The 54,028-nt window shown below is 65.6% G+C and carries 56 protein-coding genes, 2 tRNA genes and 1 pseudogene (2 of these 59 cut by a window edge); 37 read left to right on the top strand and 22 right to left on the bottom strand.

Annotated features, from left to right (window positions below):
* From ABIE57_RS08565 to ABIE57_RS08595, 7 genes are all read left to right on the top strand, one after another.
* Nucleotides 1-49, top strand: the end of a protein-coding gene (locus ABIE57_RS08565; RefSeq protein WP_354538596.1) for a Ppx/GppA family phosphatase. Its footprint begins 1,505 nt before the window's first position; the window shows 49 of its 1,554 coding nt (coding positions 1,506-1,554); its start codon lies off the left edge, out of view; its stop codon occupies nucleotides 47-49.
* A gap of 52 nt (nucleotides 50-101) precedes the next feature.
* Nucleotides 102-1,145: an aldo/keto reductase gene (locus ABIE57_RS08570; protein ID WP_354538597.1), complete on the top strand. Its 1,044-nt coding sequence runs from the start codon at nucleotides 102-104 to the stop codon at nucleotides 1,143-1,145.
* Between the two features lie 76 nt (nucleotides 1,146-1,221).
* A complete protein-coding gene (locus ABIE57_RS08575; protein ID WP_354538598.1) occupies nucleotides 1,222-2,013 on the top strand; it encodes an inositol monophosphatase family protein in 792 nt (263 codons plus the stop codon).
* A 55-nt stretch (nucleotides 2,014-2,068) separates the two neighbouring features.
* A complete protein-coding gene (locus ABIE57_RS08580) occupies nucleotides 2,069-2,674 on the top strand; it encodes a VOC family protein (protein WP_354538599.1) in 606 nt (201 codons plus the stop codon).
* A complete protein-coding gene (locus tag ABIE57_RS08585) occupies nucleotides 2,671-3,150 on the top strand; it encodes a GNAT family N-acetyltransferase (protein ID WP_354538600.1) in 480 nt (159 codons plus the stop codon). Before ABIE57_RS08580 ends, ABIE57_RS08585 begins: the two co-directional genes overlap by 4 nt.
* A 44-nt stretch (nucleotides 3,151-3,194) precedes the next feature.
* Nucleotides 3,195-3,878: a TerB family tellurite resistance protein gene (locus ABIE57_RS08590; RefSeq protein ID WP_354538601.1), complete on the top strand. Its 684-nt coding sequence runs from the start codon at nucleotides 3,195-3,197 to the stop codon at nucleotides 3,876-3,878.
* Nucleotides 3,879-3,909: 31 nt separating this feature from the next.
* Entirely contained in the window at nucleotides 3,910-4,263 is a 354-nt protein-coding gene (locus tag ABIE57_RS08595; protein ID WP_354538602.1) for a hypothetical protein, read from the top strand.
* Here the strand turns inward: ABIE57_RS08595 and ABIE57_RS08600 are convergent.
* The 3 genes from ABIE57_RS08600 to ABIE57_RS08610 form a co-directional block, all read right to left on the bottom strand.
* Nucleotides 4,260-5,672, bottom strand: coding sequence for an FAD-binding oxidoreductase (locus ABIE57_RS08600; protein WP_354538603.1), 1,413 nt, complete (start codon nucleotides 5,670-5,672; stop codon nucleotides 4,260-4,262). The two genes, ABIE57_RS08595 and ABIE57_RS08600, sit on opposite strands and share 4 nt — an antisense overlap.
* Before the next feature lie 73 nt (nucleotides 5,673-5,745).
* Entirely contained in the window at nucleotides 5,746-6,219 is a 474-nt protein-coding gene (locus ABIE57_RS08605) for a CoA-binding protein (RefSeq protein ID WP_354538604.1), read from the bottom strand.
* 190 nt (nucleotides 6,220-6,409) lie between these two features.
* A complete protein-coding gene (locus ABIE57_RS08610) occupies nucleotides 6,410-6,679 on the bottom strand; it encodes a hypothetical protein (protein WP_354538605.1) in 270 nt (89 codons plus the stop codon).
* A gap of 114 nt (nucleotides 6,680-6,793) precedes the next feature.
* On the opposite strand from ABIE57_RS08610, the gene ABIE57_RS08615 reads away from it, so the two are divergent.
* Nucleotides 6,794-7,660 (top strand): hypothetical protein, encoded by an 867-nt coding sequence (locus ABIE57_RS08615; RefSeq protein WP_354538606.1) that lies wholly within the window; start codon nucleotides 6,794-6,796, stop codon nucleotides 7,658-7,660.
* On the opposite strand, the gene rlmB is transcribed toward ABIE57_RS08615, so the two are convergent.
* Nucleotides 7,642-8,418 (bottom strand): 23S rRNA (guanosine(2251)-2'-O)-methyltransferase RlmB, encoded by a 777-nt coding sequence (rlmB, locus tag ABIE57_RS08620; RefSeq protein WP_354538607.1) that lies wholly within the window; start codon nucleotides 8,416-8,418, stop codon nucleotides 7,642-7,644. The genes ABIE57_RS08615 and rlmB overlap by 19 nt on opposite strands.
* A gap of 109 nt (nucleotides 8,419-8,527) precedes the next feature.
* Here rlmB and ABIE57_RS08625 point away from each other — a divergent pair.
* Nucleotides 8,528-8,611, top strand: a tRNA-Tyr gene (locus tag ABIE57_RS08625).
* Between the two features lie 65 nt (nucleotides 8,612-8,676).
* A complete protein-coding gene (locus ABIE57_RS08630; protein WP_354538608.1) occupies nucleotides 8,677-9,678 on the top strand; it encodes a GT-B fold glycosyltransferase domain-containing protein in 1,002 nt (333 codons plus the stop codon).
* 195 nt (nucleotides 9,679-9,873) lie between these two features.
* Here ABIE57_RS08630 and ABIE57_RS08635 read toward each other — a convergent pair whose 3' ends face one another.
* Nucleotides 9,874-10,287: a VOC family protein gene (locus ABIE57_RS08635; protein WP_354538609.1), complete on the bottom strand. Its 414-nt coding sequence runs from the start codon at nucleotides 10,285-10,287 to the stop codon at nucleotides 9,874-9,876.
* Between the two features lie 82 nt (nucleotides 10,288-10,369).
* On the opposite strand from ABIE57_RS08635, the gene ABIE57_RS08640 reads away from it, so the two are divergent.
* A complete protein-coding gene (locus ABIE57_RS08640; protein WP_354538610.1) occupies nucleotides 10,370-11,650 on the top strand; it encodes an O-acetylhomoserine aminocarboxypropyltransferase/cysteine synthase family protein in 1,281 nt (426 codons plus the stop codon).
* Nucleotides 11,651-11,923: 273 nt separating this feature from the next.
* On the opposite strand, the gene ABIE57_RS08645 is transcribed toward ABIE57_RS08640, so the two are convergent.
* Nucleotides 11,924-13,165 carry a tetratricopeptide repeat protein gene (locus tag ABIE57_RS08645; protein ID WP_354538611.1) on the bottom strand — a complete coding sequence of 414 codons (1,242 nt, stop codon included), beginning with the start codon at nucleotides 13,163-13,165 and terminating at the stop codon, nucleotides 11,924-11,926.
* Nucleotides 13,166-13,472: 307 nt separating this feature from the next.
* Here ABIE57_RS08645 and ABIE57_RS08650 point away from each other — a divergent pair, with 307 nt between their 5' ends.
* Nucleotides 13,473-15,728 (top strand): hypothetical protein, encoded by a 2,256-nt coding sequence (locus tag ABIE57_RS08650; RefSeq protein WP_354538612.1) that lies wholly within the window; start codon nucleotides 13,473-13,475, stop codon nucleotides 15,726-15,728.
* A gap of 38 nt (nucleotides 15,729-15,766) precedes the next feature.
* On the top strand, nucleotides 15,767-17,683 hold the full coding sequence (locus ABIE57_RS08655) for a cation:proton antiporter domain-containing protein (RefSeq protein ID WP_354538613.1): 1,917 nt from the start codon (nucleotides 15,767-15,769) through the stop codon (nucleotides 17,681-17,683).
* A 10-nt stretch (nucleotides 17,684-17,693) separates the two neighbouring features.
* Here ABIE57_RS08655 and ABIE57_RS08660 read toward each other — a convergent pair whose 3' ends face one another.
* Both ABIE57_RS08660 and ABIE57_RS08665 read right to left on the bottom strand, forming a co-directional pair.
* The gene (locus tag ABIE57_RS08660) at nucleotides 17,694-18,134 is read right to left on the bottom strand and encodes a hypothetical protein (RefSeq protein ID WP_354538614.1); all 441 of its coding nucleotides are present in this window, start codon (nucleotides 18,132-18,134) and stop codon (nucleotides 17,694-17,696) included.
* Complete coding sequence (locus tag ABIE57_RS08665; RefSeq protein ID WP_354538615.1) at nucleotides 18,131-18,295, bottom strand: hemin uptake protein HemP; 165 nt, start codon at nucleotides 18,293-18,295, stop codon at nucleotides 18,131-18,133. Before ABIE57_RS08665 ends, ABIE57_RS08660 begins: the two co-directional genes overlap by 4 nt.
* Nucleotides 18,296-18,507: 212 nt before the next feature.
* Here ABIE57_RS08665 and ABIE57_RS08670 point away from each other — a divergent pair, with 212 nt between their 5' ends.
* The 4 genes from ABIE57_RS08670 to ptsP all read left to right on the top strand — a co-directional run bounded on the left by ABIE57_RS08670 (nucleotide 18,508) and on the right by ptsP (nucleotide 23,197).
* A complete protein-coding gene (locus ABIE57_RS08670; protein WP_354538616.1) occupies nucleotides 18,508-18,912 on the top strand; it encodes a DUF1178 family protein in 405 nt (134 codons plus the stop codon).
* A 7-nt stretch (nucleotides 18,913-18,919) separates the two neighbouring features.
* Nucleotides 18,920-19,567, top strand: coding sequence for an SDR family NAD(P)-dependent oxidoreductase (locus ABIE57_RS08675; RefSeq protein ID WP_354538617.1), 648 nt, complete (start codon nucleotides 18,920-18,922; stop codon nucleotides 19,565-19,567).
* Between the two features lie 86 nt (nucleotides 19,568-19,653).
* Nucleotides 19,654-20,892 (top strand): aspartate kinase, encoded by a 1,239-nt coding sequence (locus ABIE57_RS08680; RefSeq protein ID WP_354538618.1) that lies wholly within the window; start codon nucleotides 19,654-19,656, stop codon nucleotides 20,890-20,892.
* A gap of 61 nt (nucleotides 20,893-20,953) precedes the next feature.
* The gene (gene ptsP / locus ABIE57_RS08685) at nucleotides 20,954-23,197 is read left to right on the top strand and encodes a phosphoenolpyruvate--protein phosphotransferase (protein WP_354538619.1); all 2,244 of its coding nucleotides are present in this window, start codon (nucleotides 20,954-20,956) and stop codon (nucleotides 23,195-23,197) included.
* On the opposite strand, the gene ABIE57_RS08690 is transcribed toward ptsP, so the two are convergent.
* Entirely contained in the window at nucleotides 23,176-24,021 is an 846-nt protein-coding gene (locus tag ABIE57_RS08690) for an alpha/beta fold hydrolase (RefSeq protein WP_354538620.1), read from the bottom strand. The two genes, ptsP and ABIE57_RS08690, sit on opposite strands and share 22 nt — an antisense overlap.
* 4 nt (nucleotides 24,022-24,025) lie before the next feature.
* The gene (locus tag ABIE57_RS08695) at nucleotides 24,026-24,625 is read right to left on the bottom strand and encodes a 2-hydroxychromene-2-carboxylate isomerase (protein WP_354538621.1); all 600 of its coding nucleotides are present in this window, start codon (nucleotides 24,623-24,625) and stop codon (nucleotides 24,026-24,028) included.
* A gap of 97 nt (nucleotides 24,626-24,722) precedes the next feature.
* Here ABIE57_RS08695 and ABIE57_RS08700 point away from each other — a divergent pair, with 97 nt between their 5' ends.
* The 7 genes from ABIE57_RS08700 (at nucleotide 24,723) to ABIE57_RS08730 (ending at nucleotide 31,579) form a co-directional block, all read left to right on the top strand.
* Nucleotides 24,723-25,739, top strand: coding sequence for a ribose-phosphate pyrophosphokinase (locus ABIE57_RS08700; RefSeq protein ID WP_354538622.1), 1,017 nt, complete (start codon nucleotides 24,723-24,725; stop codon nucleotides 25,737-25,739).
* Nucleotides 25,740-26,195: 456 nt separating this feature from the next.
* Nucleotides 26,196-26,762 (top strand): F0F1 ATP synthase subunit delta, encoded by a 567-nt coding sequence (locus tag ABIE57_RS08705; RefSeq protein ID WP_354538623.1) that lies wholly within the window; start codon nucleotides 26,196-26,198, stop codon nucleotides 26,760-26,762.
* Nucleotides 26,763-28,301 (top strand): F0F1 ATP synthase subunit alpha, encoded by a 1,539-nt coding sequence (atpA, locus tag ABIE57_RS08710; protein WP_354538624.1) that lies wholly within the window; start codon nucleotides 26,763-26,765, stop codon nucleotides 28,299-28,301. It abuts the gene before it with no gap.
* A gap of 15 nt (nucleotides 28,302-28,316) precedes the next feature.
* On the top strand, nucleotides 28,317-29,192 hold the full coding sequence (locus ABIE57_RS08715) for a F0F1 ATP synthase subunit gamma (protein ID WP_354538625.1): 876 nt from the start codon (nucleotides 28,317-28,319) through the stop codon (nucleotides 29,190-29,192).
* 18 nt (nucleotides 29,193-29,210) lie between these two features.
* Nucleotides 29,211-30,635, top strand: coding sequence for a F0F1 ATP synthase subunit beta (gene atpD / locus ABIE57_RS08720; RefSeq protein WP_354538626.1), 1,425 nt, complete (start codon nucleotides 29,211-29,213; stop codon nucleotides 30,633-30,635).
* A 50-nt stretch (nucleotides 30,636-30,685) separates the two neighbouring features.
* A complete protein-coding gene (locus ABIE57_RS08725; protein ID WP_354538627.1) occupies nucleotides 30,686-31,111 on the top strand; it encodes a F0F1 ATP synthase subunit epsilon in 426 nt (141 codons plus the stop codon).
* A 114-nt stretch (nucleotides 31,112-31,225) separates the two neighbouring features.
* Nucleotides 31,226-31,579 (top strand): H-type lectin domain-containing protein, encoded by a 354-nt coding sequence (locus ABIE57_RS08730; RefSeq protein WP_354538628.1) that lies wholly within the window; start codon nucleotides 31,226-31,228, stop codon nucleotides 31,577-31,579.
* Here the strand turns inward: ABIE57_RS08730 and pdxR are convergent.
* Nucleotides 31,576-33,066: a MocR-like pyridoxine biosynthesis transcription factor PdxR gene (gene pdxR / locus ABIE57_RS08735; protein WP_354538629.1), complete on the bottom strand. Its 1,491-nt coding sequence runs from the start codon at nucleotides 33,064-33,066 to the stop codon at nucleotides 31,576-31,578. The two genes, ABIE57_RS08730 and pdxR, sit on opposite strands and share 4 nt — an antisense overlap.
* Before the next feature lie 126 nt (nucleotides 33,067-33,192).
* On the opposite strand from pdxR, the gene ABIE57_RS08740 reads away from it, so the two are divergent.
* On the top strand, nucleotides 33,193-33,540 hold the full coding sequence (locus ABIE57_RS08740) for an antibiotic biosynthesis monooxygenase family protein (RefSeq protein ID WP_354538630.1): 348 nt from the start codon (nucleotides 33,193-33,195) through the stop codon (nucleotides 33,538-33,540).
* Here ABIE57_RS08740 and ABIE57_RS08745 read toward each other — a convergent pair.
* Nucleotides 33,480-33,887: an OB-fold nucleic acid binding domain-containing protein gene (locus ABIE57_RS08745; protein WP_354538631.1), complete on the bottom strand. Its 408-nt coding sequence runs from the start codon at nucleotides 33,885-33,887 to the stop codon at nucleotides 33,480-33,482. The genes ABIE57_RS08740 and ABIE57_RS08745 overlap by 61 nt on opposite strands.
* 128 nt (nucleotides 33,888-34,015) lie before the next feature.
* On the opposite strand from ABIE57_RS08745, the gene ABIE57_RS08750 reads away from it, so the two are divergent.
* Together ABIE57_RS08750 and ABIE57_RS08755 are read left to right on the top strand one after the other, a co-directional pair.
* Nucleotides 34,016-34,339 (top strand): 2Fe-2S iron-sulfur cluster-binding protein, encoded by a 324-nt coding sequence (locus ABIE57_RS08750; RefSeq protein WP_354538632.1) that lies wholly within the window; start codon nucleotides 34,016-34,018, stop codon nucleotides 34,337-34,339.
* A 4-nt stretch (nucleotides 34,340-34,343) separates the two neighbouring features.
* On the top strand, nucleotides 34,344-35,090 hold the full coding sequence (locus ABIE57_RS08755; protein ID WP_354538633.1) for an FG-GAP repeat domain-containing protein: 747 nt from the start codon (nucleotides 34,344-34,346) through the stop codon (nucleotides 35,088-35,090).
* Nucleotides 35,091-35,096: 6 nt separating this feature from the next.
* Here the strand turns inward: ABIE57_RS08755 and glmM are convergent, their stop codons facing one another.
* Nucleotides 35,097-36,437: a phosphoglucosamine mutase gene (gene glmM, locus ABIE57_RS08760; RefSeq protein ID WP_354538634.1), complete on the bottom strand. Its 1,341-nt coding sequence runs from the start codon at nucleotides 36,435-36,437 to the stop codon at nucleotides 35,097-35,099.
* A gap of 162 nt (nucleotides 36,438-36,599) precedes the next feature.
* Between glmM and ABIE57_RS08765 the strand changes: the two genes are divergently transcribed.
* Entirely contained in the window at nucleotides 36,600-37,364 is a 765-nt protein-coding gene (locus ABIE57_RS08765) for an SDR family NAD(P)-dependent oxidoreductase (RefSeq protein WP_354538747.1), read from the top strand.
* Here the strand turns inward: ABIE57_RS08765 and arsC are convergent.
* Genes arsC through ABIE57_RS08780 form a run of 3 tightly spaced genes read right to left on the bottom strand, consistent with a single transcriptional unit; the run spans nucleotide 37,351 to nucleotide 39,082 of the window.
* Nucleotides 37,351-37,692: an arsenate reductase (glutaredoxin) gene (gene arsC, locus ABIE57_RS08770; protein ID WP_354538635.1), complete on the bottom strand. Its 342-nt coding sequence runs from the start codon at nucleotides 37,690-37,692 to the stop codon at nucleotides 37,351-37,353. The genes ABIE57_RS08765 and arsC overlap by 14 nt on opposite strands.
* Entirely contained in the window at nucleotides 37,689-38,747 is a 1,059-nt protein-coding gene (locus ABIE57_RS08775) for a quinone-dependent dihydroorotate dehydrogenase (protein ID WP_354538636.1), read from the bottom strand. Before ABIE57_RS08775 ends, arsC begins: the two co-directional genes overlap by 4 nt.
* Nucleotides 38,744-39,082, bottom strand: a complete 339-nt coding sequence (locus ABIE57_RS08780) for a DUF952 domain-containing protein (RefSeq protein WP_354538637.1) — start codon at nucleotides 39,080-39,082, stop codon at nucleotides 38,744-38,746. Before ABIE57_RS08780 ends, ABIE57_RS08775 begins: the two co-directional genes overlap by 4 nt.
* Before the next feature lie 96 nt (nucleotides 39,083-39,178).
* On the opposite strand from ABIE57_RS08780, the gene cmk reads away from it, so the two are divergent.
* The gene (gene cmk, locus ABIE57_RS08785; protein ID WP_354538638.1) at nucleotides 39,179-39,793 is read left to right on the top strand and encodes a (d)CMP kinase; all 615 of its coding nucleotides are present in this window, start codon (nucleotides 39,179-39,181) and stop codon (nucleotides 39,791-39,793) included.
* A 3-nt stretch (nucleotides 39,794-39,796) separates the two neighbouring features.
* On the opposite strand, the gene hemE is transcribed toward cmk, so the two are convergent.
* Entirely contained in the window at nucleotides 39,797-40,831 is a 1,035-nt protein-coding gene (gene hemE / locus ABIE57_RS08790) for a uroporphyrinogen decarboxylase (protein WP_354538639.1), read from the bottom strand.
* A 96-nt stretch (nucleotides 40,832-40,927) separates the two neighbouring features.
* On the opposite strand from hemE, the gene hemC reads away from it, so the two are divergent.
* Both hemC and ABIE57_RS08800 read left to right on the top strand, forming a co-directional pair.
* Entirely contained in the window at nucleotides 40,928-41,875 is a 948-nt protein-coding gene (gene hemC, locus ABIE57_RS08795) for a hydroxymethylbilane synthase (protein WP_354538640.1), read from the top strand.
* A gap of 76 nt (nucleotides 41,876-41,951) precedes the next feature.
* Nucleotides 41,952-42,028, top strand: a tRNA-Met gene (locus tag ABIE57_RS08800).
* Nucleotides 42,029-42,391: 363 nt separating this feature from the next.
* On the opposite strand, the gene ABIE57_RS08805 is transcribed toward ABIE57_RS08800, so the two are convergent.
* Nucleotides 42,392-44,245, bottom strand: a complete 1,854-nt coding sequence (locus ABIE57_RS08805; protein WP_354538641.1) for a sigma-54 interaction domain-containing protein — start codon at nucleotides 44,243-44,245, stop codon at nucleotides 42,392-42,394.
* A gap of 205 nt (nucleotides 44,246-44,450) precedes the next feature.
* Between ABIE57_RS08805 and ABIE57_RS08810 the strand changes: the two genes are divergently transcribed.
* Genes ABIE57_RS08810 through cynS form a run of 4 tightly spaced genes read left to right on the top strand, consistent with a single transcriptional unit; the run spans nucleotide 44,451 to nucleotide 48,084 of the window.
* On the top strand, nucleotides 44,451-45,827 hold the full coding sequence (locus tag ABIE57_RS08810; protein ID WP_354538642.1) for a CmpA/NrtA family ABC transporter substrate-binding protein: 1,377 nt from the start codon (nucleotides 44,451-44,453) through the stop codon (nucleotides 45,825-45,827).
* A 3-nt stretch (nucleotides 45,828-45,830) separates the two neighbouring features.
* On the top strand, nucleotides 45,831-46,664 hold the full coding sequence (ntrB, locus tag ABIE57_RS08815) for a nitrate ABC transporter permease (RefSeq protein ID WP_354538643.1): 834 nt from the start codon (nucleotides 45,831-45,833) through the stop codon (nucleotides 46,662-46,664).
* Nucleotides 46,665-46,675: 11 nt separating this feature from the next.
* Nucleotides 46,676-47,578 carry an ABC transporter ATP-binding protein gene (locus ABIE57_RS08820; protein ID WP_354538644.1) on the top strand — a complete coding sequence of 301 codons (903 nt, stop codon included), beginning with the start codon at nucleotides 46,676-46,678 and terminating at the stop codon, nucleotides 47,576-47,578.
* A 35-nt stretch (nucleotides 47,579-47,613) separates the two neighbouring features.
* Nucleotides 47,614-48,084 carry a cyanase gene (gene cynS, locus ABIE57_RS08825; RefSeq protein ID WP_454282337.1) on the top strand — a complete coding sequence of 157 codons (471 nt, stop codon included), beginning with the start codon at nucleotides 47,614-47,616 and terminating at the stop codon, nucleotides 48,082-48,084.
* 90 nt (nucleotides 48,085-48,174) lie between these two features.
* On the opposite strand, the gene ABIE57_RS08830 is transcribed toward cynS, so the two are convergent.
* Nucleotides 48,175-49,089, bottom strand: a complete 915-nt coding sequence (locus tag ABIE57_RS08830) for a LysR family transcriptional regulator (RefSeq protein ID WP_354538646.1) — start codon at nucleotides 49,087-49,089, stop codon at nucleotides 48,175-48,177.
* 287 nt (nucleotides 49,090-49,376) lie between these two features.
* Between ABIE57_RS08830 and ABIE57_RS08835 the strand changes: the two genes are divergently transcribed.
* Nucleotides 49,377-50,891, top strand: coding sequence for an FAD-dependent oxidoreductase (locus tag ABIE57_RS08835; RefSeq protein ID WP_354538647.1), 1,515 nt, complete (start codon nucleotides 49,377-49,379; stop codon nucleotides 50,889-50,891).
* The gene (locus ABIE57_RS08840) at nucleotides 50,892-51,230 is read left to right on the top strand and encodes a RidA family protein (protein ID WP_354538648.1); all 339 of its coding nucleotides are present in this window, start codon (nucleotides 50,892-50,894) and stop codon (nucleotides 51,228-51,230) included. It abuts the gene before it with no gap.
* Between the two features lie 289 nt (nucleotides 51,231-51,519).
* Here ABIE57_RS08840 and ABIE57_RS08845 read toward each other — a convergent pair whose 3' ends face one another.
* The 3 genes and pseudogenes from ABIE57_RS08845 to ABIE57_RS08855 form a co-directional block, all read right to left on the bottom strand.
* Nucleotides 51,520-52,401 carry an ABC transporter permease gene (locus ABIE57_RS08845; protein WP_354538649.1) on the bottom strand — a complete coding sequence of 294 codons (882 nt, stop codon included), beginning with the start codon at nucleotides 52,399-52,401 and terminating at the stop codon, nucleotides 51,520-51,522.
* Nucleotides 52,401-53,348: an ABC transporter permease gene (locus ABIE57_RS08850; protein ID WP_354538650.1), complete on the bottom strand. Its 948-nt coding sequence runs from the start codon at nucleotides 53,346-53,348 to the stop codon at nucleotides 52,401-52,403. The genes ABIE57_RS08845 and ABIE57_RS08850 overlap by 1 nt, the downstream gene beginning before the upstream one ends.
* Before the next feature lie 44 nt (nucleotides 53,349-53,392).
* Nucleotides 53,393-54,028: pseudogene (locus tag ABIE57_RS08855) on the bottom strand (ABC transporter substrate-binding protein); it runs 1,203 nt beyond the window's last position.

Genomic DNA, 54,028 nt, shown 5'->3' on the forward strand with positions numbered 1-54,028 from the left:
GGCGCTCGGGGCGCAGGCCGATATCCGGCTGCCCGCAGCCCGGTTGTGATCTCCCGCGCGCCTCTCTAGGGTCGCGCAAAACCGCGACCAGAGGACAGGACATGCAGAAAAGACCGCTGGGGCGGACCGGGATCGACGTGAGCGCGCTTTGCCTTGGCTCGATGACATGGGGTGCCCGGAACACCGAGGCCGAGGGCCACGCGCAGATCGACCGCGCCCTTGCCGCAGGCATCAATTTCATCGACACCGCCGAGATGTATCCCACCGCGCCGGTCACCCCCGAGACGCAAGGAAGAACCGAGGAAATCATCGGCTCCTGGTTCGCGAGCTCCGGGCGACGCAACGAGGTGATTCTTGCCACCAAGATTGTCGGCGCGGGTGTTGCTCATATGCGCGGCGGCGCACCGATCACGGGTGCCGCCATCACCGAGGCGATCGACGGTTCGCTGCGCCGCCTGCAAACCGGTCATATCGATCTTTACCAACTGCACTGGCCCAATCGCGGCAGCTACATGTTCCGCCAGAACTGGGCCTTTGACCCGTCGGGCCAGAACCGCGAGGAGACCCGTGCGCACATGCAAGAGGTGCTCGACACCCTGCAGCGCGAGGTGGATCGCGGCCGCATTCGCGCCTTTGGCCTCTCGAACGAGAGCGCATGGGGAACCGCCGAATGGCTGCGTCTGTCCGAGGGCGGGGCGGGACCGCGCGTCGCCTCCATCCAGAACGAATATTCGCTGATGTGCCGTCTTTACGATACCGATCTGGCGGAATTGAGCGTCAACGAGGATGTGGGCCTGCTGGCCTTCTCGCCGCTGGCGGCGGGGCTCTTGTCGGGCAAGTATCAGGGTGGCGCGCTGCCCGAGGGCTCGCGCATGACGATCAACACCGATCTGGGGGGCCGCAAGGGCCCGCGCGCCTTTGCCGCCGTCGAGGCCTATCTTGGCGTGGCCGCGAAACACGGGCTTGACCCGGTGCAGATGGCGCTTGCCTGGTGCCTGACCCGGCCCTTCCTGTGCGCGGCCATTTTCGGCGCGACCAGCCTTTCGCAGCTTGACCGCGCGCTCGGCGCGGCGGAGCTGACGCTTGGTGACGAGGTGCTGGCCGATATCGACGCCGCGCATCGCGCCCATCCCATGCCCTATTGAGCCGCGCCCATTGGCCCCTTGCCCGTGCCCCCGCCCCGGCGTATAGCCCCGCCCTGACCCCAAAGGAGCCAAAGCGATGCAAGGCAGCGCCAATCTCAACGTCATGCTCAAGGCCGCGCGCAAGGCCGGGCGCTCGCTTCTCAAGGATTTCGGAGAGGTCGAGAACCTTCAGGTGTCGATGAAGGGTGCCGGCGATTTCGTGAGCCGCGCCGATATCGCCGCCGAAAAGATCATCAAGTCCGAACTGACCTCCGCACGCCCCAATTATGGCTGGGCCGCCGAGGAAGGCGGCGAGGAACCGGGCACCGACCCCACCCGCCGCTGGATTGTTGACCCCTTGGACGGCACCACCAATTTCCTGCACGGCCTGCCGCATTGGGCGATTTCCATCGCGCTTGAGCACAAGGGCGAGGTGGTGTCGGGCGTGATCTATGACCCGATCAAGGACGAGGCGTTCTTTGCCGAGAAGGGCACCGGTGCCTGGCTCAACGAGACCCGACTGCGTGTCTCGGGGCGCAACAAGATGATCGAGGCGATCTTTGCCACCGGCCTGCCCTTTGGCGGGCGCAGCGACCTGCCCGAAACCTTGCAGGATCTCGCGCGCCTGCTGCCCGCCTGCGCCGGTGTGCGCCGCTGGGGGTCTGCCGCGCTCGACATGGCCTATGTGGCCGCCGGGCGTTATGACGGCTTCTGGGAGCGGCGCCTCAACGCCTGGGACCTGGCCGCCGGTGTCATCATCGCACGCGAGGCGGGCGCGCTGGTGGAACCGCTGACGCCCGGTGGCAACATCCTCGGCGATGGCGAGGTGATCGCCGCCAACGAGAAGATTTTCGACAAGTTCGCCCGTGTGATCCGCAACGAGGCGTGACAGGCCGCGCGGCGCGTGGCAATTATCCCGGTGTCATGGACACGGGAGAGCGGCGATGCACCTCGATCACCTTGCCGTCGCGGGCGAGAGCCTCGACGCGGCGGCGGCCCATCTCGAAGCAGCACTCGGCCTGCCGTTGCAGCCGGGCGGGGCACATGCGCGGTTCGGCACCCATAACCGGCTTCTGGGGCTGGAGGACGGGCTTTATCTCGAGGCCATCGCCATCGACCCGAATGCCCCCGCGCCAGACGGCCCGCGCTGGTTCGATCTCGACCGGCTGACGGGCCCGCCGCATCTGCGCACCTGGATTGCCCGCGTCGATGACCTTGACGCCGCTCTGACCCGCCACCCCGAGGCAGGGCAACCACTTCAGCTTGAACGCGGCGATCTGCGCTGGCGCATGGCGGTGCCCGCAAGCGGCGTGCTGCCCTTCGACAATCTCTTTCCCGCGCTGATCGAATGGCAGGGAACGGCGCATCCGGCGCAGCGTCTTGCGCCCTCGGGCGCGCGGCTTGTGCGGCTCGTCATTACCCACCCGGACGTGGCGGCGTTGCGCGACGCGCTGTCCGGGCTCACCGACCGGCGCGTGGTGGTCGAGCCCGGCGCGCCCGCGCTCCGGGCCGAGATCGCCACGCCCCATGGGCTGCGCGTGCTGTCATGATGCTTCGCCCGGCCACGAATGCGGACATCCCGGCGATCCTTGCCATCTGGAATCCGCTGATCCGGGATACGTCGATCACCTTCACCACTGTCGAAAAGACACCCGACGCACTCGCCGCCGATATCGTCACGCGCGGGTCGGCCTTTCTCGTGGCCGAGACCGGCGGCGCGCTCCTCGGTTTTGCCAGCTACGGCCCGTTCCGCAGCGGCCCCGGCTATGCCCATACCGCCGAGCACACGGTGATCCTCGGTGCGGGCGCGCGCGGGCGTGGCATCGGACGCGCGCTCATGGCACGGCTCGAAGAGGTGGCGCGCGCGCAGAGCATTCACGCGATGATCGGAGGCGTCAGCGGCGAGAATCCGGGGGCCATCGCCTTTCACGAGGCGATCGGTTTCGACCGCGTGGGCCATTTGCCGCAGGTGGGGCGCAAGTTCGGGCAATGGCTCGATCTGGTGCTTTTGCAGAAAACCCTGTGACGGTTTGCACTGACACTGCCTGCGTTCCGCGATAGTCTGCGCCCATGTCGATCTGGACCCGCATCACCGAGGCGCTTCAGGCGCTCGCCAAGGGCGAGAGCCTGTCCCATGTGTTTGACCTTTTGCGCACCCCGCCCGAGCGCAGCGTCGCCTTCACCATCGCGGTGATCGCGCTTTCGGCCAAGATGGCCAAGGCCGACGGCCAGGTGACACGCGACGAGGTCACGGCCTTTCGCGAGGTGTTCAGCATTCCGCCCGAGGAAGAACCCAACGCCGCCCGCGTCTTCAATCTCGCGCGGCAGGACGTGGCCGGGTTCGAGGACTACGCCGCGCGGATCGCGCGCATGTTCGAGGGTGCCCCCGAGACGCTGTGCGACCTGATCGAGGGGCTGTTTCATATCGCCATGGCCGACGGGGTCTATCACCCCAACGAGGATGCCTTTCTCGAACGGGTGGCCGATATCTTCGGCCTGCCGGAGCCGCAGTTCCGCGCGCTGCGCGCCCGCTTCGTGCCCGATGCCGCGCCCGATCCGTGGTCCGTGCTTGGCGTGACGGCGGATATGCCGATGGCGGAAATCCGCGCCGTCTGGCGGCAGATGGTGCGCGATTGCCACCCCGACCGGTTGCAGGCGCGCGGCGTGCCCGAAGAGGCGGTGCGGCTGGCCGAAAAGCGCCTCAAGGACATCAACCGCGCCTGGGAAGAAATCAACACGGCACGCGCCTCTTAAAACCGTCACTCATCTGTCCTATATGCGCATCATGAAACGTCTTGCGCTTATCGTGACCCTTGCCCTTGCCGCACCGCCCGCCCTGGCGCAGGAGGGGGAGGGGCGCTCGCTCATGGAAGAGGGCGCGCGCCTTTTCTGGGAAGGCATCCGCCGCGAGATGGGCCCGGCCCTCGACAGTTTGCGCGACCGCGCGGATGAGATGGAACCGGCGATTCGTGATTTCGTGGAGCGGATGGGGCCTGCCCTCTCGGATATGATGGGCCAGATCGGCGATCTGAGCGCCTATCACCCGCCCGAGGTTCTGCCCAATGGCGACATCATCATCCGCCGCAAGACCCCGCAGGAACTCACCGACGAGGTGCCCGAGGGCGAGGTGGAAATCTAGCCCCGCGCCCGCAGCACAGCGCCGGGGTTCATGATCCCCAATGGATCAAGCGCCGCCTTGATCGCGCGCATCGCCCCAAGCTTGACCGGATCGCCGTAGCGCTCGAGATCGTCCACCTTGAGCCGCCCGATGCCATGCTCGGCACTCACTGATCCGCCCATCTCGTGCACCAGATCGTGCAGCGCGCGCTTGATCGCGTCGCGCTCTGCCATGTGGTCGGCGCGGCTCCGTCCCGGCATCGGAAAGATGTTGTAATGCAGATTGCCATCGCCCAGATGGCCGAAACAGTTGATGCGGAAGTCGCCGATCCCATTGATCACCTCGCGCCCGCGTTCGATGAACTCCGGGATCACCGAGAGCGGCAGCGACATGTCATGCGAACTGACCGAACCGATCCGCCGGTTGGCCTCGGGTGTCTGCTCGCGCACCTCCCAGAAGTCGCGCCGTTGTGCCTCGGACTGCGCAATCAGCCCGTCGCTGACCAGCCCTGCCTCCATTCCGGCGGCAAACAGTCCTTCAAGGGCCGCCGCCGGGTCAAGCCCGCGCGCCAGCCCCACATCGACCAGCACGAACCATTCGGGACGCTCGGCAAAGGGCTGCCGTATCCCTGGCAGTGTTTCGGCGAGAAACTCCAGCCCCTGCCGGTGCATCAACTCGAACGCGCTCACCCCCTCGCCCAGGTGGTCGCGCGCAAGGCTCAGCAGGTCGAGCGCCGCGCGCGGGCTCTCGACCACGAAAAACGCCGTGCCCTCAGCGGCAGGCAGCGGCGCAAGGCGAAGCGCGGCAGCGGTGATCACGCCCAGCGTGCCCTCCGAGCCGATCATCAGGTTGCGCAGATCATAGCCGGTATTGTCCTTGCGCAACCGCTTCAGCCCGTGCCAGATCTGACCGTCGGGCATCACCACCTCCAGCCCGAGGCACAGATCGCGCGCATTGCCATAGCGCAGCACGTTGACCCCGCCCGCATTGGTGGCCAGAAGCCCGCCGATCCGCGCCGATCCTTTCGAGGCGATGGAGAGCGGAAAAAGCCGTCCAGCCCCGCGCGCCACACCGTGCACCTCCTCAAGGATCGCGCCCGCCTCGACCACGATCACGTTCTCCTCCGGCCAGAGACCGCGCACCGCGCGCATCCGCTCGAGGCTCAGGATCACCGGCATCGCGCCGCCGGGACATATCTGCCCGCCGACAAGCCCGGTGCCGCCGCCATAGGGCACCACGGGCACGCGCGCCGCGGCACAGGCCCGCACCACCGCCGCCACCTCTTCGGTGCTGCCCGGCGCCACGACCATGCCGTGGCCCTGCCAGCGCCCGCGCGGCTCCTCAAAGTAGCGCGGCGCGGCCTCGCGCAGGGCGCCGGGCGATACGGCCAGGGCGGCCAGAAACTCGGGTGTGGCGGATATGTGGCTCATCGCTCTTCAGATATCACACCGGGGGCGCGGGGAAAGCCCCGGTTTCATCGTTCCAAAAATACTCATGTCCCTGTCAGAGTTTCGATGAGATCACGCCGGTGTTGAAGCCGCCCATCCGCAACTCGCCGAAAAGCCGCTGATATTCGATCTTGGGACAGCGGTTCATCACCACATCGACGCCGCGCGCGCGTGCCGTTTCGGCAGCGCCCTCATGCTCCACCCCGATCTGCATCCAGACCGTGCGCAACCCCGGAAACGCCGCCAGCGCCTCCTCGACGATGGGCGGGACGTGCTCGGACCGGCGGAAGATATCGACCATGTCGACACCCCCCTCGATATCGCTCAGCCGTGCCACGACCTTTTGCCCGAACAGCGTCTCGCCGGCATGGCCCGGATTGACCGGCACCACCTCGTATTTCTTGAGACTGAGGTAGCGCGCCACGTAATAAGAGGGCCGCACCGGGTTCATCGAGACCCCGACGACCGCCACACGCCGCGTGCGGGTCAGGATCTCGCGCAGAAGGGAATCGCTGTAGGTTTCGCTCATGGCATGCAGTCAATCACGGCTTGGCCCAGGAAAAAAGCGCCCAAGTTAAAACTTGGGCGCCAGTCGCGGAACGAGGGACAGTGATACGAAGCACCGAGGTTCCGTCTACGGCGCTTCTGGGACAGATATAGGTCCGATTCTCATTGTAAAAAGGGTTTGTAATACGCGTGTGACCGGCGCGTGAGCGGACTCAGTCAAAGATATCCTCGATCGCGTCCCACATCTCCGAGAGCATACGCTGTTTGAAGCTTTTGCGTTTTTTCGGCTTTTTGCGCGGCTTCGACGGGACCACCGGCCTTGACGCTGGCTGTGCGGGAGCAGCGCGATTTTCAATCGGCAGCGACTTCATCTCGCGCAGCGGCGCGCCGCAACTGGAACAGGACAATTCGTGCCGCGCCCGGTCGAACACAAGCGCGGCGCGCGTGCCGCAATAGCAACAGGTGGCGATCTTCGGGGTCATGCCCTCTCATATCGGTTCCAGCCCCCGGATTTCCACCCCCGAGGTCGCAAACCGTCGCGCGCACGGGCATTACATGTTAGAGTTGCATCATTCACAACAGGAGAGATTTTCCCGATGCAAGACACATCCCCGCGCGACCTGCCGTTCCGCATCGACATCAAACGCGTTCATCTCGCCGTCGGCTGGGTCGCCTTCGGCTTGCCGCTCTCGTTGCTGGCCCTCGGGTTGCTGGTGCCGACGATCTGTTTTTATGCCTCGATCAGCCATTTCTACTTCAGCCCGATCGGCGGTGATCTCTTCGTGGGGATGCTGAGCTTTGTGGGCCTTTTGCTGCTTTGCCTTTATTCGTTCGACATGGCGGGCTGCGACGGGGCGCTTGGCTGGCGCTGGTATGACGTGGCCCTGATCCGGCTCGCCGGGATCGCGGCGCTGCTGGTCGCCTTCGTCCCGACTCATGGCTCGGGATGCGTTTTCAAAGCCGGCCAGGTGCCCCGCGCCTTTGTCGGCGAGGCCCTCGGCTCGGAGGATTTTCCGGTCCGGTCCGAGCCTCTCGATGTGGTCTCGGGGTCACCGTCATTTGACTTCTGGGGCGTCCTGCTCGGTCTGGACCGGATCCGCGACAGCCTTCTGGACTGGGTCCACAACATCGCCGCCGGTGTCATGTTCCTCATCCTTGCCTATGTGGTGCTGCGCGTGTTCACCCGCGTCAATTCGCGGGACGCACTTTGCGAGGGCAATCGCAAGGATCTGCGCAACCGCTGCTATCGCGCCCTCGGCCTTGTCATCCTCGGCGCGGTCGCGGTGCTCGCGCTCAAGACGGCGCTCTTTTCGGAGGCAGAGACCTTTCTGCGCATCTGGAACGGGTTGCGTCTGACCTTCGTATTCGAGGCGCTGGCGCTCGCGGCGTTCGGGCTGGCCTGGATGATAAAGGGGCGCTTCCTGCCCTATTTCGAGGACCGGGTTCACCCCCGCGCGGCATAGAGCGCCACGGCCGCGGCGTTCGAGACGTTGAGCGAGCCGAAGGCACCGGGAAAGTCGATCCGCACCAGCGCATCGACACTTTCCCGCGTCCGTTCGCGCAGGCCCGGCCCCTCGGCCCCCAGAACCAGCGCCACGGGCCGGTCGCGGCGGCCCTCGAGCGCGGTTTCGATATCCGTTTCCGCCTCGCCCGCCAGCCCCAGCACGAGATAGCCCATGCCCTGCAACTCGGTGATGGCATCGGCAAGGTTGCGCACCCGCAAATAGGGCTGCCGTTCGAGCGCGCCGCTCGCGGTCTTTGCCAGCGCGCCGGTTTCGGGCGCGGCGTGGTGGCGGGGTGCGATCACCGCGCGGGCGCCGAACACCTCTGCGGAACGCAGGATCGCGCCCACGTTATGCGGGTCCGTCACCCGGTCAAGGAGCACCAGACGCGGCGAGCCGGGCCCCGCGCGCAGCGCGACATCGGCAAGGCTCCCCCAGTCGAGTGGCTTGACCTCGAGCGCGGCACCCTGATGCACCGAAGCCGGATCGAGCGGCGCGGAAAAGCGGCGCGGGTCGGCGATTTCCGGCTCCATCCCGCTTGCCGCGATGGCCTCTGCCAGCTTGTCGGCGGCGTTGCGCGTGACGATGAGACGCAAACGTTCGCGGCGCGGATTTTCCAGCGCGTCGCGCACCGCGTGCAGACCGAAGAGCCAGACCGTCTCGGCGCTTGCCACCTTTTTCGCCTGTTCCTTGTCGATCACCCAGCGGGGTTTCTTCATCGCGCGCGCCTTTCCTGTCAGGCGCGGGCAATCGCATGGCCCCGCGCCCCAAGGCAAGCGATTTTCCGGTTGACGCCCCCGCGCCCCGATTTTAAGAGGCCCGATACGTGGGCGACAGGCCGCAAGGTGTGGCAGGGGACTGTAACTCCCTCGCGGAGACGCACGCTAGGTTCGATTCCTAGGTCGCCCACCACTTTCCCCCTTTCTGAGCACGCCCCGCCGCACCTATACTGCGCGGCAAAAGGCGGGGGCAGAGGCATGGCGAAACCGGCCAAACCGGGCGCGTTCAACATCGTGATCGTCGCGCAGGGCGGGCGGCTGCAATACGAGGCGGTGATCTTTGCCGCCTCGCTGCGCGCGATGTCGCCGGGTTTCGCGGGGCGTCTTCTTGTGGCCGAGCCGCAACCGGGGCCGCTCTGGCCCAACGATCCGCGCATCAAGGGCGACGAGACGCGCGCGCTGCTCGAGGGGTTCGGTGCCGAGATCGTGCCGTTCGAGAACCGCTATTTCGGCCATGCCTACGCTTACGGCAACAAGATCGAGGCGCTTTTGTCGCTGCCCGAAGGGGAGCCGTTTGTGTTCTTCGACACCGATACGCTGGTGACGGGGGAGGTGGCGGATGTGCCCTTTGATTTCGCGCGCCCGACCGCGTCGCTGCGGCGCGAAGGGACATGGCCGCAGATCGAGCTTTACGGCCCCGGTTACGGCGCGATCTGGAAATCGCTCTATGACCGGTTCGGGCTGGATTACGAAAGCTCGCTCGATCCGTGCCAGCCCGACGAATACTGGAAGCGCTACCTTTATTTCAATGCGGGCTTCTTCTTTTACCGCTGCCCGCGCGTCTTCGGGCGGCGGTTTCTGGATCATGCGGTGGCGATCCGCGATGATCCGCCGCCCGAACTTGTCTGCCAACCGCTCGATCCTTGGCTTGATCAGGTGGCGCTGCCGCTGGTCATTCACGGGCTTGGCGGCGGGCGCGATACGCTGCCCGAGGGGCTGCTCGACGGGGCAGTGACCTGTCATTACCGCACGCTGCCGCTGCTTTATGCGCGTGAAAGCGATCATGTGGTGAAGGTTCTTGAGGGCGTGACCGCGCCCCACCGGATCAAGAAGGTGCTCAAGGACTACGAGCCGATCAAGCGGATGATCTATCAGGGGCGGGGCGCCAAGGTGCGCGCGCTTTTCGACCGAGAGAACCTGCCCGTCCGCGAACAGGCGATCCGCAACACGATCAAGCGCAACGGGTTCTGGATGCGGTAAGGGTCGTGCGCGAGTGCCCGTCATCCTCGGGCCTGTCCCGAGGATCTCCCCGTCACCCGTCATCCTCCGGCTTGACCGGAGGATCTCCCTGCCCCAGAGATCCCCGCTTTCGCGGGGATGACGAGGGACGAGAGGAGGCGGACAGCATGTTCAACCGACGCTTTCCACCTGTGTGGGGATGACAGGTGCGCGCCCTCACCCCGCGAACACGCCGTCCATATCGGCAAAGCCCTTCACCTCGATCGGGTTGCCGCAGGGATCACGAAAGAACATGGTCCATTGCTCGCCCGGCTCGCCCTCGAACCGCACCGAAGGCGGGATCACGAAATCCACCCCCGCCGCCTCGAGCCGCACGGCCAGATCACGCCAGAGCGTAAGCGCCAGCACCACCCCGAAATGCGGCATCGGCACCATGTGCTCACCCACCTTGCCGGTGGCCTCGGTCGCAAAGGGCGTGCCCAGATGCAGCGACAGTTGATGACCGAAAAAATCGAAATCCACCCATGTTGCGGTCGAGCGCCCCTCGACCGCGCCCAGAACCCCGCCATAAAACCCCCGCGCCGCGTCGAGATCGGTCACGTTGATCGCCAGATGAAACGGATTTGCCATGTCTCTTCTCCCCGTGCCCGTTGCGTGGCCCGCCCCGATGCCGTAACCCGGAACCCACGTATTTCGCAAGGAGGAGCGCCCCATGGCCTATGGTTTCAACACATTGCAGATCCACGCGGGCGCACGGCCCGACCCGGCGACCGGCGCGCGGCAGGTGCCGATCTATCAGACCACGGCCTATGTGTTCCGCGATGCCGAACACGCGGCGGCGCTCTTCAACCTGCAAGAGGTGGGCTATATCTATTCACGCCTGACCAACCCGACTGTGGCTGCGTTGCAGGAACGCGTCGCCACGCTCGAGGGCGGGGCAGGGGCGGTGTGCTGTTCCTCGGGTCACGCGGCGCAGATCATGGCGCTCTTTCCGTTGATGGGGCCGGGGCTTAACGTGGTGGTCTCGACCCGGCTTTACGGTGGCTCGATCACGCAGTTCAGCCAGACAATCCGGCGCTTCGGCTGGTCCGCCAAATTCGTCGATTTCGACGATCTGGACGCCATTTCCGCGGCGATTGACGACAATACCCGCGCGGTGTTCTGCGAATCCATCGCCAATCCGGGCGGCTATATCACCGATCTCGATGCGGTGGCGGCGGTGGCCGACAAGGCGGGCCTGCCGCTCATCGTGGATAACACCTCGGCCACGCCATATCTCTGCCGCCCGATCGAGCACGGGGCCGCGCTGGTCGTGCATTCGATGACCAAGTTCCTGACCGGCAACGGCACGGTGACGGGGGGCTGCGTGGTGGATTCGGGGCAGTTCGACTGGTCCGCCTCGGGCAAGTTCCCCTCGCTCAGCGAGCCGGAACCCGCCTATCACGGACTCAAGTTTCACGAGACCTTCGGGCCGCTTGCGTTTACCTTCCACGGCATCGCCGTGGGCTTGCGTGATCTGGGCATGACGCTCAACCCGCAGGCGGCGCATTACACGCTGATGGGGATCGAGACGCTCAGCTTGCGGATGCAGCGCCATTGCGAGAATGCCGAACGGATCGCAGGCTGGCTCGAGCAACATCCCGCCGTCGAGGGCGTGACCTATGCCGGGCTGAAATCCTCGCCCTATCATGACCGGGTGGCGCGCATCTGCCCCAAGGGCGCGGGCGGGCTCTTCACCGTGGCGCTCAAGGGCGGCTATGACGCCTGCGTGCGCTTTGTCGATTCGCTGGAGTTGTTCAGCCATGTGGCCAATCTGGGTGATACCCGCAGCCTTGTGATCCACTCCGCCTCGACCACGCACCGGCAATTGACCCCCGAGCAGCAAAAAGCCGCCGGGGCCGCACCCAACGTGGTGCGCATCTCCATCGGGATCGAGGATGCCGAGGACCTGATGGCCGATCTCGATCAGGCACTGGCCAGGGCGGGCGGTTGAGCGGGCGCGCTTTGGTTAACGAGATGTGACCGGGCGGACGTGCGGGCGACGACTCGGCGGCGGATTTGCCTGATTAACAAGGGCGATGAGGCCGTTTTGGGCCGTCGGTATCGCGTCGGTGCGGATCGGCTTGCGGGCTGGGTTAACGCGGCGCGCGCTTGGGCCGGGGATGCGTCATCCTCCGGCTTGACCGGAGGATCTGTTGGCGTGGTCTGGTCTGCAAGAGATCCTCGGGTCGGGCCCGAGGATGACGGGGAGAGCGGGCGGCGGCGGTCAGTCATCGGGGAGCGCGTCGAGGCGGCGCTTCGCCTCGGTGATATGCGGATGATCCGGCGGCAGGGTGGCGCGGAAGATGGCGCGCGCCTGTTCCAGCATGGCGCGCCCTTCAGCCACGCGACCGGTCTCCCCTAGAAGGCTGCCGAGGTTGGTGAGGTCGATGGCATAGGCCGGATGCGCCTCGCCGACGGTCGCGCGGGCGATCTCCAGCGCCTCGCGGTAGAGCGTCTCGGCCTGTTCAAACCGACCCAGCGCCCGCACCACGTTAGCAAGGTTGTTCAAATGGATGGCATATTCCGGATGCCTATCGCCTAAAGTCGCGCGGTCGATCTTCAGCGCCTTGCGGAGGAGTCTCTCGGCCTCCTCATACCGATCTTGCAACCGCACCACGCCCGCGAGGTTGTTGAGACCGCTAGCAAAGTCTCGGTGCCCCTCGCCGACGGTCGCGCGGTCGATCTCCAGCGCCTCGCGATAGAGCGCCTCCGCCTCCGCATACCGCCCTTGCGCATCAAGTGTCAGGGCGTGCTCATTCAGGGCTGTGGCGATCTGCTCTTGCGTGCCTTCATTGCGGGCTAGGGCAAGCAGGTCCGCCCCGTGGCGATGGGCAGTGTCGAGCTGACCGGCGCGCCACGCATATTCCCGCGCCTTGAAGATATTGTCGAATTCCGGGACCAGCCTTGCCGCTTTCGCATAGTGCTGCGCGGCGTCAAGCCAGCGCAGCTCGGCCTCGGCCACCTCGCCCCGGCCACCGGCGGCGCGGGCGGCGTCCTGCACGGCCAGATCGTTGCGGGCCTCGATCTCGGCGAAGATGTTATCGGCAAGGGAATAATCGGCCTTCGCCAGTGCCGCCTTGGCCTCGGCGATGCGATCCGCACCGATCTGGTTGGCTTCGCGGTCAAGCAGGGCCTCAAGATCGGTGATGCGCTTGCGGGCCTCGGCAAGGGCGGCGTCGGGGTTGGTGATCTGGGATTCGAGTTCGGCGATGCGGGCGCGCAGCTGTGTTTTCCCGGCCTCGTTGGCCTCGGCCAGTTCCTGCTCGAGATCGGCCTTGAGGTCGCGGCGCAGGCGGATGAATTCGGCCACGGTAAGGGCGGGGCCGTCCTTGGCCTGCGACGGTTTGATCTGGTCGATGGTTCTGGGATCGAGTGCCACGGGGTTCGGTTTGGAGAAGGGCCATTTGAGAAAACCCATGGCCACACCCAGAAGGTAAGCCAAACCAGCGGCTGCGCTGAGTTCCAATGCGTAAGTCCGCAGAAACAACAAGACCGTGTCCAACATTACAAAGCCGCCCGAATGACCCGTGATGCACCATATCCGGTCGCGGTGATTTGGGAAGGGCCAAGGCTGGTGCCCTTCTGGCTTGATTCCGCGCGGGGGACACGTGACGGATGCTCGGATCAGGCCATGTCCCGATGCCTGTCCGGACCGGCGGGCGGGCGCGTTAGGGGCGCTGCCCTCTTTGCCTCGGCGGGATGGTGCGCTAGGATCACGACCTGACAGAAGATGACTCCCTCACCCCGTTCCAAGTGGTATATAAGCGTCGCGTATGACCCCGAATTTCGCCCTCAACCTCTCGCTCGATGGCATTACCCTCCTGCACCTCGCGGACGGGTCCAAAAAGCACGTCGTGGGCGCGGTCGCGCTCGACTCGGGCGACCTTGCGGGCGAGTTGGCCGCGCTGCGCCAAAAGGCGCAGACGCTCGCGCCCTCGGGCATGGCGACCAAGCTCATCATCCCCGAGGAGCAGATCCGCTATCTCGATCTGCCCGCCGCCTCCGCGCCCCATGGCGATTACGATGCGGCGGCCGCGGATGCGCTTGACGGGGCAACGCCTTATGCGCTGCACGATCTGGCCTTTGACTGGACGGTTGCAGGGGATCGCTTGCAGGTGGCCGCCGTCGCGCGCGAGACCCTGGAAGAGGCCGAGAGCTTTGCGCTCGAACACGGCTTCAATCCGGTGAGCTTCGTGGCGCGGCCCGACGCGGCGACCTTTTCAGGCGAGCCGTTCTTCGGTCCGACCGAGAGCGCCGGGGATCACGTTTTGGTGCCGATGCCGGAGCCGGAGCCGTTACCTGAGCCAGAACCGGAAACGGTTGCGGAGGCGGAAGCGGATGCCGAGGCACCGCTGCTTTTTGCCTCGATCCGGGCCGAGCGCGGCATGCTGCCGGTGAGCGCGCCGAGGCTTGACGGGGCCGCGCGGTTCACGCCCGCGCCGCCCTTGGCCGAGACCGAGGTGCGAGCCCTCTCGGGTGTGGCGCGCGCGAGCCTGACGCCGCGTGAGCCTGCGCCGGTGGAGGCGCTTACCGCGCTCCCCGTGCCGGAGCCGACGGTGCCATCTGCACCGTCCCAACCCAAAGCGTCCGCCCGGATAGAATCTCCGCCGGTGGCGACGCCCGAGGACGAGGCAGAGCGGCTGACGATTTTCGGCGCGCGGCAGTCGCAAACCGCGCGACAGGGCAAGCCGCGCTTTCTGGGCCTGATCCTGACCGCTGCACTGGTGCTGCTGATGGTGGGGGTTGCCGCGCTGGCCTCGATCTTTCCCGATAGCGGGATCGGGCGGCTGTTGCGCGGGCCGGAGCCGCAGATCGCGGTGACGCCGGATATCCCCGAGCTTGCCCATAGCGCCGAGCCTGTTCCGATAGCCGAGGCTCCCGAAATCGAGGCTCCCGAACCTGAGGCACCCGAACCCGAGGCCATGCCGGAGCCGATGCCAATCGCGCCCGCGTCCGCGCCCGAGATCGCGGCGCTGCCGGAAACGGAGGTGGCCCCGGTGCCCCCGCAATGGACCGAGCCGCGCAGCCCCGAGGAGGCGCGGGCGCGCTATGCCGCCACCGGCATCTGGCCCAATGCGCCCACACCGCCCGCCGAGCCGCCGACAGATACGCTCGACGCGCTTTACCAGACCTCGATCGACGAGGCCCTGCGTTTCGGCGATGCGGTCGCCTTGCCCGCCGAGCGCGCCCTTGCCCTTGATGTGCGCCCGCCCCTGCCTGCGGGCCCACCCCTGCCGGGCCAGACCTTCGCGCTTGACGCGCGCGGCCTTGTCACCGCGACACCCGAGGGCGCGCTGACCCCCGGCGGCGTCATCGTGCGGGCGGGACCGCCGCCGCTGCGCCCCGAGACCATGCCTGTGCGCGCCGTGCCGATCCCGGACCTCACGCCTACGCCCGAGGCACTGGCCGCGCGCGAACGGCTGTCCGGCATCCGACCCCGGCCCCGCCCCGAAAACCTGAGCGAACAGCAGGAGCGCGGCGCGCTTGGCGGGCGAAGCCGAAGCGAACTGGCCGCGCTGCGCCCGCGTCTGCGGCCCGCCACGCTTGTGCCCGTGCCGCAGCCTGACGCAGAGGCCATCCAGCAGGCCCTTGACGAGGCCACGGAGCAGGCCGTTGCCGCCTCGCTCAAGCCGCGCCTGCGGCCACAATCGATTGAGCGCGCTGCGGCGCGTGCCGCGCCCGCCGCCCCGGTTGCACCCGCGCCACAGCGCGCTCCCGCACCGGAGGCGGACGACGGCGAGCCGGAACTCACCCGCACCGCCGCCGCCGCGCCGCGTATCCCGACATCGGCCTCGATCGCGCAGCAGGCCACCACCCGCAACGCCATCAATCTGCGACAGGTCAACCTTATCGGCGTCTATGGCGCGCCGTCCAATCGCCGCGCGCTGGTGCGCCTTGCCAATGGCCGCTATCAGAAGGTTCAGGTGGGCGACCGGATCGACGGCGGGCGCGTCTCGGCGATTGGCAATGACGAATTGCGCTATCGCAAGGGCAGCCGGGATGTTGTCCTGCGCCTGCCCAAGGGCTGAGGCGCGGTGCGCTTCGCCCGACACGGATAGGAGAGCCGATGGCCGGATTCCTGTTTCAGGCGACGGTGTTTCTTCTGGCCATGGTCATTGCCGTGCCGCTGGCCGCGCGGCTGGGTTTCGGGTCGGTTCTGGGCTATCTGGCGGCGGGCATCGTCATCGGCCCGGTTCTGGGACTGGTCGGCGGGCACGAGACCGCCGAGTTGCAGCACGTGGCCGAATTCGGCGTGGTGATGATGCTCTTTCTCATCGGGCTGGAGCTTGAGCCGCGCGCCCTCTGGGACATGCGCCACCGGCTTCTGGGGTTGGGGGGACTTCAGATCGCGCTGACCACGCTGGCGGTGATGCTGGTCGCGATCTGGATGGGGCAGGTCTGGACGGTCGCGCTTGCCGTGGGCATGATCTTCGCCCTGTCCTCCACCGCTATCGTGCTCCAGACGCTCAACGAGAAGGGGCTGATGCAGACAGGGGGCGGGCGCTCGGCCTTCTCGGTGCTGCTGACGCAGGATATCGCGGTCATCCCGATGCTGGCGTTTCTGCCGCTTCTGGCGCTGCCGCGCACCGTCGAACAGGTGTTCGACGCCTCGCGCGGGCGCTCTGCCGCGGCCGCAGAGCAGGGCGGAGGCGCGCATGAGGCGGCGCAGAATTTCATCGCCGGCCTGCCGGGTTGGGGGGCGACTCTGGTCACGATCGCCGCCGTGGCGGCCATCATCCTTGCGGGCACCTACCTGACGCGGCCGGTGTTCCGCTTCATCCACACCGCGCGGATGCGCGAGATGTATACGGCGCTGGCGCTGCTGATCGTGGTGGGCATTTCGTTTCTGATGATGCTGGTGGGGCTTTCGCCCGCGCTTGGCGCTTTTCTTGCCGGCGTGGTGCTTGCCAACAGCGAATTCCGCCACGAGCTCGAGAGCGATCTTGCGCCGTTCAAGGGCCTGTTGCTGGGGCTGTTTTTCATCACCGTCGGCGCGGGCATAAATTTCACCGTGCTCACCGGCGCGCCCGTCACGATTCTTGGCATGGCCCTCGCGGTGATCCTCGCCAAGGGCGTGATCCTCTATATCCTCGGACGCGTCTTTGCCCTGCGCGGGCGCGATCTGTGGCTCTTTACCCTGTCGCTGGCGCAGGCGGGCGAGTTCGGCTTTGTCCTTGTGGCGTTTTCCGATCAGCAGAACGTTCTGCCGCGCGGCATGGGCGAGGTTCTGTTGCTGGTCATAGCACTTACCATGCTGATCACGCCGCTGCTGTTTCTGGCCTATGAGTGGCTGTCGCGGCGGGTGCAGGACACGAGCGAGCCGCAGGAACCCGACAAGATCGACAGCAAGGGCCCGGTGATCATCGCCGGGATCGGGCGTTTCGGACAGGTGGTCAACCGTCTCGTGCGCTCAAGCGGATTCGACACCGTGGTGCTCGATCACGATCTTGGCGCGATCCAGCAGATGCGGCGCTTTGGCGTCAAGGGCTTCTTCGGCGATCCGACCCGGCCCGACCTGCTCCATGCCGCCGGGCTCGATCAGGCGCGCGTTCTGGTGGCCGCGCTCGACAATCCGGATGCCTGCGTGCGGCTGGTCAGTTTCGCCCGCCGGGAGCGGCCCGATCTTCACATCGTGGCGCGCGCGCGCGACCGCATCCATGTCTTTCGTCTCTATCAGGCCGGGGCCAATGACATCGTGCGCGAGATGTTCGACAGTTCGCTGCGCGCAGGGCGCTACGTGCTCGAGAATGTGGGGCTGAGCGAATACGAGGCTGCCGAAGCGGAAAAGACATTTTACCATCACGACCGCGAATCGGTGCGCGAACTGGCGGCGCTGTGGGATCCGAACCTGCCGACACTCGAGAATGCGGCCTATATCAATCGCGCCCGGGAACTCGAGGGTGAGTTGCAGACGATGCTTCTGTCGCAACTCGACGAGCAGAACGCCGCATCGCAGGGGAAACCGTCCGGATCGGACGGGTGAGCGGCGCGGCTCAATGGAGCCGCACCTGCCCGAGCGTCGCGCGGTAAAGCAGGAGCCCTAGGCGCGCCGCCGTGTCGGTCAGCAGCAGGATTGCGCGGCCATCGACGAACCCCCCGGCGAGGATCAGCGCCGCCTCGCGCTCGCCAAGCGCGGCCTGCTCGACAAAGCGGGCAAAACCCGCCTCATCGGACCCGACGCAGGGACAGTGCGGCGCGTGGCACGCAAGCGGGCGGCGGCGATGCGCTGCCAGCACCCCGGCCAGATCGCAGAGCGCGGCCATCGCGGCACCCGCGCGCGGTTCGGTCATGCGCGCGCGCAGCACCTCCATCGCCTGTCCCGGCCCGCCCGCGTTCCAGCCACGCAGCGCCGCGACCACCAGCGCCGCGACGGGCGTGAAGCCACGCATCGCACTCAGGGGCAGATCCCCCGCAAGGTCACGTGCATGTCTCATTTGGTGAGGATCAGCTTGCCCGCGCGGGTGATGCGCAGGGTATAGGTCTGCCCGTCCAGCACGATATAGGCGATATGTCCGCCGTCGGTCAGGGCGCGGGCATCGTGGCAAGCGGCTTCGGCAAGAAGCGTGGGTTCGGGTCCGGTCTGGGCGCGGATCATTCGGGGCCTCCAGGTCTTTTGGGGGACGGTCGGCGCGGGGCCGCCGTGCTGTTGGATGTCCTGCCGGGCTGACCGTGGCGGATTGGCTTGGCGTCCTTATCCTGAGCAAAACGATCAGATATGTCAATTCTGATTCTTTCAGTCTGATTTCTACAGCTTGATGTTCCCTCCCGCAGGGATAACAATGACGGGCCGGAACAAGGCAGATGGGCATGATACGGTTTTCCCTCAAATGCGATGCAGGCCATCGCTTCGACAGTTGGTTTCAATCCGCCGAGGCCTTCGACAGGCTGAGCGCGTCGGGGATGCTTGCCTGCGCGATCTGCGGCTCGGCGGCGGTCGAAAAGGCGCTTATGGCCCCGCAGGTGCAGAACGCGCGCGCCGACACCGCGCCCCATCCCGCCGAACAGGCGCTCGCCGAATTGCGTCGCCGGATCGAGGAGACGGCCGATTACGTCGGCCCCCGATTCGCCAGCGAGGCGCGCGACATGCATGATGGAGTGGTCCCCGAACGCGCGATCTATGGCGAGGCGCGACCGGAAGAGGCGCGCCGGTTGATCGAGGATGGCATCCCGGTCGCGCCGCTGCCCTTCACCCCGCGCCGCAAGTCGAACTGAGGGGCCCATGCATATCGTCATCACCGGAGCATCGCGCGGCATTGGCGCAGAGCTTGCCGCGCGTTACAGCGCAGAGGGCCACGACGTCACCGGAACCGCGCGCGCGGGCGGCGGCGGCCTTGTGGCGCTCGACGTGACGCGGCCCGACGATTTCGCCGCGCTGACCGGGGCGCTTGCGGGGCGTCCGGTCGATCTGCTGATCTGCAACGCGGGCATCTATCCCGACAAGGGCGAGAGCCTTGATGAGGGATACCCGGCGGCGATGTGGGCCGAGACCTTCGCCACCAACGTCACCGGCGTGTTCCTTGCCGTGCAGGCGCTCCTGCCCGGTCTGCGCGCGGCAGGGGCCGCGAAGATCGCCATCATTTCGAGCCAGATGGCCAGCCACACCCGTGCGCCGGGCGGCAGCTATGTCTACCGCGCCTCCAAGGCTGCCGCGCTCAACCTCGGGCGCAACCTTGCCGCCGATCTTGCCCCCGAGGGCATCGCCGTGGGCATCTATCACCCCGGCTGGGTGCGCACCGACATGGGCGGTGCCGCGGCCGAGATTTCCGTGACCGAAGCCGCCGCGGGATTGATGGCGCGCTTTGCCGCGCTCGGCCCCGCCTCGACAGGCTGTTTCGAGACATGGGACGGGCGCGCCCATCCCTATTGAGGGGCGCACGCGCCATCGCCGCCCCCTTGCGCACACGCCTTCCCGCGCGTAAACCGCGCGCGAAATTCCCGCTCAGGACCGCGCCCATGCCCGTTCTCGTGATGAAATTCGGCGGCACCTCGGTCGCCAATATCGACCGTATCCGCCGCGCCGCCAAGCGTGTCGGCGTCGAGGTGGCCAAGGGCTATGACGTCATAGTCATCGTCTCGGCCATGTCCGGCAAGACCAACGAGCTTGTCGGCTGGGTGAACGAGATATCGCCCCTGCACGACGCGCGCGAATATGACGCGGTGGTCAGTTCCGGGGAGAACGTGACCGCCGGTCTCATGGCGTTGGTGTTGCAGGAGATGGAAATCCCCGCCCGAAGCTGGCAGGGTTGGCAGGTGCCGCTCCTGACGAATTCCGCCCATTCCGCCGCCCGGATCGAGGAAATCCCGACCGCCAAGATTTCCGCCAAGTTCGGCGAGGGGATGCGCGTGGCCGTGGTCGCGGGGTTCCAGGGCCTCAGCCCCGAGGGGCGCATCACCACGCTCGGGCGGGGCGGGTCGGACACCACCGCCGTGGCCTTTGCGGCCGCTTTCGGGGCCGAACGCTGCGACATCTACACCGATGTGGACGGGGTCTATACCACCGATCCACGCATCAGCGCCAAGGCGCGTAAACTTGACCGGATCGCCTTCGAGGAGATGCTGGAACTGGCCTCGCTCGGGGCGAAGGTGCTCCAGACCCGCTCGGTCGAGCTGGCGATGCGGTATAATGTCAGGCTGCGCGTGCTCAGCAGTTTCGAGGAACAATCGGACGAGGCCGGCACGCTCGTCTGCGCCGAGGAGGATATCATGGAATCGAACGTGGTCAGCGGGATCGCCTATTCCCGCGAAGAGGCGAAGATGACGCTGGTTTCGGTCGCCGACCGTCCCGGTATCGCTGCGGCGATCTTCGGCCCACTGGCCGAGGCCGGGGTGAACGTGGACATGATCATCCAGAACATCGCCGAAGAGGGGCGCACCGACATGACGTTCTCGTGCCCCACCGATCAGGTGAAACGGGCCGAGAAGGCGCTGAGCGACGCAAAGGCCGCGGGGCATATCAACTATCACGACCTCATTGCCGATACCGATGTGGCCAAGGTCTCTGCCGTGGGGATCGGGATGCGCAGCCAGTCGGGCGTTGCGGCGAAGATGTTCAAGACGCTCAGCGACGAGGGCATCAACATCAAGGTGATTGCAACCTCCGAGATAAAGATTTCCGTGCTGATCGACCGGAAATACATGGAACTTGCGGTGCAGGCGCTGCATGATGCCTTCGGGTTGGACAAGGCCGCCTGATCCCGGCATGGTGCCGGGCCGGGACAGGCCCGCGACTCGAGGGATCGGGGGGACAGCCGCGATGAGCGAGACGTTCAGGACCGACAGCCGTCAGATGCTCGGGCGTCTGCGCGCGATCATGGCCGAGGAGGGCGGCGGCCAGACCCGGCTTGACCGGATCACCCGGCTGATTGCCGAAGAGATGCACGCCGAGGTGTGTTCGATCTATCTGTTCCGTGACGAGACAACGCTGGAGCTTTGCGCCACCGAAGGGCTGCGCGCCGAATCCGTCCACCTGACCCGGTTGCGGCTTGGCGAGGGGCTTGTCGGTCGCGTCGCGCGCTCGGGTTCGGTGATCAACACCGATGACGCCCCCGCCGCCCCCGGTTTTCGCTACATGCCCGAGACCGGAGAGGAGGCCTATTCCTCTTTCGTCGGGGTCCCCATCCAGCGGCTGGGTGAGAAGCTGGGCGTGCTGGTCGCGCAGTCCAAAAAGGCGCGGCTCTTCTCCGACGACGAGGTCTATGCGCTTGAAGTGGTCGCGATGGTGCTGGCCGAGATGACCGAGCTTGGGGCCTTTACAGGCGAGAGCGCGGCCATGAAGGCGCGCCATGTCCGCCCGGTGATGTTCAAGGGCACAAGCGCGCAGGAGGGGGCGGCACAGGGCCATGTCTGGCTGCACGAGCCGCGTGTCGTCGTCACCAATCCAATCGCCGAGGACCCCGCGCGCGAGTTGGAGCGCCTGCAGGAGGCGGTCGAAGTGCTGCGTGTCGGCGTCGAGCGGATGCTGTCCTCGGCGCAGGACGGCGACAAGGATCAGCTCGACGTGCTCGAAACCTACCGGATGTTCGCCAATTCCAAGGGCTGGATGCGCCGGATGGAGGCCAATATCGACAGCGGCCTCTCGGCTGAAGCGGCGGTGGAAAAGGAGCAATCCGCCGCCCGCGCCCGCATGACCCAGGTCGCTGACGCCTATCTGCGCGAGCGGCTTCACGATCTGGACGACCTGTCCAATCGCCTCTTGCGGATCCTGACCGGGCAGGGCCGCGAAACCGGGGCCGAGATACCCGGCGACCCTATTCTGGTGGCGCGCAACATCGGTCCGGCCGAACTTCTGGATTATGGGCGGGCCTTGCGCGGTATCGTGCTGGAAGAGGGCGCGGTCGGCTCTCACGCGGCGATTGTCGCCCGCGCGCTGGCGATCCCGCTCGTCATCAATGCCGAGCGCATCACCACCGAGGCGCTCAATGGCGATTTCATCCTCGTCGATGGCGATCAGGGCATTGCGCATCTGCGCCCCGACGATGCCGTGACGTCCGCTTTTCGCGACAAGATGGCGATGCAGGCGCAGGCGCAGGAGCGCTACGCCTCGATCCGCGACAAGCCCGCCGAGACGCTTTGCGGCACTCGGATCAGGCTCAAGATGAACGCAGGGCTGATGGCCGACCTGCCCAGTCTGGAAAACTCGGGTGCCGAGGGGGTGGGGCTTTTCCGCACTGAGTTGCAGTTTCTCACCCGCAGCCACATGCCCAAGCGCGCCGAGTTGAGCGCGCTCTATGCCCGCGTGATGGACGCGGCCAAGGGCAGTCGCGTGGTCTTTCGCACGCTCGATATCGGCTCGGACAAGGTGCTGCCCTACATGAAGCCCACCGACGAGCCGAACCCCGCCATGGGCTGGCGCGCGGTGCGCGTCGCGCTGGAAAAACCGGGGGTGATGCGGATGCAGCTTCAGGCGCTCATTCGCGGTGCCAAGGGGCGCCCTCTCTCGGTCATGTTCCCGTTCGTGGCCCAACATCAGGAGTTTCGCGCCGCGCGTGCCGAAATGGACAAGGCCCTTGAACGCGAGCGCATCCTTGGCCACCCCGTGCCCGAGGAAATCGAGGTGGGCGCGATGCTCGAAACACCCTCGCTTGCCTTCGCCCCGGACGCCTTTTTCGAAGAGGTGGATTTCCTGTCCATCGGGGGCAACGATCTCAAGCAATTCTTCTTTGCCGCCGATCGCGAGAACGAGCGGGTGCGCCGTCGCTATGACACGCTCGACGTAAGCTACCTCAATTTCCTCGAAGGGATCGTCTATCGCTGCGCCACGCTCGGCACGCGGCTCAGCTTTTGCGGCGAGGATGCGGGCCGCCCCGTCGAGGCCGCCTGTCTGGCCGCGCTCGGCTTTCGGACGCTCTCGATGCGCCCTGCGTCCATCGGCCCGGTCAAGAGCCTCTTGCGCCGCACGGATCTGGGCGAATTGCGCACGATCCTGCACGAGGAACGCGCGCGCGGGACGCACAGCCTGCGCAAGGCCGCGATGGATTACCTGCGCTCGAAACTCTGATCCTTCACCCGCGCGCGGGCCGGGATGCCCAGAAAGGCGGCGATTTCCGCCGCCACCGCCTGCGGGCGGGTGATCGGCCCCATATGGCCCGCTCCCGCGATGGTGGCACGGCGGCAATCGGGCAGGCGCGCGGCAAGGCCGTCGTTGATCGCGCCGATGATCGCGGGCGAGCGCGCGCCCTGCATCAAGAGCACCGGCGCGGCGATGCGGGTGAGTGCGCCCGAGGCCAGCATCCCGCCCGCGTCCCCATAAAGCGCGGGGGCAGCGGCCTCGATCAGCGGCATTTGCGCGGCGATGCGGGCGCGGGTAGGAGCGGGCAGGGCGTCCCACCCCTCACCATCGCCCCAGACCCGCAGAAAGCCGCGCGCGGCCCCTGCCAAATCGCCCGCCTCATGGCCAGCGCGATAGGCGGCCATCTCGGTCTCGTGACCCGCGCGCATCTCGGGCCGGTCCGCCAGCGCCACGGCGAAAAACACCGGCTCGTAAAGGCTGAGCGAGCGCACGAGGCCGGGATGCTCGACCGCCAGCCGCAAGGCCACGGTCGCGCCGAAGGAATGGCCGATGATGTCGGCGGGCGCGTCCAGAAGATCGGCGGCCATGGCCGTGCTTGTGGCCTGAATCTCGCCCTCATTCTCCCAGGCACCGCTGCCGCCGTGCCCCGGCAGATCGAACGCCGTCAGCGTCAGATCGGCCCCGAGCGCCCGTGCCACACCGGCCCAGGCCCCGGAATGTGCCAGCGAGCAATGGATGGCAAGGGCCGCGCGCGGCCCCTGTCCCATCACCTGCCAATGCGTCGCAAAGCCACCCCGAAGCCCGTTCGGCATCGCCTCAGAGCGTGCCCGCAAGATGCAGGTCCAGATCCTCCAGCCGGTCCTGTCCCCAGAACATCTGCCCGCTGTCCACCACGTAGAACGGCGCGCCGAAGACCCCCGCCGCGACAGCCTCTTCGAGGTTGGCGGCATAGGTTTCGGCCCCCGACAGAAGCCCGCTATCGGCCAGCGCCGGATCGAACCCCGCCTTTTCGAGGCAATCGCGCACCACGTCATCCCCGGCGATGTCGCGCTCTTCGGCCCAACAGGCGCGCAGGATGCTCTGCACAAGCGCGCCGGTATCGCCGCCGCCGGTCTTTTGCGCCGCGATGATGGCATAGGAGGAGGGGGCCGGGTTGGTCGGCCAATGGGCGGGTTTGAGGTTGAGCGGCAGGCCGCGCCGTTTCGCCTGACGCGGGATCTCCTGCGCGCGATAGGCGTTGCGCGACGGGTGGCGCTCGGCGGGAGCGGTGCCGCCGGTGCGCGCGAACAGAGCCATGATGTCGAGCGGCTTGTAGGTCACGCTCGCGCCGTGCCTTGCGGCGATCCGTTCCAGCCCGTCCCCGGCCAGATAGGCAAAGGGCGAAAGGGTGGAGAAATAATAATCGATATGGGCCATCGCGGCACGCTCCCTTCAAGGTTTGCCTGACCGTAGGGCCATGCTAAGCGGGGTGCAACATCACGAATCTGTCACACAGACATCCGGGGACACTGCCATGGCCGCCAATGACGAACCGAAGCTGATTTCGGGCAATGCCAACATGCCGCTTTCCAAGGCCATCGCGCGTCGCATGTCCGTGCATCGCGGCATGAGCGTGGGGCTTGTCGATGCCCGCATCGAGCGATTCAACGATCAGGAAATCTTTGTCGAGATCTTCGAGAACGTGCGCGGCGAGGACATGTTCATCATTCAGCCGACCTCGAAGCCCGCCAATGACAACCTGATGGAACTTCTGATCATGGCCGACACGCTGCGGCGGTCCTCGGCCCGGCGCATCACCGCCGTGATCCCTTATTTCGGCTATGCCCGGCAGGACCGCCGCACCAAGGCGCGCACGCCGATTTCCGCCAAGCTGGTCGCCAACATGATCGTCGAAGCGGGGATCGAGCGGGTTTTGACCATGGATCTGCACGCCGCGCAGATTCAGGGCTTTTTCGATATTCCGGTGGACAACCTCTATGCCTCGCCCATCTTCGCGCTCGACATCAAGGCCCAGTTCGGCGCGTCCATCGGTGACGTGATGATCGTCTCGCCGGACGTGGGCGGCGTGGCACGCGCGCGCGAGTTGGCCAAGCGGATCAACGCGCCTCTCTCGATCGTCGACAAGCGCCGCGAGAAGCCCGGCGAGATCGCCGAGATGACCGTGATCGGCGAGGTTGTGGGCAAGATCTGCATCATCGTGGATGACATGTGCGACACGGCAGGCACCATGTGCAAGGCCGCCGAGGTGCTGCTCGAGAACGGCGCGCGCGAGGTTCACGCCTATACCACCCATGGTGTGATGTCCGGCCCGGCGGTCGAGCGGATCACGGGGTCGGTGCTGAAATCCATGGTGATCACCGACACGATCCAGCCGACCGAGGCAGTCAAGGCCACGCCCAATATCCGCATCATCCCGACCGCGCCGATCTTTGCCCAGGCGATCCTCAACATCTGGAACGGCACCAGCGTCTCGTCGCTCTTCGAGGCTGACAGCCTTGAGCCGATCTACGAAGGCCGGTTCAATCACTGACCCAGGGATCCGTGCGGCGACCGGGAAACGACCCGTTTGAGCGGACCGATCTTCTGATGCCGCGCTCATGGCCGTCGGCGCAGATCCGATTTCTTGAAAAGAAATCGGCCCGAAATCTGTTCAAGATTTCGCGGTCCGCTCCCTCTGCAATGCCGCGCCCACGACCGGTCAGATATGCCCACAGAGGGAATCTTGCCGCCTTTTCCATGGGCAGGCGCGGCGAAAACTCATCTTTTTTCTCAGTGGCGGGTTGCGCATTAGGTCGCACTTGCAGCAAGTTGTTGAAATCACGCGGTATTCTATAGTATACATTGCTTTCCAAGCCGCTTGCCCGATCCCAAAGCCTCTGCTACACCCCAGCCGAATTTCGTTGTTCCGCGAGGCGCATCGCAAACCAAAGCCCCCGGTCGTGGCCTTTCGTCACGCATCGCCAACCGGGGCCAGATTATCGGAAGGGTGGACGTGTCCGAACCAGCTTCGATTTCTTCCGGCATCGCCGCGCGCTATGCCACCGCCATATTCGAGCTTGCCCGCGAGAGCAAAACGCTTCCCAAGCTTGAGAGCAACCTTGATGACATGTCCGCAGCACTAGACGCCAGCGCTGACCTGCGCGCTGTCATCGCCTCGCCGGTGCTGAGCCGCGAGGTGCAGGGCGCGGCCATCGGGGCCATCGCCGACAGGATGGGTCTTGTGCCGGAACTGCGCAACGGTCTTGCCCTCATGGCCGCCAAGCGCCGCCTCTTCGTGCTGCCGCAACTCATTGCCCGGCTTGGCGACATGATCGCCGAGGACAAGGGTGAGGTGCGTGCCGAAGTGACATCCGCCAAGGCGCTCACGAAGGCGCAGGCCGACACGCTTGCCAAAACCCTCAAGGCGCGCGTCGGGCGCGACGTGAAACTGAAAACGACCGTCGATGAAAGCCTCATCGGCGGTCTGGTCGTCAAAGTGGGCTCCAAGATGATCGACACCTCGATCCGCTCGCGGCTCGATTCCCTCCAGAATGCAATGAAAGAGGTCGGATAAATGGGTATCCAAGCAGCAGAGATTTCTGCGATCCTGAAGGACCAGATCAAGAATTTCGGCCAGGAGGCCCAGGTGGCCGAGATCGGCCGGGTGCTCTCGGTCGGGGACGGGATCGCGCGCGTCCACGGACTTGACAACGTGCAGGCCGGCGAACTCGTCGAGTTTCCGGGCGGCATCATGGGCATGGCGCTCAACCTCGAGAGCGACAACGTGGGCGTCGTGATCTTCGGGTCCGACCGCGACATCAAGGAAGGCGACACCGTCAAGCGCACCAAGTCCATCGTGGACGTGCCGATCGGTGACGAGCTGCTTGGCCGCGTTGTGGACGGTCTCGGCAACCCGCTGGACGGCAAGGGCCCGATCAAGACCGCGACCCGCGGTCTTGCCGACGTGAAGGCCCCCGGCATCATCCCGCGCAAATCGGTGCATGAGCCGATGGCCACCGGCCTCAAATCCGTTGACGCCATGATCCCGATCGGCCGTGGCCAGCGCGAGCTGATCATCGGCGACCGCCAGACCGGCAAGACCGCCGTGGCGCTCGACACGATCCTCAACCAGAAGGTCTATAACGAGGCCGCAGGCGACGACGAGGGCAAGAAGCTCTATTGCGTCTACGTCGCCATCGGGCAGAAGCGCTCGACCGTGGCGCAGCTTGTGAAGAAGCTCGAGGAATCGGGCGCGATGGCCTATTCCATCGTGGTCGCGGCCACCGCCTCGGACCCCGCGCCGATGCAGTATCTGGCACCCTATTCCGCCACCGCCATGGCCGAGCATTTCCGCGACAATGGCCGTCACGCGCTGATCATCTATGATGATCTTTCCAAACAGGCCGTCGCGTACCGCCAGATGTCGCTCCTGCTGCGCCGCCCGCCGGGCCGCGAAGCCTATCCCGGCGACGTGTTCTATCTCCACTCCCGCCTGCTGGAGCGTTCGGCCAAGCTCAACGAAGAGAACGGCTCTGGCTCGCTCACGGCGCTGCCGATCATCGAGACGCAGGGCGGCGACGTGTCGGCGTTCATCCCGACCAACGTGATCTCGATCACCGACGGTCAGATTTTCCTTGAGACGGAACTCTTCTATCAGGGCATCCGCCCGGCCGTGAACACCGGTCTTTCGGTGTCGCGCGTCGGTTCTTCGGCGCAGACCAACGCGATGAAATCGGTCGCGGGCCCGGTCAAGCTGGAACTGGCGCAGTATCGCGAGATGGCGGCCTTCGCGCAGTTCGGCTCGGACCTCGACGCCGCGACGCAGCAGCTTCTCAACCGTGGCGCGCGCCTGACCGAGTTGATGAAGCAGGCGCAGTATTCGCCGCTGACCAATGCCGAGATCGTCTGCGTGATCTATGCGGGCACCCATGGCTATCTTGACAAGATCGGCGTGGGCGAGGTGGGCCGTTACGAGCAGGGCCTGCTCAAGCATCTTCGTGGCAAGCATCAGGACCTGCTGGATTACATCACCAAGGAGGATCCCAAGATCAAGGGTGAGGCCGAGGACAAGATCAAGGCTGCGCTGGACGAATTCGCCGCTGACTTCGCGTAAGGGGGAGATAAGGCAATGCCGAATCTCAAGGACCTGAAAAACCGGATCTCGTCGGTCAAATCGACCCGCAAGATCACGAAGGCCATGCAGATGGTCGCCGCGGCGAAGCTTCGCCGTGCTCAGGAGGCCGCGGAAATGTCGCGGCCTTACACCGAACGCTTCAACGCGGTGATGGCCAAGCTGGCTGCCTCTGTTGGCGATGCCGAGAACGCGCCGCGCCTTCTGGCGGGGACCGGCGCGGACAAGGTGCATCTTCTGGTGGTGCTGACGGCCGAGCGCGGGCTTTGCGGCGGCTTCAACGCCAATATCGCCAAGCGTGCCAAGGCAGAGGCCACAAAGCTGCTCGGTCAGGGCAAGACGGTCAAGATCATCACCGTCGGGAAAAAGGGCCGCGACGCGATGCGGCGCGATTTCGGTGCCTATTTCATCGAGCATGTGGACCTTTCGGAGGTCAAGCGCGTGGGCTATGCCGAGGCGCAGGCAGTCGCAGCCAAGGTGCTCAAGCGGTTCGATGCGGGCGAGTTCGACGTGGCAAAGATTTTCTTCGCCCGGTTCGAAAACGTGGTAAGCCAGATCCCGACCATGCAGCAGGTCATTCCCGCCGATGTGGGCGAGGCCGAAGCGGTGGATACCGACAGCTTCTACGATTACGAGCCCGACGAGCAGGCGATCCTTGCAGATCTTCTGCCGCGCGGCGTGGCCACGCAGATCTTCAGCGCGCTGCTGGAAAACGGGGCCTCGGAACAGGGCGCGCGCATGTCCGCCATGGACAACGCCACCCGCAACGCCGGCGAGATGATCGACAAGCTGACCATCGAATACAACCGCTCGCGTCAGGCCGTGATCACCAACGAGCTGATTGAAATCATTTCCGGCGCCGAGGCGCTGTAAGAAAACCGGAGACGAAAAATGGCTAAAGCAAAAGGCAAAGTGACCCAGGTCATCGGCGCCGTGGTGGACGTTCAGTTCGGCGATCACCTGCCCGCGATCCTCAACGCGCTTGAAACCGACAACAACGGCAAGCGCCTCGTGCTCGAAGTGGCGCAGCACCTCGGAGAGAACACCGTGCGCACCATCGCCATGGATGCGACCGAGGGTCTCGTGCGCGGTCAGGAAGTGCGCGACACCGACGGCCCGATCTCGGTGCCGGTGGGTGACGCCACTCTGGGGCGCATCCTCAACGTGATCGGCGAGCCGGTGGACGAGGGCGGCCCGATCGAGGCCAAGGAATACCGCTCGATCCACCAGCCCGCGCCGGAATTCAGCGAACAGTCGACCGAGTCCGAAATCCTCGAGACGGGCATCAAGGTGGTCGATCTGCTGGCACCCTACGCCAAGGGCGGCAAGATCGGCCTCTTCGGTGGTGCGGGTGTGGGCAAGACGGTTCTGATCATGGAGCTGATCAACAACATCGCCAAGGTGCACTCGGGCTATTCGGTGTTTGCCGGTGTGGGCGAGCGGACCCGCGAGGGCAACGACCTTTATCACGAGATGATCGAATCGAACGTGATCAAGCCCGACAACCTGGCCGAGTCCCAGGTGGCCCTCGTCTACGGTCAGATGAACGAGCCGCCGGGCGCGCGTGCCCGTGTTGCGCTCACCGGCCTGACGCTGGCCGAGCAGTTCCGCGACCAGTCCGGCACCGACGTTCTCTTCTTCGTCGACAACATCTTCCGCTTCACGCAGGCGGGCTCCGAGGTGTCGGCGCTTCTGGGCCGCATTCCTTCGGCCGTGGGGTATCAACCGACGCTGGCCACCGACATGGGCGCGATGCAGGAACGCATCACCTCGACCAAATCCGGCTCGATCACGTCGATTCAGGCCGTCTATGTGCCTGCGGACGACCTGACCGACCCGGCCCCGGCCACGACCTTCGCCCACCTCGACGCCACGACCGTTCTCAGCCGTGCGATTTCGGAACTGGGCATCTACCCCGCCGTGGACCCGCTCGATTCCAACTCGCGCCTGATGGACCCGCAGATCGTGGGTGAAGAGCATTATCAGGTGGCGCGCGACGTGCAGGGGATCCTTCAGCGCTACAAGTCGCTTCAGGACATCATCGCCATTCTCGGGATGGACGAACTCTCGGAAGAGGACAAGCTGACCGTGGCCCGCGCCCGGAAAATCCAGCGCTTCCTGTCGCAGCCTTTCGACGTGGCCAAGGTGTTCACCGGCTCCGACGGCATCCAGGTGCCGCTCGAGGAAACGATCCGCTCGTTCAAGGCCGTGGTCGCGGGCGAATACGATCACCTGCCCGAGGGGGCGTTCTACATGGTCGGCGGCATCGAGGACGTGATCGCCAAGGCCGAGCGTATGGCCGCCGCTGCTGCCTGAGCCATTGCGGCGGGCCGACGGCCCGCCCCACACCTGTAAAGGAGGCCTGAATGGCTGAGACAGTGCAATTCGATCTGGTGAGTCCCGAGCGTCGTCTCGCCTCGGTCGCCGCGCGCGAAGTGCAGATACCGGGGGCCGAGGGCGATCTGACGGCCATGGCCGATCACGCCCCGCTCATCACCACGCTGCGGCCGGGCATTGTCCGGGTCACGGCGGATGGCGGCACTCAGGAATTCGTCGTGACCGGCGGCTTTGCCGAAATCAGCGGCGAGGGGGTGTCGGTTCTGGCCGAGCGTGCCGTCGCGCGCGCCGACATGACCGCGGAAACCTTCAAGGCGATGGTGGACGAGGCGACCGACCGTCTGGCCCACGCCCAAGAGAGCCAGACGGGCGAGGCGGGCCTTGTTGACGACGCGGCCAAGCTTCTGGCGGATATGGTCGCCATGGGCGACGAGATCGGCCTCTCGGCACGCTGAGTGGTTCGGCAGTATGGATTGAAGGGCCGCGCGCGACGCGGCCCTTTTCCTTTTTTCGTTCTCATTTTCGCCGAAAACCTCTATTAACCAAGGCCACTTCGCAAAGAGACGGACATGCAGGTATTTCTCAGGGAGGCGATCGGCGTTGCGCAGGGCGAAGAGGTCCTGTTTTCCGATTATGAGCACGATGGAGAGATGTGGAAGGGCACTGGCGCACGCGAGCGGCGCATGCGCATCACATTCCCGCAGGCGTTTCGCGCCGCGCCGATGGTGCATGTTGGCCTCTCGCTCTGGGACACCGACAGCGGCACCAATGCGCGCATGGACATCAGCGCCGAGAACGTAACGCCCAAGAGCTTTGACGTCGTGTTCCGCACTTGGGCCGATACCCGCGTGGCCCGTGTGCGCGTTTCCTGGATGGCGATCGGCACGGCGCATCACCCCGATGACTGGTCGGACCTGGACTAGCGTTGCCGCTCGGTCACAGGTGCGCCTGTAGCGCCTCGCAACGCCCGTGCCAGCCGTGCGACGCCCTCGGGAATACGGTCTTCCGGGATCGAGGAATAGGCGAGGCGATAGAAGTTGCCCGGGCGTTGCGCGGCGTGAAAGAACGGCGCGCCCGGCTCGATCAACACACCCTGCGCGCGCAACCCCGCCTCCAGCACGGTGGTATCCACGCCCTCCGGTGCCGCCATCCAGATCGAGGAGCCGCCGAACACGCCGCGCCCCGCGATATCCAGCCCCTCGCGCGCCAGTGCCGCCTCCATCACCTCTCGCCTGCGGGCAAGGATACGTGACATGCGCCGTATCAGGCTGTCGTAATGGCCGAGGCTCAGGAAATAGGCCGCCGTGCGCTGCATCAGGCCCGGAGGATGGCGCAGCACCGAGGCGCGCAGCGCCCGCGCCTCGCGGATGAAGGCGCGCGAGCCGACCAGATAGCCCAGCCGCAGCCCCGGAAAGATCGACTTGGAGAAGGAGCCGACATAAATCACCCGCCCCTCGGTATCGAGCGATTTGAGCGCGGGCAGCGGCGGGCGCAGAAAGGACATCTCGAACTCGTAATCATCCTCGACGATGAGCGCCTCGCGCGCGGCGGCGGCCTCCAGCAGGGCACGGCGACGCGCAAGCGGCATGGTCGCATTCGTGGGGGCCTGATGGCTGGGCGTGGTAAAGATCACGTCGGCGCGTTCGGGCAGCGCCTCGGGCGGCAGGCCGTCGCGGTCCACATCCACAGGCACCAGCGCACAGCGCGATTGCGTGAGAATGTCGCGCAGCGCGTGATAGCAGGGGTTTTCGATCACCGCCACGCGGCGCTGCGTCAAGAGCACTTGCGCCGCCAGCCAGAGCGCATTCTGCGCCCCCATGGTCACGAGGATCTCCGAGGGCTGTGCAAGAATGCCGCGCCGCGGCAGGGTGTGGCGGGCGATGAACTCGACCAGCCTGGGATCGTCGCGGTCGTAGTGATCGGCGCTCAGCGCGTGGAAATCCTTTTGGCCGAGCGCCCGCAGCGCGCATTGCCGCCAGTTGGCATGATCGAAGATCGCCGGATCGCTTTGTCCGTAGATGAACGGATAGGGGTAGCGCGCCCAGTCGAGCGGCTTTTCCGGTGTGTCCCCCTCGCTGTAGCGCCGCCCGAGCGCGCGCGCCCAGTCCACCGCATCACTCTGCGGCGCTGGCGCGTCGAAGGCGGGCGGCTCCGGCGCGTTCCGGGAAATGTAATAGCCCGACCGGTCGCGGCTCTCGAGATAGTCATTGGCCTGCAACTCGGTCAGTGCCAGTGTCACGGTGATCCGGCTCACGCCCAGATGCGCCGCAAGCTTTCGCGACGACGGCAGTTTTTCGCCCTTGCGGAAGCGACCCGACAGGATGCCCTCGGCGATCATCTGCCTTATGCGCGCCTGAAGCGTGCCTTCACCCTCGGGGGTCAGAAAGAAGGTCTCAACCGGAATCGCCATGAGGGGGACGATAGGCTGGCATTAAGGCGCGCGCAATCTGGTATGGTCAGGGCGCGGCGCGCGACCGGCTTGCCTGCGCGGGCGGAACCGATCATCGTCACCCGCGAACAGAAAAGGGAGAACACGATGATCGCGATCATATTCGAGGTGGAACCGGGCGACGGCCAGAAAGAGCCCTATCTGGAAATGGCGGCGAAGATGCGCACGCTTGTCGAGAGCGTGGAGGGTTTCATCAGCGTCGAGCGATTCCAGAGCCTGACCAACCCCGGCAAGCTCCTGTCGCTCTCGTTCTGGGAGGATGAGGCGGCGGTCATGCGCTGGCGGCAGCTTGAGGCGCATCGCGCGGCACAAAAGGCCGGGCGCAAGGTGATGTTCGATGATTACCGCCTGCGCGTGGTCAGCGTGATCCGCGATTACGGCAAGTTCGACCGTGCCGAGGCCCCCGAGGACAGCCGCGCCGCGCATGGCGGCTGATCCGGCGCGGGCATGAAATCGGGATCGGCCAGCCGGTCGAGCAGGCCCGAGATGTCCTCGATCTCTTCGGCCACAAGATGCAGCACGTCGCCTTGCCGCTCCACCCGCCCCGTCACCCGCAGAAGCCGCCCGGCGATCACCGCGCGGCGGAACCGCTCGAACACCTTGCGCCAGACCACGACATTGACCATCCCGGTCTCATCCTCGAGGGTGAGAAACACGACGCCCTTGGCGGTGCCGGGCCGCTGGCGCACCAGCACAAGTCCGGCCACGGCGATGCGCAGGCCGGGTGCCACCTCGGGCAGGCGCGCGGCGACAAGGGCAGAGGGCGGGCGCGGAAATGACATGAGAACAAAGATAGAACATGCGCGCTGCCGTGCAACTCTTTTCCACATACGCCGCAAATGGGGCTGGTCTCGGGGCAGGGGCTTGGCTACGTAGCCTGTTGAATTGCTGTCAAAGGGAGAGGCCGCAAATGGCGAAGATCACCTATATCGAGCACAACGGCACGCGCCACGAGGTCGAGGTCGCCAATGGGCTGACCGTGATGGAAGGCGCGCGTGACAACAACATTCCCGGCATCGAGGCGGATTGCGGCGGCGCCTGCGCCTGCTCGACCTGCCATGTCTATGTTGCGCCCGACTGGGTGGAGAAACTGCCGACCAAGGAGGACATGGAAGAGGACATGCTCGATTTCGCCTATGAGCCGGACCCGAAACGCTCTCGCCTCACATGCCAGCTCAAGGTGAGCGACGCGCTTGACGGGCTGGTGGTGCAAATGCCCGAACGCCAGATCTGATCCGATGCGCGCGTGGCTCACAGCCCTGGCCATTGGCCTTGCTGGCGCGGCTTCGGCAGAGGAGCCATGGCAGACCGCCGAGGGGCCGGGGATCGTGGCGGCACGCTTCGAGGAGCCGGACAACAGCTATCCTCACCGGATCATGGGCCGTATCCCCGAACGCCGGGTGCTGGCGGTGCGCGATGCGCAGGGGCGCGACTACCGGCTTGATCTGCGCGAGGGGCCGGAGCCTGCCCTTGTTTTCGAGGATATCGCGCCGCGCCTTGTCGATGCTGACGGCGATGGCGCGATAGACGTGGTGGTGGTCGAGGCCGACCCCGAGGCGGGTGCGCATCTGGCGATCTACAGCCTGCGGCGCGGCGGTCTTGTGAAAGCAGCGGCGACGCCGCCCATCGGCACCCCGTTTCGCTGGCTGGCCCCGGCGGCGATCGCCGATCTGAATGGCGACGGGATCGTTGATATCGCCTATGTCGAGACGCCGCATCTGGGCAAAACGCTCCGCGTGTGGTCCTGGGCGGCCGGTGGCCTTATGGAAATCGCGCGGCTCAAAGGCGTGACAAATCACAGGATCGGCGACGAGGTGATTTTTGGCGGTCTGCGCGATTGTGGCCACGGCCCGGAAATCGTGCTGGCCGATGCTGCCTTTCGCCGCCTCGTAGCCGTGGCGTTCGAGGGAGAGACCCTCGCCGCGCGCCCGCTGCCGATCGAGGCCGGCCCGCGCGGGTTCGACACGGCGCTGGCCTGCCGCTAAGCCGCCTCAGGACGCCGCCTCGACCGCCCCCACAAGCCGCGCCATCACCCGGTCGAGCATGCCGGGATCAATCGCCTCGGCCATCACCCGGATAAGCGGCTCTGTCCCCGAGGCCCGAAGCAACAGCCGCCCGTCGCTGCCCAGTTCCGCCTCTGCCTCGGCCACCGCGTTCTGGACGATATCGGTCTTGAGCGGGGTCTTGCCCTCGGCAAAGCGCACGTTGACCAGGCGCTGCGGCACCGGCTCGAAGACCCGCACCAGCTCGCTTGCCCGCTGCCCGGTCTCGACCATCGCGGCAAGAAATTGCAACGCCCCGATGAGACCGTCGCCGGTGGTGGCATAATCGGTCATCACGATATGGCCCGACTGCTCGCCGCCCAGATTGAACCCCCCCGCACGCATCGCCTCGACCACATGCCGGTCGCCCACCGGCGTGCGCTTGAGCGCGATGCCCTGTGCCGCCAGATGCCGCTCCAGCCCGAGATTGGACATCACCGTGGCCACCAGCGTATCGCCCGCCAGCCGCCCCTCGCGCGCCCATCGCGTGGCGATCAGCGCCATGAACTGATCGCCGTCGGCCACGCGGCCCTGTTCGTCGATAAGCACGACCCGGTCCGCATCGCCATCGAGGCAGATCCCCAGATCCGCGCGCGTCTCCTGCACCTTGCGCGCGGCCGCCTCCGGACGGGTGGAGCCGCAATTGAGGTTGATGTTAAAGCCATCGGGCTCGACGTTCAGCGCGATGACCTCGGCCCCCAACTCCCACAGAACCTCGGGCGCGGTGCGATAAGCGGCCCCATTGGCGCAATCGACCACGATGCGCAAGCCACCGAGGCGACGGCGCCGCGGAAAGGTCGTCTTGGCATATTCCACGTATCGTCCGCGCGCATCGTCCACGCGGCGCGCGCGACCGATATTTTCAGGCGTGGACGGGTTGACACCCTGGTCCACCAGCCGCTCGATGGCCGCCTCTGCCTCGTCGCTCAGCTTGAAGCCGTCCGGGCCGAACAGCTTGATCCCGTTATCCGAGGCAGGGTTGTGGCTGGCCGAGATCATCACGCCCACATCGGCACGCAAGGCATGGGTGAGATAGCCGATGGCGGGCGTCGGAACGGGGCCAAGCAGAAACACGTTCATGCCGGTGGAGGTGAAGCCCGCAGTCATCGCGTATTCGATCATGTAACCCGAGCGCCGCGTGTCCTTGCCGATCACGACACGATGTTCCTTCTTGTCGGTGCGGAAATAGCGCCCCGCCGCAGCGCCCAATCGTAGCGCCATGTCGGCGGTCATCGGCCAGGAATTTGCCTCCCCGCGAATGCCGTCGGTGCCGAAAAGGTTCTTGCCCATGGAGGGTCTCCCGAAAAAACAACGCGGCTGAAATGCCAATTGGCCACGCGCGTGTCTTACCCTGATGCCCGGCGGCTGTCCACATTCTGCGTCGCGGCATGGCTTGACCCCGGCGTGGTGACCCGCATGATGCGCGAAACCCCGCTCGAGAGGAGCCGCACCATGCCCGACACATCACCGAAAACCGCCGTTGTCACCGGGGCCGCGCGCGGTATCGGGCTGGCGACCACGCGGGCCTTTCTCGATCAGGGCTGGCGCGTGGTGATGATCGACCGCGACGCACCCGCGCTCACCGAGGCGACCGCCGGGCTGAGCGGCGTCGATCCGGTGATTTGCGACGTGTCGCAACCCGGCCAGGTAGACCAGATGGCCGCCTATCTGGCCGAGAGTTACGAAAGCGTCGATGCGCTTGTGAACAACGCCGGTGTCGCCGATTTCGGCCCCATCGCCGAAACCGATTTCGCCCGCTGGCGCACGGTGATGGAGACCAATCTGGATGGCGTGTTCCTGATGTCCCAGGCGCTGCGTGCACCGCTTTGCGCCGCGAGGGGCGCGATCGTCAACATCGCCTCCATCTCGGGCTTGCGCGCCTCGACGCTGCGGGTGGCCTATGGCACCTCCAAGGCGGCGGTCAAGCATCTCACGCTGCAACAGGCGGTGGAACTGGGCGAGCATGGCGTGCGTGTCAACTGCGTCTGCCCCGGCCCGGTGGCGACCAAGCTGGCGATGGCCGTTCATACCCCCGACATCATCGCCGCCTATCATGACGCGATCCCGCTCAATCGCTACGGCACCGAGGCGGAACTGGCCGAAGTGATCACCTTTCTATGCTCGGAGCGGGCAAGCTATGTCACCGGGCAGATCATCGCCGTCGATGGCGGGTTCGAGGCGACGGGGATCGGCCTGCCGGCGCTCAGAGGAGGGTAAAAAGCCGCTCGGGCGGGCGGCCGATCACGGCGCGATTGTCGGAGAGGGCGATGGGGCGCTCGATCAGGATGGGGTTTTCGGCCATGGCCGCGATCAGCGTCTCGGGGTCGCTGTCGCGGCTGAGGCCCAGTTCCTTGAAACATGCCTCGCCGGTGCGCATCATCTCGATGGGCGCACAGCCAAGCTGCGCCAGCACCGCGCGCAACTCGGCGACCGTGGGCGTATCGTCGAGATAGCGCCGTTCCTCGACCTGCGCCCCGCGCTCTTGCAGCAGCGCCAGCCCCTGCCGCGACTTGGAGCAGCGCGGATTGTGCCAATAGGTGATCACAGCCAGTCCTCCCGTTTGGTTCCCACCGCTTCGGCCACGGTGGCGAACCCGTCCCGCGCAAGCAGCGCCTCAAGCCCGCGCGCAATATCGCCGACCAGCGACATCCCCTCGTAAACCAACGCCGAATAAAGCTGCACCGCGCTCGCGCCCGCGCAGATCTTGGCATAGGCGTCCTCGGCCGAGCCGATCCCGCCCACGCCGATGAGCGGCAGCGTGCCCCCGGTCAGCTGCGACAGCCGCGCCAGCACCCGTGTGGACTTCTCGAAGAGGGGCGCGCCGGACAGCCCGCCCGCCTCATGCCTCTGCGGGCTTTGCAGTCCGTCCCGCGCGAGCGTCGTGTTGGTGGCGATGATCCCCGAGAGGCCGCTTGCCAGCGCAACATCGGCAATCTCCGAAAGCTCGGGATCGCTCAGATCCGGCGCGATCTTGAGGAAAACCGGTATCGGGTGCGGCAGCGCATCGCGCGCCGCCATCACACCCGCGAGCAGTGCCGCCAGGGCCTCGGCCCCCTGCAATTCGCGCAGCCGCTCGGTATTGGGGCTGCTGACATTGACCGTGGCGAAATCGAGATGCGCGCCGCAGCGCGCCAGCACCTGCGCGAAATCCCCCGCGCGGTCGGCGCTGTCCTTGTTGGCCCCGAGGTTGAGGCCGATGATCCCCTCTTTCGGGCGCTCTGCCAGCCGCGTTGCCGCCGCCTCCATCCCTTCGTTGTTGAAGCCGAAACGGTTGATCACAGCCCGATCCTCGGTCAGGCGGAAAAGCCGCGGGCGGGCGTTGCCCTCCTGCGCGCGCGGCGTGACCGCCCCCACCTCGACAAAGCCGAACCCGGCGCGGCAGAGCGGGCCGAGCGCCTCGGCGTTCTTGTCGAACCCGGCGGCAAGACCCACCGGGTTGGGCAGCGCCAGCCCCGCCAGATCGGTGCGCAAGCGCGGGCTGCTGATCGGCCCCGGCTGCGGCACCAGCCCCAGCCGCAGGGCACGCAGCGCCAGCCCATGCGCGCGCTCCGGGTCCAGCCGGTGCATGAGGCCGAGGCCAAGCCGCTCCACCGGCCTCATTCCAGCCCCGCCGGGAATTGGTGCGCGCCATCCACCAGCGGCAGAGGCTGCGCCCAGACCACATCCGACAGGCGCAATGCGCGGTAAAGATGCGGGAAGAGCGCGCCCCCGCGCGACGGCTCCCATTTCAGGGCGTCGCCAAGCCGCTCGCTCTCGACGGCAAGGAGCATCAAGCCCTCTTCGCCCGCGAAATGCCGTGCCGCCGTCTCGGCGGCCTGCGTGGCGGTGGAGAAATGCACATAGCCATCGGCCAGATCGACCGGCGCGCCAAGGCTCTCGCCCCGCGCCCGCAAATCGTCCCATTCGGGACCACGGAAAATCTTGTAGATCAGCATGGGAGCGGTGATGCCCTGCGGGCGCGCGCCCGTCAAGCGATGCTTGAGGGCGCGGCGCGGATCGGCTAGCAAGAGGGTCCATCGAGAGGGGCAGCCATGGCATTCACCATCGCAATCGACGGGCCGGCAGCGGCGGGCAAGGGCACCATCGGGCGCGCGCTGGCCGCGCATTTCGGGTTTGCCCATCTCGATACCGGCCTTCTCTATCGGGCCACGGGTCGGCGGATGCTCGACGGGCTCGAGGCGGTGGAGGCGGCGCGCAGCCTGCGCGCCGGGGACCTCGACGCCGACGACCTGCGCAGCCCCGAGGTCAGCCAGGCCGCAAGCCGCGTGGCTGCCATCCCCGAGGTGCGTCAGGCCCTGCTCGATTTCCAGCGCGCCTTTGCCCGGCGTGCGGGCGGCGCGGTGCTCGACGGGCGCGATATCGGCACGGTGATCTGCCCCGACGCGGAGGTAAAGCTCTATGTCACGGCCAGCGATGCCGAGCGTGCGCGCCGCCGTCATCTCGAGCTGACCCAAAAGGGCCATGCCGTGACGCTTGAGGAGGTGGCCTGCGATCTGCGCCAGCGCGACGCCCGCGACAGCGCACGGGCCACCGCGCCTCTGAAACCGGCGGCGGACGCGCTCTTGCTCGACACCTCGGAACTGACCATTGACGAGGCCGTCGCGGCCGCCGTGGCCAAGGTCCGGGGCGCTCTGCCGGTCGGCTGAGGTTCAGGCGCCCCGCACCGCGTCGATCATGCGCTGCACATTGTCGGGGTCCGCGTCGGGCGTGATGCCATGGCCGAGGTTGAAGATATGCGGGCCGCCGCTCAGCGCGTCCACGATGCGCCGCGTCTCGGAGATCAGCGCCGCCCCCCCCGTCACCATATGCGAGGATTTGAGGTTGCCCTGCACGCAGCCATCCACTTGCACGTTGGCCGCCACCCATTCCGCGCTCACCGAATCGTCCACCGCGACGCAATCCGCCCCGGTCTGCTTGTGGAAGCCGATGTATTTGTCGCCCGCCTCACGCGGGAAGGCGATGACGGGAATGCCCGGATGCCGGTCCTTCAGCGCCGCGATGATGCGGCGGGCGGGGTCGGTGGCGTAGCGGTCGAAATCATCGCCCTTGAGCGACCCGGCCCAGCTATCGAAGAGCTTGACCACCTCGGCACCCGCACTGATTTGCGCCGAGAGATATTCAACCGTCGCCTCGGTCAAAAGGTCGATCAGCGCCTCGAAAACCGGGCGGTCGGCGTCTTTCAGCGCGTGCGCGGGCCCCTGATCGGGCGTGCCGCGCCCGGCGATCATGTAGGTGGCCACGGTCCAGGGGGCCCCGGCAAAGCCGATCAGCGCCACCTCGGGCGGCAATGCGCCGGCAAGGTTGCGCACGGTCTGATAGACGGGGCCAAGCGTCTCGTGGATATCCGAGACCGGTTTCAGCCGGTCCACCCCTGCCCGGTCGGTGATCGTCGAGAGGCGCGGCCCCTCGCCCGTCACGAACCACAGATCGGCGCCGAGCGCCTGCGGCAGCAGCAGGATGTCGGCGAAGAGGATCGCCGCGTCGAACCCGTAGCGCCGGATCGGTTGCAGCGTCACCTCGGTGGCGAGGTCGCTGTTGTAGCACAGCGACAGGAAATCCCCCGCCTCGGCCCGGGTGGCGCGGTATTCCGGCAGATAGCGCCCCGCCTGCCGCATCATCCAGATGGGCGGGGTGGGCAGCGTTTCGCCATTGAGGGCGCGCAGGATCGGCTTGGTTTCTGGCATGGAGTCCTCCGTTTGCCTTTTGGTCGCGTTGACAGCGCATGATGTCAAGTCGCGGCGCGCTTGCCACGCCGCTTTGTCGCGTCTAAACCGGCGGTCATGACACGTGATATGCCCACCCCGACCCACCCGCTCAAGATTGGCACGCGCGGCTCGCCGCTGGCACTCGCGCAGGCGCATGAGACACGCCGCCGGCTTCAGGCGGCGTTTGACCTGCCCGAGGCCGCTTTCGAGATTTCGGTGATCAAGACCACCGGCGACCGGGTGCTCGACCGCCCGCTCAAGGAGATCGGCGGCAAGGGGCTCTTCACCCGCGAGATCGAGGAGGCGCTTCTTTCGGGGGCCATCGACATCGCGGTGCATTCGATGAAGGACATGCCGGTGCTTCAGCCCGGGGGCCTCACGCTCGACTGTTACCTTCCGCGCGAGGATGTGCGCGATGCCTTCGTGTCGCCCGGTGCGCGTGGCCTTGCTGATCTGCCTTCGGGCGCGCGCGTCGGCACCTCGTCCTTGCGGCGCAAGGCGCAGGTGCTTGTGGCCTGGCCGCATCTCGAGGTGGTGGAGTTTCGCGGCAACGTCCAGACCCGGCTGAAAAAGCTTGAGGACGGCGTTGCGGCCTGCACCTTCCTTGCCATGGCGGGGCTGAACCGGCTCGGGCGTGCCGATGTGGCGACCGCCGCGATTGACCCCGAGGTGATGCTGCCCGCCGTGGCGCAAGGAGCCATCGGGATCGAGCGCCGCGAGGGGGACACCCGCGCCGCCGACATGCTCGCCGCCATCCATGACACACCGACCGGACAGCGCCTCGCCGCCGAGCGCGCCTTTCTCGCAGCACTCGATGGCTCCTGCGAGACGCCGATCGCGGGGCTGGCAGAGCTTGACGGCACCACACTGCGCCTGCGCGGCGAGATCCTGCGCCCCGATGGCGGCGCGCGTCACGCTGATGACGCGACCGCCCCCATCGAAGACGGGGCCGCACTCGGGCATGAGATGGCGGCGCGGCTTCTGGCCGAGGCGGGACCGGGTTTTTTCGACTGGCGCGGCTGAGCCGGATGAAGGGGCCTCTTGCGGCCATTTTCAGCCTTGACGCCTCCACGCCGCTGGCATACCTAGCCCCCTGCTTGGCGGAGTAGCTCAGTTGGTTAGAGCAGCGGAATCATAATCCGCGTGTCGGGGGTTCGAGTCCCTCCTCCGCTACCAAGTTGCACGCTGCGATATCCCAAAATTACCGAAACCTGCGACAAGGTGCGACAGGGCGCTGAGACGTCGGGAGCGGCGGTGGTGGTCTTCAAGGTCGACAGACCTGTGCTATCGCCATCCTATTTTGACACACATCGGCCCCGGACAGCGCCCACGCAACGACCTGTCCCGACCGGGATTGGTCGCGCGGGCCAATCGTGACGTGCGGTCATCCGCGCAATCCTCGACCGGAGCTTTGGCCCGCGCTGACCGACCGGGCTGCGGCAGAACAACTTTCCGAGGCGGCGCAGCAGGCACGTGGAAACAGGCTTGGTCATTGCCATTTGTGGCCGGCCCCCGGAATGAAAAAGGCACCGATGCCGATCAGGTCCAGTCCGCCTCGGTGATATTCAGGGTGGCGATGCGCGAATAGAGCGTCGTCGGTTTGATGCCGAGAAGCGCGGCGGCACCGGACGGGCCGGCGATGCGGCCCCGCGTTTCGCGCAGGGCGGCGATCAGGTTGGCGCGCGCCAGCGCCTGCATCTGCGCCTCGGTGCGAAACGGCTTGCCGGTTGGCCCGTGCGGCCCCAAGCCCCCAAGCTCCACCACCAGCTTGCGATCCTGCGACACAATCGCGGCGCGCTCCATCGCGTTGTGAAGCTCGCGCACATTGCCGGGCCAGTCATAGGATTGCAGTTGCCGCACCACGCCTTCGGTCAGCACCGGCTCGGCCCGGTTGAGCCTGCGGCAGGCGATCCTGAGCAGATGCGCGGCCAGCAGGGGAATATCCTCCTGCCGGTCGCGCAGCGGCTGGCAGGTGATGGGAAACACGTTGAGGAACAGATAAAGATCCTCGCGGATGCGAGGCGAGCGGCGGGCCTGCTTGTCTGACAGCGTGGTGGCGGCGATGACGCGGATATCGAGCGGTTTGGCGCGGGTATCGCCCAGACGGGTCACGGCGCTGTTCTGCAACGCGGCCAAGAGCTTGCCCTGTATCTCAAATGGCAATTCCTCGACATCGTCCAGAAACAGCGTGCCGCCATGCGCCAGCTCCAGCTTGCCGGGTTTGTCGCGGGTGGCGCCATTTGGCGCACCGCGCACCTGACCCCATAATTCGGCCTCCACCTCTTCGGGGGCGACCGATCCGCATTTGAAATGGATAAGGGGGCGGCGCGCGCGGGGGCTGGCCTTGTGAATCGCGGTGGCGACAAGCGATTTGCCGGTGCCGGTCTCGCCGCTGATGAACACGGTGGCATCGGTGCGCGCCACAAGGTCGATGCGCTGCAGGGTCTGGCGCACCGCAGGCGACGCGCCGATGATGTTGTGATGCGCGCGTTCCGTCGTGATCGCCTCTTGCAGATAGGCGTTTTCCTGTTCCAGCCGGTCGCGCAGGGCGGCCACCTCGGCCATCGCCTCGCGCAGCTTGCGCTCGTTTTCCTTGCGCTCGGTGATGTCGCGAAAGATCACCACAGCCCCCGCCAGCACGTTCTGATCATAGATCGGGGTAGAGACATATTCGACCCGGATCGGCTTGCCATCCTTGCGCCAGAACACCTCGTCCTCGATCCGATTGACCTGTTCAAAGCGGAAGGATTGATAGATCGGGCAATCATGGGCGTGATAGATGTCGCCGCTCAGGTGGTGATGGTGGATCACCGAATGAATGTCGTGGCCCAGAAGATCGTCGGCGGTCCAGCCGAGCATTTCCTGTGCCGCACGATTGACGAAGGTGGTCTTCCCATCGGCATTGACGCCGTAAATACCTTCGCCCGCCGCGTTCAGGATCAACTGGTTCTGGCGTTCCAGTTCGGCAAAGAAGTCCTGCGCGCGCCGCCATTCCAGCAGGCCGGAACGGTGCAATTCCGCCGCCTGCGCGATGCGGTCGTGCCGCCCCATCTCATCCAGATCAAGCAGGGTCAGAACCAGCAGCGCGGGGGTATCATGGATCAGCCTGCCCCGGATTTCGACGCGCAGCGGCGTGCCCTTCGTCGTTGCAAGTGTGATGTCGCGGCTCCACGCCTCGCCCCGGTGGACGATTTCATCCACCAGCACGATAAAGTCCGGCAGGCTGGCCCCGACCAGTGGCGAAAACGGCGTGCCGGGGGTGTCGGGAAGATCAAGCAGGGCGCGCGCACGCGGATTGGCCGCGCTGATGCGGTCGGCGACAAGGTCGATCACCAGCGCCGCCTCGGCCAGCGCGTCAAGCAGGGAATCGGGGGCGGCGGGCAATTTTTGCATGGACCGAGTAATAGCGCCGCAGCGCAGCACGACAATACGAAATTTCGTAACTTACGAAAACCCGTAACAAACTGACACAGGGTCGCGCATTAAGTAACTGTAATTAAACAAAAGTTTATAATGCCCAAAAAATAGGCATGGCCTTTTGCATCGGCGCGCTTCATCGGATCATAGGCCCAAAGCTACCTGACCGAAAGGACGCGACATGACGATGAAAAGCCTTGGCGACCCGTTTTCCGAAAAGAATGACCTGCGCCACGGGGCATCCTGCGGCTGCGACAGGTGCAAGGCCGCGCCGCACCATGCCGATGCGCCGGTGATGTCGTCTGATGCGATGCTGGAACGCGCGGTCGAAAGCGCGGTGGTGCGCTCGATCTTTGGCCACAGCGATATCGGGCGGCGGTCGTTCATGGGGATGCTGGGGGGCGGCACGGTGGCGGCGGCGCTGGCGTCTGTCTTTCCGCTTGATGCGGCCAAGGCGGCGATTCTGGACAATCTTGGCAAGCCCGAAAAAACCGACCTCAACATCGGCTTTGTGCCGATCACCTGCGCCACGCCGATCATCATGGCGCAGCCGATGGGGTTCTATGAACGCTACGGCCTCAACGCGAGCGTGATCAAGACCGCCGGTTGGGCCGTGGCGCGCGACAAGTCGCTGTCGGGGGAATATGACGCCAGCCACATGCTGACGCCGATGCCGCTGGCGATGACGCTGGGCGCGGGATCGACCGCCGTTCCCTACATCATGCCCGCCGTCGAGAACATCAACGGACAGGCCATCGTGCTGGCCAACCAGCACCTCGACAAGCGCGACCCGCAGAAATGGAAGGGCTTCACCTTTGGCGTGCCCTTCGAATATTCGATGCACAATTTCCTGCTGCGCTATTATGTGGCCGAACATGGGCTTGACCCGGATGTGGATATCCAGATCCGCGTGGTGCCGCCGCCCGAGATGGTCGCCAACCTGCGCGCGGGCAACCTTGACGGCTATCTCTCGCCCGACCCGTTCAACCAGCGCGCCGTGTGGGAGGGGATCGGATTTATCCACCTCTTGACCAAGGAGATCTGGGAGGGGCACCCCTGCTGCGCCTTCGCCGCGCCGCTCAGTTTTGCCACCGAACTGCCCAACACCTATGGCGCATTGCTCAAGGCCATCGTCGACGCCACGCAATATGCCTCCAAGGCCGAGAACCGCAAGGAAATCTCGGCGGCAATCGCGCCCACCAACTATCTCAACCAGCCTGTCGAAGTGATTGAACAGGTGCTGACCGGCACCTTTGCCGACGGTCTGGGCAATGTGCAGCAGGTGCCCGACCGGATCGATTTCGACCCGTTCCCGTGGCATTCCATGGGCGTGTGGATCCTGACCCAGATGAAGCGCTGGGGCTATATCGAGAATGACATCGATTACAAGGCCGTGGCCGAACAGGTCTACCTTGCCGCCGATGCCCGCAAGGTGATGACCGATCTGGGCTATGAGGCACCCGATATCAGCTACAAATCGCATGTCATCATGGGCAAGACCTTCGATCCGGCCGAGCCGGAGGCCTATGTCAAAAGCTTCGCCATCGGCAAGGGGTGAGCCATGGCGACCCTGTCCCTCAACAAACGCGCGCTGCTGATGTCGGTCGTGATCCTTCTGGTCGGCCTCCTGATATGGGAGGCCGCGATCCCGGCGCAAAAGGCCGTGGGCGAACTGACGGAATACGAACGCCTGACAGGCGGCGGCGCGCAAAAGGCGGGCGTGCCGCCCCCGTCGCAGGTTCTGGCCAAGGCCTGGGCCGAACTCAGCAACCCGTTTTACGACGCAGGCCCCAACGACAAGGGGATCGGCATTCAGATTGGCTATTCCATCTACCGGGTGCTGTCGGGCTATTTCATGGCCGCTCTGGTGGCCATTCCGCTTGGCTTTCTGATCGGCATGTCGCCGGTGGCCTACAAGGCCCTCAATCCGTTCATTCAGGTGCTGCGCCCCATATCGCCCTTGGCATGGATGCCGCTGGCGCTGTTCATCATTCAGGATTCAGAGGCCAGCGCGATCTTCGTCATCTTCATCTGTTCGATCTGGCCCATGCTGATCAACACCGCCTTTGGCGTGGCGGGCGTGCGGCAGGACTGGGTGAACGTCGCGCGCACGCATGAGCTGGGCCATTTCAGGACCGCCTTTACCGTGATCCTGCCTGCCGCAGCACCGACCATCGTCACCGGCATGCGCATTTCCATCGGCATCGCGTGGCTGGTCATCGTCGCCGCCGAGATGCTCGTCGGGGGAACCGGCATCGGCTATTACGTCTGGAACGAGTGGAACAACCTCGACCTGACCTCGGTCATCTTCTCGATCCTGATGATCGGCATTGTCGGCATGATGCTGGATGCGGCCTTTGCCGCCCTGCAACGTGCCGTGGCCTATGCGGAATAAGGACCCAAAAGATGAGCAAACCGTTTTTGTCGATCGAGAACCTGACCCAACGCTACCCCGATGGCCAGGGCGGCACGCTGACCGTGTTCGAGAATGCGACCTTCGGGGTGGAAAAGGGCGAGTTTGTCGTCATCCTCGGCCATTCGGGCTGCGGCAAATCCACCATCATGAACATTCTCGCGGGTCTGGCAGAGCCAACGAGCGGCGTGGTCAAGATGGACGGGTTCGAGGTCTCGGGCCCCAGCCTTGACCGGGGCGTGGTGTTTCAGAACTACTCCCTGCTGCCCTGGCTCAGCACGCTGAAGAACGTAAGCTTTGGCGTGGCCGCCCGGCATCCGGAATGGTCCAAAGCCAAGGTGCTGGATCATTCCCGCGAGTATCTGGCGATGGTGGGGCTGGAGGGGGACGTGATCCACCGCAAACCCAGCCAGTTGTCGGGGGGCATGCGGCAACGGGTGTCGATTGCCCGCGCCTTCGCCAACCACCCCAAGCTTTTGCTGCTGGACGAGCCGTTCGGCGCACTCGATGCTTTGACGCGGGGCACGATCCAGGATGAATTGCTCAAGATCTGGGGCGGCACCGGGCAGACCGTGTTCATGATCACCCATGACATCGACGAGGCGATCCTGCTGGCGGACCGTATCCTGCTGATGACCAACGGCCCCTATGCCCGCGTGGCGGAATCGGTCGAGATCACCATTCCGCGCCCGCGCAACCGGACCGAGATCGTGGAGCATCCCAACTATTACCCGATCCGCAACCATCTGGTGCAGTTCCTTGGCAAACGGTCCAAGGAACTGGCCGGTCAGGCCTCGGACGGGGCGGCCCAAACCCCGAAGGCGGTGCGGATCGACCACACCGCCCCTGACGATGACACCGGCGAGGCGCGACGGCTGCGCGCCGTGAACCTCTGACCCCGATTTTCAGGACCGAAAGAATGGAGGACCCAATGAAAGACACCGTAACCCTGCCCGCCGTGATGACCAAGGAAGATGTGACAACCCTTATCCTGATCGCCAGGAAAAAGACCGGGATGAAATGGGAGGAGATTGCCGCGGCCATCGGCATGTCGCCGGTCTGGACGCACTCGGCCTGCATGGGCATGAACACCATGCCCAAGGCCAAGGCCGAGGCGCTGGTCGCGCTGCTCGATCTGCCACAAGAGGCGGTCTCGGTGCTGGAGGAGTATCCCACCAAGGTCTGGGAACAGGCGGTGCCGACCGATCCCTGCATCTACCGCCTCTATGAAATCGTGGGCGTTTACGGCCCGACGATGAAGGCGCTCATTCAGGAGGAATTCGGCGATGGCATCATGTCGGCGATTGATTTCGACATGCAGATCACCCGCGTCGCCAACCCCAAGGGCGACCGCGTCAAGGTCGAGATGTCGGGCAAGTTTCTGGGCTATAACTCCTGGTAAGAGCGGGCATTCGGTCATCACCCGGATGGTCGCACGTGACGCGGTCATCCGGGCAGCCCACCTGTCAGGATCATGAGATCTCCGCACGGCTCAAGGGCCAGGCTGCCAAAGCTCCAGCGCATCAAGGCATTGGGCAAGGTCTGCCCGAAACGCCTGCGCCAGCAGGGATTGCGGCCGGTGCGCGGGTTCCAGGATTGCGATGGGACTTGTGATGAGCGGAACGAACTTGCGAAAGACAATGCCGCCCGTCGGGCAGCTTTTGGCGGTGATGCGGTCCACCAGACTGGCGCACATGCCATGCGCGACCAGCTGGATCGCCGGCAGGAAGGTCCGCAGCACGAACCGCCGGTTCAGCTTCGCCCCTGACCGGGCAAAGGCGGCTTCGGTGTCCTGATTGGTGGAGTGATCGTCAAACAGGGTTGCCATGGGAAAATCGTGCAGGTCCTGCGGTGTCAGGGCGCGATCTTGGGGAAACGGGTTTTGGGCAGGCAAGGCCAGCACGCATTCCAGATCCCATGACTGTCTGAGGATCGAGCTGCGCGGGGGCGGCGTTTCCGCAAGGCCGATGTCATATTCCTGACTGGCCACAAGATCGCTCACCACCTGCGACGAGCGCATCATCAGGTCGGCCTTGACCTCGGGGCGGTCCTTGAGGAAGTCCGCAAGCAACGACGGCATGAAGAACCCAGAGGCCGCCGGGAAACAGGCGATGCGCAGACAGCCGCGCTGGCGTGTGGAAAACTCTGCCATCGACCGCGTCGTGCGGGTGATCCGTTCCAGAATGTCCTCGGCTTCTTCAAGCAGGTAATGTGCTTCGGGGCAGGCCGTCAGGCGGCCATGTTCGCGCAGGAACAGCGCAAAACCCAGTTGCCGTTCCAGATTGGCCACCACCGCGCTGACCGCAGGCTGGGTGCGGCCCAGAACCCGGCTCGCCTCGGAAATCGACCCTGTTCGCATCACCTCGCGGAAGGTTTGCAGTTGCTGGATGGTCAGGCGGCTCAGCATCCATAAATCCAATGTATGGAGTCAATCGAATTTCCAATTTGAATTTATGATAACGCGACGTCAAGCATAACGAAAGCCAAGGGGAGGCCAGATGGACAGATTTGCCGCGATCTTGCTGACCAGCCTGATTTGCATCGTGGCCATGGGCCAGTTCGTGCAGGTGATCACGCGCTATGTGCTGCAAGTTCCGGTGATGGGGCTGGAAGGTCGCAGCCTCGAACTGAGGCGTCAACGGGCGGGCCGCAACAGGCCCGCCCCCAAAGCGCGAAACACCGCTGGAGGCTTGGATGGAAAGCGATTACGCTATCATTGGCGGGGGCGTCGTGGGCCTGTCCGTCGCGTGGGGCCTTTTGCGCCGGGGGCTTCGCGTCACTGTGATAGATGGCGACGATGCGGGCCTGCGCGCCAGCCGAGGCAATTTCGGGCTGGTCTGGGTGCAGTCCAAGGGCATGACGCAACCGCGCTATGCGCAGTGGTCCCAGACATCGGCGGCACTGTGGCGCGGGTTTGCCGATGAGTTGTCCGATCTGACCGGCACCGATCTGGGGCTTCGGCAGGACGGCGGCTATGATCTGCATTTTTCCGAGGAAACACTGGCCGAAACGGTTGCGAAATACGAAGTCCTGAAAGCCACGCTTGGCGGCGATTACCCCTATGAGGTGCTTGGCCACAACGCGCTGCGTAAGGAAGAGCCCAACATCGGCCACAAGGTTGTGGGCGCGATCTGGCACAAACAGGATGGCCACGCCAACCCGCTGAGGTTGTTACAGGCGCTGGCCGACGGGGTCCGGCGCAAGGGCGGGCGCGTGCTCACGGGGCAAAAGGTGGTGTCCGTGGACAAGGCGGACGGGTTTACCCTGACCAGTGCCGACGGAACCCGCATCCGGGCGGCGCAGATGGTGCGCGCGGGGGTGCCGCCGCTGGCCTTGGTCGAGACCCAGACGCGGGGCGATGTCCTGCGGGCCGCGCGGCATCTGCCGCGTGCGATGCTGGGCCTTGGCTATCTGCTCAAGGGTCTGGGGCTGTTACGTGACCTTCGGCGCGCGGGTGTTGCCCGATTCACCGGGGCCACCGATATCCGGGTCGAAGGGTCAGATCATGCCGAGGCCGTGACCTTCACGACCAGGGGGCAAGCGCATCGTATCGCCTGTGACACGGCGCTGTTGCACCATGGCGTTGTCCCCAACACGCAGGCCACCCGGTCGCTGAACCTGCCGCATCATTGGGACAACGCCCAGCGCAGTTTTCGACCCGTGACCGACGGCTGGGGGCGGAGCGCCGAACCGACCGTCTTCGTCGCCGGTGACGGGGCAGGGATCAAAGGCGCGCGCGCCGCCACCCTGACCGGGCAGATCGCGGCCCTCGCCATTGCCCATGACCTTGGAAAACTGACCGAGGGCGACCGCGACCTTTCTGCCCGCCCCCTGCGCCTGCGGCTGGCGCTAAAATCCGCCGCGCGGCCCTTTCTCGACCGCGCCTATCCCCCCTGCGCGCAGGCCCTTGCCCCGGAGGATGCCACGATCATCTGCCGCTGCGAAGAGGTCACCGCCGGGGCCATCCGCCGCAGCGCCGCGCAGGGATGTCTGGACCCGAACCAGACCAAGGCCTTTGTCCGCGCCGGAATGGGCCCGTGCCAGGGTCGCTATTGCGGATCGACCGTCACGGAAATACTGTCGGCCTGCCATGATCAGGCACAATCGCAAACCGGGGCTTACCGCATTCGCCCGCCCATCAAACCCGTGACACTGGGCGAACTGGCGCAGATGGACACACAGGGTGAAGAGCCGCTTCAGGAGGTATAGATGATCGAACGTATGGGGACCGGCACCCGCATGAGCAAAATCGTCAAACATGGCGGCGTCGTTTATCTTTGCGGACAGGTCGGCGAGGGGCCGACCGTTGCCGCGCAAACCCGCGATTGCCTGTCGCGGATCGAGACCTTGCTTTCCGAGGCCGGCTCCTCGCCGGATCGCATTCTACAGGCAATTATCTGGTTGGCAGACATGTCTGACTTTGCCGAAATGAACACGGTCTGGGATGCATGGGTGCCCATCGGCCACGCACCTGCCCGTGCTTGCGGCGAGGCAAAACTCGCCCGGCCAGACCTGAAGGTCGAGATCATCGTCACGGCTGCCTGCTGAGGGCTGCACCCCCGGACCCCGGAGAGCGAGGCCGCGATCTTTGGCATAATGCCTCCATCTGTTTGGCTTCAAACGGACACCCGCGCCAGAAAAACTGTCGGAAATAGCCCGGAACGGACCTCCGCCTGATTTGCGGCGACGCCATCCCTTCAGGCGTCTGAAATGCCCTCCAGAATGGGAAAAGGACAGGGCATGAGCGGGGCATGAGCGGGTATCCGGCCCGGTCGAATTATCCCGGTCCCACCCGACCGCTTGACGAAATGCGGATCCGCGGCATCAATCCCCGTCGTCACAGGCCGGTATCGCGCACATCGAGCGCATCGCGCAGGGCGTCGCCGACGAAATTGATCGCGAGCACGACCAGCATGATGGCCAGCCCCGGAAACACGCCAAGCCACCAGGCCTGAGAAATGAAACTGCGGCCATCGGACAGGATCAGGCCCCATGTCGGCGTGTCGGGCCGCACGCCGAGGCCGAGAAACGACAGCGAGGCCTCGCCAAGGATGGCATAGGACACGCTCACCGTCGCCTGCACGATGATCGGGGCCAGCGCATTGGGCAGGATATGGCGAAACATGATCCGCAGATCGGAAAAGCCCTGCACGCGGGCAGCATCGACGAATTGCTCTTCCTTCAGCGTCAGCACCATGGAGCGTGCGATGCGCGCGAAATCGTCGAGAAAGGCCAGCGCGATGGCGACGATGACATTCAGGAGGCCGGTGCCGAAGACCGCGACGAGATAAATCGCGATGATGAAGTTGGGAAAGGCCCATTGCAGGTCGATATAGCGCATGATGATCATATCGGCCCAGCCGCCGTAATAGCCCGCCACCACCCCCAGCGCGACACCGAAGACCAGCGCCAGCGCGACGGTCGAGACCCCGACAAAAAGCGAAATCTGCGTCCCCCAGATGATCCGCGACAGCAGGTCGCGCCCCAGATCGTCGGTTCCCAGCGGATGCGTGAGCGACGGGCTGCTCATCATGTCGAGGGTCATCGCGTTGGGATCAAACGGCGCAATCAGCGGGGCCAGCACCGCCGCCAGCAGGAAGGCCAGCAGGATGACCAGCCCCACCTGCGCCTTGCGGTCGCGCGCAAAGCTGGTGCGCAGGCGCGACGGGGCCGGTCGGATATCGGGTTCGGAGAGGTCCGGGGCGGGAAGATCGGTCATCAGGAATACCGTATGCGGGGGTCGATCACCGCATAGAGCAGATCGACCGCGAGGTTGGAGAGAACGAAGAACGCCGACACGACCAGCACCGCGCCCTGAACGACCGGGTAATCGCGGTTCTGGATGCCCTGGATCAGCACCCGCCCCAGCCCCTTGATCGCGAACACGTTCTCGACCACCACCGCCCCCGAGATCAGCAGCGCAAAGGCGATGCCGATCACCGTCACCACCGGGATAAGCGCGTTTGGAAAGGCGTGGCGCAGCATCTGCACCCGCATCGGCAGCCCCTTGGAGGCGGCAGTGCGCATGTAATCGGCGCGCAGCACCTCAAGCATGGACGAGCGGATCATCCGGGCGATAATGGCCGAAAACCCGGTGCCGATGGCGATCGAGGGCAGGATCAGGTGGCTGAGCCAGGGCCAGAACCCTTCCGAGAGCGGCACATAGCCAATGGCGGGCAGCCATTGCAGATTGGCGGCAAAGACGATGATGAGCAGGATCGCCAGCCAGAAATCCGGCATCGACAGACCCAGAAAGGCAAAGAGCGACACCGTCGCATCGGTGGCGGTATTGCGGCGCGTGGCCGACAGGATACCCGCCGGAACGGCGATCACCAGCGCGATGACGAAGGACAGGAAGGCCAGCGACAGGGTGCGCGGCAGCGCCTCGAGCAGGATGGTCGACACCGGCTGGTTGTTGCCGAAGATCGACTGGCCCAGATCGCCCTGCAAGAGGTTGGTGAACCATTTCCAGAACTGCACCAGAAGCGGCTGATCGAGCCCCAGCTTGCGCGTCAGCGCCGCGCGCGCCTCTTCGCTGCCTGCATCGGCCAGCATGGCGGCCACCGGATCGCCGGGCACCAGCCGGATCATGAAGAACACCAGCACGGCCACCGCCAGCATCACCAGCGCGGAACCGACCAGCCGTCTCAGAATATAGGACCCCATGGCAGTCCGGGCAGGCCGCGAGGGGCCTGCCCGCCTTTCCCTGTTTATTTGAGCGAAATGCGGTCGAGTTCGTGCAGACCGGGAATACGCGCCCTTTCCGGCACCTCGACCGCGGCGCTGTGCACGAGCACATCCACCGGATGATAGAGGAACGCGCAGGCCACCTTGTCAGAGGTGATCGCGTTGGCCTGACGCACCAGATCGCGCCGCGTATCGGGATCGACCGCCACCGATTGCGCGTCGATCAGCCTGTCGGCCTCGGCCTCGCTGAAGAAGCCGAAGGGTTTCTCTGCCTTGTCGCGGTCCGGCCCGTTGAATTTCGAGGTGGTCTGCATCCAGTCCACCAGACCGTCATCGGGGTCGTAATCCCCGCCCGAGCCGCCGAGTCGCAGGTCGATCTCCATCTTGTTGAATTCCTCGATCCCGATGGAAAAATCCTTGGGATCGACGATCACGCTGATGCCCAGAACCTGCTTCAGGATATTGGCGACGACCTGACCGTCGCGCTTGGTATTGGGCGTGGTCTGGAGCTTCAGTTCCGGAAAGCCCGCGCCGCCGGGATAGCCCGCCTCGGCCATCAGCGCCTTGGCCCCTTCGGGATCGAACGCCTGTTCGGAGTTGTCGGCCAGCGTCTCGTCGAAGAAAAAGCCCATGGCCGGGTTGATCGTGCCATGCGCCGC

This window comes from Roseovarius sp. MBR-6 (genome assembly GCF_040547525.1).
Taxonomy (GTDB): Bacteria; Pseudomonadota; Alphaproteobacteria; order Rhodobacterales; family Rhodobacteraceae; genus Roseovarius.

Excerpts from the sequence above, each read along its gene's own strand:
- ABIE57_RS08570 (WP_354538597.1), top strand. The coding sequence starts at position 102 with ATGCAGAAAAGACCGCTGGGGCGGACCGGGATCGACGTGAGCGCGCTT.
- ABIE57_RS08575 (WP_354538598.1), top strand. The coding sequence starts at position 1,222 with ATGCAAGGCAGCGCCAATCTCAACGTCATGCTCAAGGCCGCGCGCAAG.
- ABIE57_RS08580 (WP_354538599.1), top strand. The coding sequence starts at position 2,069 with ATGCACCTCGATCACCTTGCCGTCGCGGGCGAGAGCCTCGACGCGGCG.
- ABIE57_RS08585 (WP_354538600.1), top strand. The coding sequence starts at position 2,671 with ATGATGCTTCGCCCGGCCACGAATGCGGACATCCCGGCGATCCTTGCC.
- ABIE57_RS08590 (WP_354538601.1), top strand. The coding sequence starts at position 3,195 with ATGTCGATCTGGACCCGCATCACCGAGGCGCTTCAGGCGCTCGCCAAG.
- ABIE57_RS08595 (WP_354538602.1), top strand. The coding sequence starts at position 3,910 with ATGAAACGTCTTGCGCTTATCGTGACCCTTGCCCTTGCCGCACCGCCC.
- ABIE57_RS08600 (WP_354538603.1), bottom strand. The coding sequence starts at position 5,672 with ATGAGCCACATATCCGCCACACCCGAGTTTCTGGCCGCCCTGGCCGTA.
- ABIE57_RS08605 (WP_354538604.1), bottom strand. The coding sequence starts at position 6,219 with ATGAGCGAAACCTACAGCGATTCCCTTCTGCGCGAGATCCTGACCCGC.
- ABIE57_RS08610 (WP_354538605.1), bottom strand. The coding sequence starts at position 6,679 with ATGACCCCGAAGATCGCCACCTGTTGCTATTGCGGCACGCGCGCCGCG.
- ABIE57_RS08615 (WP_354538606.1), top strand. The coding sequence starts at position 6,794 with ATGCAAGACACATCCCCGCGCGACCTGCCGTTCCGCATCGACATCAAA.
- rlmB (WP_354538607.1), bottom strand. The coding sequence starts at position 8,418 with ATGAAGAAACCCCGCTGGGTGATCGACAAGGAACAGGCGAAAAAGGTG.
- ABIE57_RS08630 (WP_354538608.1), top strand. The coding sequence starts at position 8,677 with ATGGCGAAACCGGCCAAACCGGGCGCGTTCAACATCGTGATCGTCGCG.
- ABIE57_RS08635 (WP_354538609.1), bottom strand. The coding sequence starts at position 10,287 with ATGGCAAATCCGTTTCATCTGGCGATCAACGTGACCGATCTCGACGCG.
- ABIE57_RS08640 (WP_354538610.1), top strand. The coding sequence starts at position 10,370 with ATGGCCTATGGTTTCAACACATTGCAGATCCACGCGGGCGCACGGCCC.
- ABIE57_RS08650 (WP_354538612.1), top strand. The coding sequence starts at position 13,473 with ATGACCCCGAATTTCGCCCTCAACCTCTCGCTCGATGGCATTACCCTC.
- ABIE57_RS08655 (WP_354538613.1), top strand. The coding sequence starts at position 15,767 with ATGGCCGGATTCCTGTTTCAGGCGACGGTGTTTCTTCTGGCCATGGTC.
- ABIE57_RS08660 (WP_354538614.1), bottom strand. The coding sequence starts at position 18,134 with ATGAGACATGCACGTGACCTTGCGGGGGATCTGCCCCTGAGTGCGATG.
- ABIE57_RS08665 (WP_354538615.1), bottom strand. The coding sequence starts at position 18,295 with ATGATCCGCGCCCAGACCGGACCCGAACCCACGCTTCTTGCCGAAGCC.
- ABIE57_RS08670 (WP_354538616.1), top strand. The coding sequence starts at position 18,508 with ATGATACGGTTTTCCCTCAAATGCGATGCAGGCCATCGCTTCGACAGT.
- ABIE57_RS08675 (WP_354538617.1), top strand. The coding sequence starts at position 18,920 with ATGCATATCGTCATCACCGGAGCATCGCGCGGCATTGGCGCAGAGCTT.
- ABIE57_RS08680 (WP_354538618.1), top strand. The coding sequence starts at position 19,654 with ATGCCCGTTCTCGTGATGAAATTCGGCGGCACCTCGGTCGCCAATATC.
- ptsP (WP_354538619.1), top strand. The coding sequence starts at position 20,954 with ATGAGCGAGACGTTCAGGACCGACAGCCGTCAGATGCTCGGGCGTCTG.
- ABIE57_RS08690 (WP_354538620.1), bottom strand. The coding sequence starts at position 24,021 with ATGCCGAACGGGCTTCGGGGTGGCTTTGCGACGCATTGGCAGGTGATG.
- ABIE57_RS08695 (WP_354538621.1), bottom strand. The coding sequence starts at position 24,625 with ATGGCCCATATCGATTATTATTTCTCCACCCTTTCGCCCTTTGCCTAT.
- ABIE57_RS08700 (WP_354538622.1), top strand. The coding sequence starts at position 24,723 with ATGGCCGCCAATGACGAACCGAAGCTGATTTCGGGCAATGCCAACATG.
- atpA (WP_354538624.1), top strand. The coding sequence starts at position 26,763 with ATGGGTATCCAAGCAGCAGAGATTTCTGCGATCCTGAAGGACCAGATC.
- ABIE57_RS08715 (WP_354538625.1), top strand. The coding sequence starts at position 28,317 with ATGCCGAATCTCAAGGACCTGAAAAACCGGATCTCGTCGGTCAAATCG.
- atpD (WP_354538626.1), top strand. The coding sequence starts at position 29,211 with ATGGCTAAAGCAAAAGGCAAAGTGACCCAGGTCATCGGCGCCGTGGTG.
- ABIE57_RS08725 (WP_354538627.1), top strand. The coding sequence starts at position 30,686 with ATGGCTGAGACAGTGCAATTCGATCTGGTGAGTCCCGAGCGTCGTCTC.
- ABIE57_RS08730 (WP_354538628.1), top strand. The coding sequence starts at position 31,226 with ATGCAGGTATTTCTCAGGGAGGCGATCGGCGTTGCGCAGGGCGAAGAG.
- pdxR (WP_354538629.1), bottom strand. The coding sequence starts at position 33,066 with ATGGCGATTCCGGTTGAGACCTTCTTTCTGACCCCCGAGGGTGAAGGC.
- ABIE57_RS08740 (WP_354538630.1), top strand. The coding sequence starts at position 33,193 with ATGATCGCGATCATATTCGAGGTGGAACCGGGCGACGGCCAGAAAGAG.
- ABIE57_RS08745 (WP_354538631.1), bottom strand. The coding sequence starts at position 33,887 with ATGTCATTTCCGCGCCCGCCCTCTGCCCTTGTCGCCGCGCGCCTGCCC.
- ABIE57_RS08750 (WP_354538632.1), top strand. The coding sequence starts at position 34,016 with ATGGCGAAGATCACCTATATCGAGCACAACGGCACGCGCCACGAGGTC.
- ABIE57_RS08755 (WP_354538633.1), top strand. The coding sequence starts at position 34,344 with ATGCGCGCGTGGCTCACAGCCCTGGCCATTGGCCTTGCTGGCGCGGCT.
- glmM (WP_354538634.1), bottom strand. The coding sequence starts at position 36,437 with ATGGGCAAGAACCTTTTCGGCACCGACGGCATTCGCGGGGAGGCAAAT.
- ABIE57_RS08765 (WP_354538747.1), top strand. The coding sequence starts at position 36,600 with ATGCCCGACACATCACCGAAAACCGCCGTTGTCACCGGGGCCGCGCGC.
- ABIE57_RS08775 (WP_354538636.1), bottom strand. The coding sequence starts at position 38,747 with ATGAGGCCGGTGGAGCGGCTTGGCCTCGGCCTCATGCACCGGCTGGAC.
- ABIE57_RS08780 (WP_354538637.1), bottom strand. The coding sequence starts at position 39,082 with ATGCTGATCTACAAGATTTTCCGTGGTCCCGAATGGGACGATTTGCGG.
- cmk (WP_354538638.1), top strand. The coding sequence starts at position 39,179 with ATGGCATTCACCATCGCAATCGACGGGCCGGCAGCGGCGGGCAAGGGC.
- hemE (WP_354538639.1), bottom strand. The coding sequence starts at position 40,831 with ATGCCAGAAACCAAGCCGATCCTGCGCGCCCTCAATGGCGAAACGCTG.
- hemC (WP_354538640.1), top strand. The coding sequence starts at position 40,928 with ATGACACGTGATATGCCCACCCCGACCCACCCGCTCAAGATTGGCACG.
- ABIE57_RS08805 (WP_354538641.1), bottom strand. The coding sequence starts at position 44,245 with ATGCAAAAATTGCCCGCCGCCCCCGATTCCCTGCTTGACGCGCTGGCC.
- ABIE57_RS08810 (WP_354538642.1), top strand. The coding sequence starts at position 44,451 with ATGACGATGAAAAGCCTTGGCGACCCGTTTTCCGAAAAGAATGACCTG.
- ntrB (WP_354538643.1), top strand. The coding sequence starts at position 45,831 with ATGGCGACCCTGTCCCTCAACAAACGCGCGCTGCTGATGTCGGTCGTG.
- ABIE57_RS08820 (WP_354538644.1), top strand. The coding sequence starts at position 46,676 with ATGAGCAAACCGTTTTTGTCGATCGAGAACCTGACCCAACGCTACCCC.
- cynS (WP_454282337.1), top strand. The coding sequence starts at position 47,614 with ATGAAAGACACCGTAACCCTGCCCGCCGTGATGACCAAGGAAGATGTG.
- ABIE57_RS08830 (WP_354538646.1), bottom strand. The coding sequence starts at position 49,089 with ATGCTGAGCCGCCTGACCATCCAGCAACTGCAAACCTTCCGCGAGGTG.
- ABIE57_RS08835 (WP_354538647.1), top strand. The coding sequence starts at position 49,377 with ATGGAAAGCGATTACGCTATCATTGGCGGGGGCGTCGTGGGCCTGTCC.
- ABIE57_RS08840 (WP_354538648.1), top strand. The coding sequence starts at position 50,892 with ATGATCGAACGTATGGGGACCGGCACCCGCATGAGCAAAATCGTCAAA.
- ABIE57_RS08845 (WP_354538649.1), bottom strand. The coding sequence starts at position 52,401 with ATGACCGATCTTCCCGCCCCGGACCTCTCCGAACCCGATATCCGACCG.
- ABIE57_RS08850 (WP_354538650.1), bottom strand. The coding sequence starts at position 53,348 with ATGGGGTCCTATATTCTGAGACGGCTGGTCGGTTCCGCGCTGGTGATG.